The organism is Gilliamella apicola (assembly GCF_000599985.1).
Taxonomy (GTDB): domain Bacteria; phylum Pseudomonadota; class Gammaproteobacteria; order Enterobacterales; family Orbaceae; genus Gilliamella; species Gilliamella apicola.
This window is the reverse complement of sequence record NZ_CP007445.1, coordinates 2,997,677-3,055,347: the sequence shown is the minus strand read 5'-3', so window position 1 is coordinate 3,055,347 and position 57,671 is coordinate 2,997,677. Positions and strand designations below refer to the sequence as shown.

58 protein-coding genes, 1 tRNA gene and 4 pseudogenes (2 of these 63 running past the window's edge) are annotated in these 57,671 nt (G+C 31.4%); 53 read left to right on the top strand and 10 right to left on the bottom strand.

The window, feature by feature from the left end; all coding sequences use genetic code 11:
* Both GAPWK_RS13660 and GAPWK_RS13655 read left to right on the top strand, forming a co-directional pair.
* Positions 1 to 654, top strand: partial view of a response regulator transcription factor gene (locus GAPWK_RS13660; protein WP_025316776.1) — the 3' portion only. The gene continues 27 nt to the left of window position 1, outside the view; only the last 654 of its 681 coding nucleotides appear in the window; its start codon lies beyond the left edge, outside the window; its stop codon occupies positions 652 to 654.
* 16 nt (positions 655 to 670) lie between these two features.
* Positions 671 to 1,999: an ATP-binding protein gene (locus tag GAPWK_RS13655; protein WP_025316775.1), complete on the top strand. Its 1,329-nt coding sequence runs from the start codon at positions 671 to 673 to the stop codon at positions 1,997 to 1,999.
* Here GAPWK_RS13655 and GAPWK_RS13650 read toward each other — a convergent pair.
* Positions 1,980 to 2,651: a M15 family metallopeptidase gene (locus GAPWK_RS13650; protein WP_158413613.1), complete on the bottom strand. Its 672-nt coding sequence runs from the start codon at positions 2,649 to 2,651 to the stop codon at positions 1,980 to 1,982. The two genes, GAPWK_RS13655 and GAPWK_RS13650, sit on opposite strands and share 20 nt — an antisense overlap.
* 181 nt (positions 2,652 to 2,832) lie before the next feature.
* Between GAPWK_RS13650 and GAPWK_RS13645 the strand changes: the two genes are divergently transcribed.
* From GAPWK_RS13645 to GAPWK_RS13635, 3 genes are read left to right on the top strand one after another with little or no spacing between them, the layout of a single operon-like run.
* Complete coding sequence (locus GAPWK_RS13645; RefSeq protein WP_025316773.1) at positions 2,833 to 4,014, top strand: bifunctional tRNA (adenosine(37)-C2)-methyltransferase TrmG/ribosomal RNA large subunit methyltransferase RlmN; 1,182 nt, start codon at positions 2,833 to 2,835, stop codon at positions 4,012 to 4,014.
* 26 nt (positions 4,015 to 4,040) lie between these two features.
* Complete coding sequence (locus GAPWK_RS13640; RefSeq protein ID WP_025316772.1) at positions 4,041 to 4,661, top strand: tetratricopeptide repeat protein; 621 nt, start codon at positions 4,041 to 4,043, stop codon at positions 4,659 to 4,661.
* Positions 4,662 to 4,699: 38 nt separating this feature from the next.
* A complete protein-coding gene (locus tag GAPWK_RS13635; RefSeq protein ID WP_025316771.1) occupies positions 4,700 to 5,278 on the top strand; it encodes a manganese efflux pump MntP in 579 nt (192 codons plus the stop codon).
* Positions 5,279 to 5,370: 92 nt separating this feature from the next.
* On the opposite strand, the gene groL is transcribed toward GAPWK_RS13635, so the two are convergent.
* The 3 genes from groL to GAPWK_RS13620 all read right to left on the bottom strand — a co-directional run bounded on the left by groL (position 5,371) and on the right by GAPWK_RS13620 (position 7,941).
* Positions 5,371 to 7,017: a chaperonin GroEL gene (groL, locus tag GAPWK_RS13630; RefSeq protein ID WP_025316770.1), complete on the bottom strand. Its 1,647-nt coding sequence runs from the start codon at positions 7,015 to 7,017 to the stop codon at positions 5,371 to 5,373.
* A gap of 47 nt (positions 7,018 to 7,064) precedes the next feature.
* Positions 7,065 to 7,358 carry a co-chaperone GroES gene (locus tag GAPWK_RS13625; protein ID WP_025316769.1) on the bottom strand — a complete coding sequence of 98 codons (294 nt, stop codon included), beginning with the start codon at positions 7,356 to 7,358 and terminating at the stop codon, positions 7,065 to 7,067.
* Positions 7,359 to 7,503: 145 nt separating this feature from the next.
* A complete protein-coding gene (locus GAPWK_RS13620) occupies positions 7,504 to 7,941 on the bottom strand; it encodes an FxsA family protein (protein ID WP_025316768.1) in 438 nt (145 codons plus the stop codon).
* Positions 7,942 to 8,099: 158 nt separating this feature from the next.
* Between GAPWK_RS13620 and GAPWK_RS13615 the strand changes: the two genes are divergently transcribed.
* Positions 8,100 to 8,175 (top strand) — tRNA-Phe (locus GAPWK_RS13615).
* Between the two features lie 259 nt (positions 8,176 to 8,434).
* Here GAPWK_RS13615 and GAPWK_RS13610 read toward each other — a convergent pair.
* The gene (locus GAPWK_RS13610; RefSeq protein WP_025316767.1) at positions 8,435 to 8,617 is read right to left on the bottom strand and encodes a hypothetical protein; all 183 of its coding nucleotides are present in this window, start codon (positions 8,615 to 8,617) and stop codon (positions 8,435 to 8,437) included.
* A 56-nt stretch (positions 8,618 to 8,673) separates the two neighbouring features.
* Positions 8,674 to 10,602 (bottom strand): BglG family transcription antiterminator, encoded by a 1,929-nt coding sequence (locus tag GAPWK_RS13605; protein WP_025316766.1) that lies wholly within the window; start codon positions 10,600 to 10,602, stop codon positions 8,674 to 8,676.
* Positions 10,603 to 10,772: 170 nt separating this feature from the next.
* On the opposite strand from GAPWK_RS13605, the gene GAPWK_RS13600 reads away from it, so the two are divergent.
* The 5 genes from GAPWK_RS13600 (at position 10,773) to scrK (ending at position 16,371) form a co-directional block, all read left to right on the top strand.
* Entirely contained in the window at positions 10,773 to 11,234 is a 462-nt protein-coding gene (locus tag GAPWK_RS13600) for a PTS sugar transporter subunit IIA (protein ID WP_025316765.1), read from the top strand.
* Positions 11,231 to 11,548: a PTS fructose transporter subunit IIB gene (locus GAPWK_RS13595; RefSeq protein ID WP_025316764.1), complete on the top strand. Its 318-nt coding sequence runs from the start codon at positions 11,231 to 11,233 to the stop codon at positions 11,546 to 11,548. Before GAPWK_RS13600 ends, GAPWK_RS13595 begins: the two co-directional genes overlap by 4 nt.
* Before the next feature lie 19 nt (positions 11,549 to 11,567).
* On the top strand, positions 11,568 to 12,665 hold the full coding sequence (locus tag GAPWK_RS13590) for a PTS fructose transporter subunit IIC (RefSeq protein WP_025316763.1): 1,098 nt from the start codon (positions 11,568 to 11,570) through the stop codon (positions 12,663 to 12,665).
* 21 nt (positions 12,666 to 12,686) lie between these two features.
* Positions 12,687 to 15,383: a mannosylglycerate hydrolase gene (mngB, locus tag GAPWK_RS13585; protein ID WP_025316762.1), complete on the top strand. Its 2,697-nt coding sequence runs from the start codon at positions 12,687 to 12,689 to the stop codon at positions 15,381 to 15,383.
* Positions 15,384 to 15,510: 127 nt separating this feature from the next.
* Positions 15,511 to 16,371 (top strand): fructokinase ScrK, encoded by an 861-nt coding sequence (gene scrK, locus GAPWK_RS13580; RefSeq protein ID WP_025316761.1) that lies wholly within the window; start codon positions 15,511 to 15,513, stop codon positions 16,369 to 16,371.
* Positions 16,372 to 16,571: 200 nt separating this feature from the next.
* Here the strand turns inward: scrK and GAPWK_RS15375 are convergent, their stop codons facing one another.
* The gene (locus GAPWK_RS15375; RefSeq protein WP_269147118.1) at positions 16,572 to 16,700 is read right to left on the bottom strand and encodes a hypothetical protein; all 129 of its coding nucleotides are present in this window, start codon (positions 16,698 to 16,700) and stop codon (positions 16,572 to 16,574) included.
* 24 nt (positions 16,701 to 16,724) lie between these two features.
* On the opposite strand from GAPWK_RS15375, the pseudogene GAPWK_RS15165 reads away from it, so the two are divergent.
* The 38 genes and pseudogenes from GAPWK_RS15165 to GAPWK_RS13420 form a co-directional block, all read left to right on the top strand.
* Positions 16,725 to 17,117: pseudogene (locus tag GAPWK_RS15165) on the top strand (carbohydrate porin); the annotation flags it as partial.
* A 606-nt stretch (positions 17,118 to 17,723) separates the two neighbouring features.
* Positions 17,724 to 18,079: pseudogene (locus GAPWK_RS13570) on the top strand (antirestriction protein ArdA).
* A gap of 1,446 nt (positions 18,080 to 19,525) precedes the next feature.
* On the top strand, positions 19,526 to 21,322 hold the full coding sequence (mobH, locus tag GAPWK_RS13565; RefSeq protein ID WP_025316759.1) for a MobH family relaxase: 1,797 nt from the start codon (positions 19,526 to 19,528) through the stop codon (positions 21,320 to 21,322).
* A 110-nt stretch (positions 21,323 to 21,432) separates the two neighbouring features.
* A complete protein-coding gene (locus GAPWK_RS13560) occupies positions 21,433 to 22,383 on the top strand; it encodes a ParA family protein (RefSeq protein WP_025316758.1) in 951 nt (316 codons plus the stop codon).
* Positions 22,384 to 22,444: 61 nt separating this feature from the next.
* Positions 22,445 to 23,749 carry a ParB family protein gene (locus GAPWK_RS13555; RefSeq protein WP_025316757.1) on the top strand — a complete coding sequence of 435 codons (1,305 nt, stop codon included), beginning with the start codon at positions 22,445 to 22,447 and terminating at the stop codon, positions 23,747 to 23,749.
* A 44-nt stretch (positions 23,750 to 23,793) separates the two neighbouring features.
* Positions 23,794 to 24,414, top strand: coding sequence for an STY4526/YPO1902 family pathogenicity island replication protein (locus GAPWK_RS13550; protein ID WP_025316756.1), 621 nt, complete (start codon positions 23,794 to 23,796; stop codon positions 24,412 to 24,414).
* Positions 24,415 to 24,465: 51 nt separating this feature from the next.
* Positions 24,466 to 25,131, top strand: a complete 666-nt coding sequence (locus GAPWK_RS13545; protein WP_025316755.1) for a PFL_4669 family integrating conjugative element protein — start codon at positions 24,466 to 24,468, stop codon at positions 25,129 to 25,131.
* A complete protein-coding gene (locus GAPWK_RS14365) occupies positions 25,121 to 25,630 on the top strand; it encodes a DUF3158 family protein (RefSeq protein WP_025316754.1) in 510 nt (169 codons plus the stop codon). The genes GAPWK_RS13545 and GAPWK_RS14365 overlap by 11 nt, the downstream gene beginning before the upstream one ends.
* A gap of 58 nt (positions 25,631 to 25,688) precedes the next feature.
* Entirely contained in the window at positions 25,689 to 25,853 is a 165-nt protein-coding gene (locus GAPWK_RS14940; RefSeq protein ID WP_158413612.1) for a hypothetical protein, read from the top strand.
* A 29-nt stretch (positions 25,854 to 25,882) separates the two neighbouring features.
* Positions 25,883 to 26,365: pseudogene (gene ssb, locus GAPWK_RS15370) on the top strand (single-stranded DNA-binding protein).
* A gap of 36 nt (positions 26,366 to 26,401) precedes the next feature.
* Positions 26,402 to 26,887 (top strand): hypothetical protein, encoded by a 486-nt coding sequence (locus GAPWK_RS13530; protein ID WP_025316753.1) that lies wholly within the window; start codon positions 26,402 to 26,404, stop codon positions 26,885 to 26,887.
* A 151-nt stretch (positions 26,888 to 27,038) separates the two neighbouring features.
* Positions 27,039 to 27,524, top strand: a complete 486-nt coding sequence (locus tag GAPWK_RS13525) for a hypothetical protein (RefSeq protein WP_025316752.1) — start codon at positions 27,039 to 27,041, stop codon at positions 27,522 to 27,524.
* A gap of 74 nt (positions 27,525 to 27,598) precedes the next feature.
* Positions 27,599 to 27,724, top strand: coding sequence for a hypothetical protein (locus GAPWK_RS15365; RefSeq protein ID WP_269147117.1), 126 nt, complete (start codon positions 27,599 to 27,601; stop codon positions 27,722 to 27,724).
* A gap of 3 nt (positions 27,725 to 27,727) precedes the next feature.
* Positions 27,728 to 28,024 (top strand): toprim domain-containing protein, encoded by a 297-nt coding sequence (locus GAPWK_RS14680; protein WP_025316751.1) that lies wholly within the window; start codon positions 27,728 to 27,730, stop codon positions 28,022 to 28,024.
* Between the two features lie 15 nt (positions 28,025 to 28,039).
* A pseudogene (locus tag GAPWK_RS15290) lies at positions 28,040 to 29,209 on the top strand (DNA topoisomerase); the annotation flags it as partial.
* Between the two features lie 35 nt (positions 29,210 to 29,244).
* On the top strand, positions 29,245 to 29,484 hold the full coding sequence (locus tag GAPWK_RS14665; RefSeq protein WP_025316748.1) for a topoisomerase DNA-binding C4 zinc finger domain-containing protein: 240 nt from the start codon (positions 29,245 to 29,247) through the stop codon (positions 29,482 to 29,484).
* An 806-nt stretch (positions 29,485 to 30,290) separates the two neighbouring features.
* Entirely contained in the window at positions 30,291 to 30,461 is a 171-nt protein-coding gene (locus GAPWK_RS14935; RefSeq protein ID WP_158413610.1) for a hypothetical protein, read from the top strand.
* Positions 30,462 to 30,533: 72 nt separating this feature from the next.
* Positions 30,534 to 30,665, top strand: coding sequence for a DUF3577 domain-containing protein (locus GAPWK_RS15640; protein ID WP_110287282.1), 132 nt, complete (start codon positions 30,534 to 30,536; stop codon positions 30,663 to 30,665).
* 259 nt (positions 30,666 to 30,924) lie between these two features.
* The gene (pilL2, locus tag GAPWK_RS13515) at positions 30,925 to 31,416 is read left to right on the top strand and encodes a PFGI-1 class ICE element type IV pilus protein PilL2 (RefSeq protein WP_025316747.1); all 492 of its coding nucleotides are present in this window, start codon (positions 30,925 to 30,927) and stop codon (positions 31,414 to 31,416) included.
* On the top strand, positions 31,409 to 32,149 hold the full coding sequence (locus tag GAPWK_RS13510) for a hypothetical protein (protein WP_025316746.1): 741 nt from the start codon (positions 31,409 to 31,411) through the stop codon (positions 32,147 to 32,149). Before pilL2 ends, GAPWK_RS13510 begins: the two co-directional genes overlap by 8 nt.
* Entirely contained in the window at positions 32,139 to 32,885 is a 747-nt protein-coding gene (locus GAPWK_RS13505; protein WP_025316745.1) for a TIGR03759 family integrating conjugative element protein, read from the top strand. The genes GAPWK_RS13510 and GAPWK_RS13505 overlap by 11 nt, the downstream gene beginning before the upstream one ends.
* Position 32,886: 1 nt before the next feature.
* Positions 32,887 to 33,381, top strand: coding sequence for a PFL_4695 family integrating conjugative element protein (locus GAPWK_RS13500; protein ID WP_038518610.1), 495 nt, complete (start codon positions 32,887 to 32,889; stop codon positions 33,379 to 33,381).
* Positions 33,382 to 33,403: 22 nt separating this feature from the next.
* Positions 33,404 to 35,533 (top strand): type IV conjugative transfer system coupling protein TraD, encoded by a 2,130-nt coding sequence (gene traD, locus GAPWK_RS13495; protein ID WP_025316743.1) that lies wholly within the window; start codon positions 33,404 to 33,406, stop codon positions 35,531 to 35,533.
* Between the two features lie 16 nt (positions 35,534 to 35,549).
* Entirely contained in the window at positions 35,550 to 36,242 is a 693-nt protein-coding gene (locus GAPWK_RS13490) for a TIGR03747 family integrating conjugative element membrane protein (protein WP_025316742.1), read from the top strand.
* A gap of 126 nt (positions 36,243 to 36,368) precedes the next feature.
* Positions 36,369 to 36,683: an integrative conjugative element protein, RAQPRD family gene (locus tag GAPWK_RS13485; RefSeq protein WP_025316741.1), complete on the top strand. Its 315-nt coding sequence runs from the start codon at positions 36,369 to 36,371 to the stop codon at positions 36,681 to 36,683.
* A 2-nt stretch (positions 36,684 to 36,685) separates the two neighbouring features.
* Positions 36,686 to 36,925: a DUF3262 family protein gene (locus GAPWK_RS13480; protein WP_025316740.1), complete on the top strand. Its 240-nt coding sequence runs from the start codon at positions 36,686 to 36,688 to the stop codon at positions 36,923 to 36,925.
* Positions 36,926 to 36,950: 25 nt separating this feature from the next.
* Positions 36,951 to 37,301 (top strand): TIGR03745 family integrating conjugative element membrane protein, encoded by a 351-nt coding sequence (locus GAPWK_RS13475; RefSeq protein WP_025316739.1) that lies wholly within the window; start codon positions 36,951 to 36,953, stop codon positions 37,299 to 37,301.
* A 31-nt stretch (positions 37,302 to 37,332) separates the two neighbouring features.
* Positions 37,333 to 37,761 carry a TIGR03750 family conjugal transfer protein gene (locus GAPWK_RS13470; RefSeq protein WP_025316738.1) on the top strand — a complete coding sequence of 143 codons (429 nt, stop codon included), beginning with the start codon at positions 37,333 to 37,335 and terminating at the stop codon, positions 37,759 to 37,761.
* Positions 37,754 to 38,422: a PFL_4703 family integrating conjugative element protein gene (locus GAPWK_RS13465; protein WP_025316737.1), complete on the top strand. Its 669-nt coding sequence runs from the start codon at positions 37,754 to 37,756 to the stop codon at positions 38,420 to 38,422. The genes GAPWK_RS13470 and GAPWK_RS13465 overlap by 8 nt, the downstream gene beginning before the upstream one ends.
* Entirely contained in the window at positions 38,412 to 39,242 is an 831-nt protein-coding gene (locus GAPWK_RS13460) for a TIGR03749 family integrating conjugative element protein (RefSeq protein WP_051516293.1), read from the top strand. The genes GAPWK_RS13465 and GAPWK_RS13460 overlap by 11 nt, the downstream gene beginning before the upstream one ends.
* A gap of 8 nt (positions 39,243 to 39,250) precedes the next feature.
* On the top strand, positions 39,251 to 40,687 hold the full coding sequence (locus GAPWK_RS13455) for a TIGR03752 family integrating conjugative element protein (RefSeq protein ID WP_025316735.1): 1,437 nt from the start codon (positions 39,251 to 39,253) through the stop codon (positions 40,685 to 40,687).
* Positions 40,687 to 41,079, top strand: coding sequence for a TIGR03751 family conjugal transfer lipoprotein (locus tag GAPWK_RS13450; protein WP_025316734.1), 393 nt, complete (start codon positions 40,687 to 40,689; stop codon positions 41,077 to 41,079). Before GAPWK_RS13455 ends, GAPWK_RS13450 begins: the two co-directional genes overlap by 1 nt.
* A gap of 1 nt (position 41,080) precedes the next feature.
* A complete protein-coding gene (locus tag GAPWK_RS13445) occupies positions 41,081 to 43,822 on the top strand; it encodes a conjugative transfer ATPase (protein WP_202961662.1) in 2,742 nt (913 codons plus the stop codon).
* 17 nt (positions 43,823 to 43,839) lie between these two features.
* On the top strand, positions 43,840 to 44,205 hold the full coding sequence (locus tag GAPWK_RS13440; protein WP_025316732.1) for a hypothetical protein: 366 nt from the start codon (positions 43,840 to 43,842) through the stop codon (positions 44,203 to 44,205).
* 20 nt (positions 44,206 to 44,225) lie between these two features.
* Positions 44,226 to 44,663, top strand: a complete 438-nt coding sequence (locus GAPWK_RS14360) for a TIGR03757 family integrating conjugative element protein (protein ID WP_025316731.1) — start codon at positions 44,226 to 44,228, stop codon at positions 44,661 to 44,663.
* Positions 44,656 to 45,606, top strand: a complete 951-nt coding sequence (locus GAPWK_RS13430) for a TIGR03756 family integrating conjugative element protein (protein WP_080692515.1) — start codon at positions 44,656 to 44,658, stop codon at positions 45,604 to 45,606. Before GAPWK_RS14360 ends, GAPWK_RS13430 begins: the two co-directional genes overlap by 8 nt.
* A 40-nt stretch (positions 45,607 to 45,646) precedes the next feature.
* On the top strand, positions 45,647 to 46,930 hold the full coding sequence (locus tag GAPWK_RS13425) for an integrating conjugative element protein (protein ID WP_238551126.1): 1,284 nt from the start codon (positions 45,647 to 45,649) through the stop codon (positions 46,928 to 46,930).
* A 295-nt stretch (positions 46,931 to 47,225) separates the two neighbouring features.
* Positions 47,226 to 48,761 carry a conjugal transfer protein TraG N-terminal domain-containing protein gene (locus GAPWK_RS13420; RefSeq protein ID WP_025316728.1) on the top strand — a complete coding sequence of 512 codons (1,536 nt, stop codon included), beginning with the start codon at positions 47,226 to 47,228 and terminating at the stop codon, positions 48,759 to 48,761.
* A 48-nt stretch (positions 48,762 to 48,809) separates the two neighbouring features.
* On the opposite strand, the gene GAPWK_RS13415 is transcribed toward GAPWK_RS13420, so the two are convergent.
* On the bottom strand, positions 48,810 to 49,034 hold the full coding sequence (locus tag GAPWK_RS13415) for a hypothetical protein (protein WP_025316727.1): 225 nt from the start codon (positions 49,032 to 49,034) through the stop codon (positions 48,810 to 48,812).
* A 175-nt stretch (positions 49,035 to 49,209) separates the two neighbouring features.
* Positions 49,210 to 49,626, bottom strand: coding sequence for a site-specific integrase (locus GAPWK_RS13410; protein WP_025316726.1), 417 nt, complete (start codon positions 49,624 to 49,626; stop codon positions 49,210 to 49,212).
* Between the two features lie 1,406 nt (positions 49,627 to 51,032).
* On the opposite strand from GAPWK_RS13410, the gene GAPWK_RS13400 reads away from it, so the two are divergent.
* Positions 51,033 to 51,329 carry a hypothetical protein gene (locus GAPWK_RS13400; protein ID WP_025316724.1) on the top strand — a complete coding sequence of 99 codons (297 nt, stop codon included), beginning with the start codon at positions 51,033 to 51,035 and terminating at the stop codon, positions 51,327 to 51,329.
* A gap of 1,445 nt (positions 51,330 to 52,774) precedes the next feature.
* Here GAPWK_RS13400 and GAPWK_RS13395 read toward each other — a convergent pair.
* Positions 52,775 to 53,575, bottom strand: coding sequence for a ubiquinol-cytochrome C chaperone family protein (locus GAPWK_RS13395; RefSeq protein ID WP_025316723.1), 801 nt, complete (start codon positions 53,573 to 53,575; stop codon positions 52,775 to 52,777).
* A 155-nt stretch (positions 53,576 to 53,730) separates the two neighbouring features.
* Between GAPWK_RS13395 and GAPWK_RS15360 the strand changes: the two genes are divergently transcribed.
* The 3 genes from GAPWK_RS15360 to GAPWK_RS13385 form a co-directional block, all read left to right on the top strand.
* The gene (locus GAPWK_RS15360) at positions 53,731 to 53,865 is read left to right on the top strand and encodes a hypothetical protein (protein WP_269147116.1); all 135 of its coding nucleotides are present in this window, start codon (positions 53,731 to 53,733) and stop codon (positions 53,863 to 53,865) included.
* Between the two features lie 231 nt (positions 53,866 to 54,096).
* Positions 54,097 to 56,031, top strand: a complete 1,935-nt coding sequence (locus GAPWK_RS13390) for a site-specific DNA-methyltransferase (RefSeq protein WP_025316722.1) — start codon at positions 54,097 to 54,099, stop codon at positions 56,029 to 56,031.
* Between the two features lie 10 nt (positions 56,032 to 56,041).
* Positions 56,042 to 57,671 carry the 5' portion of a type III restriction-modification system endonuclease gene (locus GAPWK_RS13385; RefSeq protein ID WP_025316721.1) on the top strand. Its footprint extends 1,439 nt past the window's final position, so 1,630 of the gene's 3,069 nt are visible here — the first part of the coding sequence; the start codon lies at positions 56,042 to 56,044; its stop codon lies beyond the right edge, outside the window.

Here is a 57,671-nt window from a genome sequence, read left to right as displayed (position 1 = left end):
GTTGAATTATCACAGATGCTTAGTGAATATCTAACCAATGAAGGTTTTAATATTAAAAGTGTTTATTTGGGTAAAGATGCTATTGATGAAGCATTATCGGGAAAATATCGTGTGGCAATTCTAGATGTAATGTTGCCTGATATTAATGGTATTGACGTTCTTAAAAGTATACGTCAACACAGTAATATGCCCGTTATTATGTTAACAGCTAAAGGTGACAATATCGATCGTGTGTTAGGTTTAGAATTGGGCGCCGATGATTACATTCCTAAACCTTGTTATCCTCGAGAACTATTAGCCCGATTACGCGCAGTGTTACGACGTTTTGATGAACAAACGGTTGAATTAGGTGATGATAAAAAATACCATTTTAATGGTTTAACATTAGATATACCGCAACGGTTATGTACTTGGAATGGACAGGTTATTGACTTAACTTCGACTGAATTCAATTTATTAGTTTTATTGGTAAAAAATAGTGAACGTGTTGTGACTAAAGAAGAATTATCTGAAGTTGGACTTGGTCGCGCTCGAGAACTTTATGATCGTAGTGTTGATGTACATATTAGTAATATTCGTCAAAAATTATATCAAGTTGCCCAAAATGACGTGACGATTGAAACCATCAGAGCTGTAGGGTACCGCATTCGTTAATAACAGTAGGTTTGCTATGAATCGTCGATTATTTTGGAAAATACTTGTTGTATTTTGTGTAATGTTTTTTCTTACTTTCCAACTGACATGGATTGCTTTTTCGCTTTATGTAGAAGACAAAAGTAAACAAATTCTCAATCATATGCCGACAAAAGTCGATATGATTGCGCAATTATTGCATGTGGCTGGTGAAGAAGATACACTTAATTTTATTGCACATTTACCCGAACGTGAGCGAGTGTTATTGTCAATAAGATTGGTCTCTCCACAAAATGATCAAGTTAATATTTTAAATGATGAATTAGAATCTCCGAATTATATGTACAAACGTTCGGCCGTTGCTCCAGATGGAACACTGTATTCTGTTGCGTTTAAAAAAGAAGAAATAAATACTCAGTTCCAAAAAATACTGTTTAATATGCCAATGCCTATTACACTAACGGGAGTTTTAGTTGGGCTTACGTTAAGTCTTACTCTAGCTTGGAATTTAACCAAACCAATGCGATTATTACGGCAGGGCTTTTTTCGCGTATCACAAGGCGATCTTTCGGTTCGATTATTTGATAAATTAGAATATCGGCATGATGAAATAAGTGAAGTGGGTAAAGATTTTGATATGATGGTTGAACAACTTAATATCTTAATTTCTGATCGACAAGCATTGTTGCATGATGTATCGCACGAACTTAGAACGCCACTGGCACGTTTGCAGTTAGCTATTGGGCTTGCTCAACAAAATAAACAAAATATTGATACTTGTTTAGCGAGGATTGAACTGGAATCCGAACGATTAGATCAGTTAATTGGCGAAATATTAAAATACTCCCGTTCTGAAATGGACAATCGTAATGATGAATATTTTGACTTGAAAGATTTATTAAGTGTGGTGATTAATGATGCTAACTATGAGGCAAATCACCAACAGATTGATGTACATTTTACCCCTTCAACAATTAATCATTCGATTGTCAAAGGCAATTCAGAACAGATACGTCGTGCGATTGAAAACATTATTCGTAATGCGATTCGTTTTTCTCAATCAGGGCAGGCTATTGAAGTCTCATTAAAAGAAACGAACAAATATTTACAAATAGAAGTTAAAGATCGTGGACCTGGTGTTGAATGGAATAAATTATCCAGTATTTTTGAGCCATTTGTTCGTATTCAGTCACCACAACTTGGCAAAGGTTATGGATTAGGATTAGCGATTGCTCGAAAAACTGTTGTTATGCACCACGGTAATATTAAGGCAGCAAATCGAGAAGGCGGTGGACTTGTTGTTACTATATATTTACCTTATTGGCGTAAATCACAAAAACTTACGCCTAGTAGCACTCGCTATTAACGGATAATACATACTCTTTAACCAACTCTAGTAATTTAATTTTATCATGCCCTGTAAATGTCAGGGTTTGTATAATTTTATTTGGGTCACTGTCTAATATCGCTTTATACTGCGCAATATATTTACCTGCAATAGGTTTGTATGACCAATGCCACTCTTCGGGAAGATATCCTCCTTTACGTCCTTCATTAAACGGTTGGCAAAAACCATACTTAGGCATATTTTCTTGTAGCCATTGATAAAGAATAATACCTTTTTTATCTTGCTTAAAAAAATTGGATGTCACACTAGTAATATCAACGTCTGTTCCCCAATGATGTCTTGAGGTGCCAGGCATTGATGAAAATTTTAAAATCTCTGTGGCAATGTTTTGTGGATTGTTAACTTTTTGCAACAATGCATCCCACTTGCGTTGCCAAATGCCATTTTGATAATTGTAATTACGAGTTGCACTTACTACAATAAAAGGAATATCTGGGTGTATTTTTTTAAAATCATTATAAGCTTTGATTAGTTGATCTGCTGGTTCTTTTTGTAGATACATTCCTTTTTTATTAACAGGTAAAACTGTTAAATCTAATGCTATAAAATCACTGTCTTTTTTTTCGTCAAATTGACCAGTAAGTTTATTTAATGGAGTTGAATGTGCCATAGTGATAGTCGAGTATGAAAATAGAGTTGATATCAATGTAAAATTGAGAATTATTTTTAATTTTAATGTTTTTTTTATCATTTTGAGTTTCTATAATATTCTATTAGCCAGATAATATGAAAACCAGTATAATCCTTTCCCTAAAAATTGAAATAGCCATAATGTGTAAAAACGAGGCCTTATGTTAAAACTAGCTACATCTAGCACGTCTGCAACTAATTCAGATGCTACAAATACAATCAATGTTAATTCAACACAAGAAAAAATAAATCTACTTAATTTTACGCGTCAGCAATTGCGTGATTTTTTTATATCGCTCGGTGAAAAGCCCTTTAGAGCCGATCAAGTCATGAAATGGATCTATCACTTTGGTATTGATGACTTTGATCAAATGACTGATATTAATAAAAAATTACGTGAACAATTAAAAAACTTAGCTGAAATTAAAGCACCTAAAATTGCTATTGAACAGCGATCATCTGATGGTACCATCAAGTGGGCGTTAGATGTGGGAAATAATCAGATGATTGAATCTGTGTATATTCCTGAGCGGGACCGTGCTACATTGTGTGTTTCATCACAAGTCGGGTGTGCACTGGAATGTAAATTCTGTTCAACTGCTCAACAAGGTTTTAATCGCAATTTAACCGTTGCTGAAATTATTGGACAAGTTTGGCGAGCATCAAATGCCATAGGTGTCACAGGTAAATTAGCCGACAGACCTATCACTAATGTTGTTATGATGGGAATGGGGGAACCTTTACTAAATTTATCTAACGTAGCGCCTGCAATGGAAATTATGTTGGATGATTTTGGCTATGGTTTATCAAAAAGACGAGTAACACTTTCAACTTCTGGCGTAGTACCAGCTTTAGATAAATTGGCAGGAATGATCGATGTTGCATTAGCTATTTCACTTCATGCTCCAAATGATGAGATCCGTAGTGAAATTATGCCAATCAACCAAAAATATAATATGGCGATGCTACGTGATTCAATTTTACGTTATCTTTCAACATCAAATGCCAATCACGGTAAAGTAACAATTGAATATGTTTTATTAAATCAAATAAATGATAGTGTTGAGCATGCCCATGAACTGGCGAAGTTCTTAAAAAATGTACCAAGTAAAATCAATTTAATTCCATGGAATCCATTCCCTGGAGCACCTTATTCTCGTTGTTCAAATACAAGAATTGATAGATTTATGAAAACATTAATGGGTTATGGATTCACAGTAATCGTTCGTAAAACGCGTGGTGATGATATTGACGCAGCTTGCGGGCAACTTGCTGGTGAAGTAGTTGATCGCACGAAACGAACCCTTTATAAAAAGCAAAATCTTGTTCAGAAAACAGCATAATCTTCTAATATAAAAAGGAAGTATAAATGAAAAGATCGCTAATAACATTAAGCTGTTTTTCCATGCTAATGCTATCAGGTTGTCAAACTAATAACAGAGAAGAGTTTGACCCAGAGACCGCTGCATTAGCAAGAATGCGATTAGGACTAGGCTATTTAGCTAAAGCGAACGAATCGGAAGAAAATGTTAAAGCCGCACATTATAATCTAAAATTAGCGTCTCAATATTCGCCCAACAATCCACAAGTGATGCTAGCAATGGCAATGTTTGATCAACATGTTGGCGAATATGATGAAGCTGAAATGATTTATAAACGTATCACTTTAATGCAGCCAGGTAACGGTTTATACCATGTTCACTACGGCTCTTTTCTGTGTGGTAGAGACCGTTATCAAGAAGCTCAAAAGCAATTTGAGCAAAGTCTTGAGTTAGACAAACATAGCTGGAAAGCCGATACCTATGAGCAATATGGTTATTGCGCTATCCAAAATGGAGATAAACAAACAGCCGATCGTATGTTCAAACAACTTTTTGAATATGATCCTAGTCGTCGAAGTAATGTGATAAAAACAGCTGAAATTTATAAAAATAAAGGCGATAAAAATATCGCTAACTATCTATTTTTAATCTCAAAAAATAAATCATAAAAGTTAAAATAAATATTTTAGAAGCAAGAGTAAATGTCATGAGTTTATTGGCCATTATGTTATTAGCGTTGGCAATGTCGAGTGATGCCTTTGCGGTCGCTTTATGTCGAGGTATATCACTAAAATCCATCCCATTTTTAGGTGCTTTAAAAATTGGTGTATTATTTGGTATTATTGAGGCAATTACCCCACTTCTTGGTTGGTTAATTGGCTATATCGCTTTGCAATATATCGAAAAATGGGATCATTGGGTAGTGTTTGCTATCATGATGTTTTTAGGTATTAACATGATTTATAACAGCCTAAAAGCATCAAACGAAGACGACCAAGCAGAAGAACAGGTATCATCAAATAAAAAATCTTTTTTTATGCTGATTTTTACTGCTATATCAACTAGCATAGATGCATTTGCTGTTGGGATAGGTTTAGCAATGGCCAATGTTAATATCTATTTTACTGCGTCAATGATTGGCTTAGCAACTTGTGCGATGGTGACAGCAGGATTGTTATTAGGTAAGAAAATAGGGTGTGTTGTAGGCAAAAAAGCCGAACTATTAGGTGGATTAGTACTTATTTTTATTGGCGTAATCACGCTTTACCAGCATTTAACAAGTTAATTACAAAACGTTATAAAAAACAGACAGCTTTAGATATAAAAAAACCACTCACATATTGGAGTGGTTTTTCATTGGATAAATAATAGGGGAAATTACATCATTCCGCCCATTCCTCCCATGCCGCCCATACCACCAGCAGCACCTAAATCAGCTTTATCTTCTTTAGGTAAATCAGTAACCATACATTCAGTTGTGATCATAAGACCAGCTACTGATGCAGCATATTGTAATGCGCTACGAGTTACTTTAGTTGGATCTAAAATACCCATGGCAATCATATCACCATACTCTTCAGTTGAAGCATTGTAACCATAGTTACCTTTACCGCCTTTAACTGCATTAACAACAACAGAAGCTTCTTCACCACAGTTAGTAACGATTTGACGTAATGGTGCTTCCATCGCGCGAAGAGCTACTTTAATACCAACGTTTTGATCTTCGTTTGCACCTTTAAGGTCTAGAATTGCAGAAGCAGCTCTAACTAATGCAACACCACCACCAGCAACAACACCTTCTTCAACCGCTGCGCGAGTCGCATGTAATGCATCTTCTACACGTGCTTTTTTCTCTTTCATTTCAACTTCAGTTGCTGCACCAACTTTAATTACTGCAACACCGCCAGCTAATTTAGCAACACGTTCTTGAAGTTTTTCTTTATCGTAATCAGAGGTTGATTCTTCAATTTGTTTACGAATTTGTTCAACACGTGCATTAATTAACGATTCTTCACCAACACCATCAATGATAGTTGTGTTATCTTTGTTGATTACAACACGTTTTGCTTGACCTAAATCTTCAAGAGTTGCTTTTTCAAGCTCTAAACCGATTTCTTCTGAAATAACTGTACCTGAAGTTAAGATAGCAATATCTTGTAACATTGCTTTACGACGATCACCAAAACCAGGCGCTTTAACCGCTGCAACTTTAACAATACCACGCATTGTATTGACAACTAATGTTGCTAATGCTTCGCCTTCAACATCTTCAGCGATAATTAATAGTGATTTACCCGCTTTAGCAACCGCTTCTAATACTGGTAGTAATTCACGGATATTAGAGATTTTTTTATCAGCTAATAAAATATAAGGGTTATCTAATTCAACAGTAGCTGTTTCTGGTTTATTGATGAAATATGGTGATAAATAACCACGGTCAAACTGCATACCTTCAACAACATCAAGTTCGTCTTGTAAACCAGTACCATCTTCAACAGTGATGACACCTTCTTTACCTACTTTTTCCATTGCTTGAGCAATTAAAGTACCAACAGTTTCATCAGAGTTTGCTGAAATAGTACCAACTTGCGCAATTGCTTTAGAGTCAGCACATGGTGAAGATAATTTTTTAAGCTCTTCAACTGCAGCAACCACCGCTTTATCAATACCACGTTTTAAATCCATAGGATTCATGCCCGCAGCAACAGCTTTTAAACCTTCATTAACGATAGCTTGAGCAAGTACTGTTGCTGTCGTTGTACCGTCACCAGCTGCATCATTTGCTTTTGAAGCGACTTCTTTAACCATTTGTGCACCCATGTTTTCGAATTTATCTTCTAATTCGATTTCACGAGCAACTGACACACCATCTTTAGTAATAGTTGGGGCACCAAATGATTTATCTAATACCACATTACGCCCTTTTGGACCTAAAGTTACTTTAACTGCATCAGCTAATACATTAACACCTTTAAGCATTTTAGTACGAGCGTCATTTCCAAATTTCACATCTTTAGCTGCCATCTTCGTATTTCTCCTAAATTCTGTATATAAATTAAATTATTTGCCAGTTATGCTTCAACAATGGCTAAAATATCGGTTTCTGATAGGATAAGCACTTCTTCGTTATCGATTTTTTCTGTTTTAACGCCATATCCTTCATTGAAAATTACGATATCACCAACTTTAACATCTAATGGCTGAACTTGACCATTTTCTAAAATGCGACCATTACCAATAGCTAAAACTTCACCACGTGTTGATTTACCAGCAGCTGAACCAGTTAAAACAATACCGCCAGCTGATTTTGATTCTACTTCTTTGCGTTTAATGATCACACGATCATGCAATGGACGAATTTTCATTAGTTATCTCCTAGCACTAATTTTTACTTAAACAATTATTAACAATAAATCATAAAATTATGATATGTATTATATAGTGCACAATACATGGGGATTATTTTAAATTCTTCAAGAGAATAAAATAAAAAAAAATCCAATTGATTATTTATTCATCACTCTTTCGTTCGAATTCCCCTTCAATAACATCATTCATTTGTGTGTTGCGGTTAGAGGAAAAAGCATAAAATCTTGAGGGTAGTTTTCCAACAATAAACCGGACAATATATTCTTGAACGCGTGGAATGAACATAATGGCGCCAAGAATATCAGTTAAAAAACCCGGAATAAGTAACAAAAAGCCAGCAAATAATAAGGATACGCTCTTAATAATTTCATCTTTAGGATTTTGCTGATTAACAATTTTTTGTTGCATAATACTTAGGTTTTTTAAACCTTGTTTTTTAATTAATGAAAGACCAATAATTGAAGTAGCAATAATCCCAATCAAAGCAAGAAAAACACCAATTGAATCAGCAACTGTTATAAAGAAACTCAGTTCAAAATAAGCATAAATAAAAAAAATAATGAAACCAAAAACTCGCATATAAAATTCCTCTAAATATAGAGTGATATTATCCTAACTAAATTATTAATATAGTGATAATTAGTTAAATTTCAACCAATCAGTACATATTTTTAAAAATTTCTTACAAGAGGGATTGACGGATGATCGCGAATCGTGTTTAATACACATCCATTGTTGCCCGGATAGCTCAGTCGGTAGAGCAGGGGATTGAAAATCCCCGTGTCCGTGGTTCGATTCCGCGTCCGGGCACCAATTCCAAAAAAAGACACCAGCTTAAAGCTGGTTTTTTAATGTCTAAAGCTTTTTCGAAACTATCTTTCAAGGAATTTCCTTTGTTAACCGATGTCAGCTGAGATTACTCTATATCAAGTGCAAAATCGGATACAAACCCAGATACAAGTATCTTATTGATTCATGATAAATTATTTTATAACAATAGGTTAAAGTTTATTATCTATACCGTATACGGGAATAGATAAAATAAAGTATCTCTTAATATAGAAAACTTCTTTTAAAAATCAGGGATCTTTTCAGCTTGTTTTGCAAGGCCATTAGAAATTGCATCACTGATATGTAAAGGGTGATGGTTTGGTAATTGAGATTTGATCTGTGAAATAACACTAGGCATGAGCGATTTAAACTCAATAAACATTCCTTTGGTCAGATTTTCATCTAGTCCAACGTGTTTACCCATCGTAATAAAATGTTGATGGTTACAATAAATTCCATTTACAATGAATTATAATTAACCTATAAAATACTTAGTAAATTTTTAAATTCATAGAATGTATTAGCTTTTAATAATTGTTTTGTTATGGCTTTATCATCAATTAAATTTAATATTAGATCATATAAATTATCTGTAATTTCATTATCAGTTTTCGATAATGCAAGTAAAAATATAAAATTACATTTTTTATCTTTCTCCCATTGTATCCCATTCGGAAATATAGCAACTGATACTCTTGATCTGTTTGCACTCATTGTCATAGAATGAGGTATAGCAATGACATCATTAATCAATGTTGTCTGTAAGCTCTCTCTTTCTAGCACACTAGACACAAAATCCTCTGAGACAATATTTTGTTTTTCTAGATCAACTGCCATTTTTACTAATAAGTCTTTTTTAGATAATTTATCAGTGTCAAAGTAATAAAAATTTTCAGGATTAAAAAGTTGCATAACATTATTATTAATTTGATCATCGGTTAGATAATATTTTAAATCATCAATTGCTTTATCTATATTTGACATATCAATGTAAGCAGTGGGAGTATTTTCTTGAGTAAATGGAAGTGTGGTAATTGTTAGATCTATGTCACTTATCTTTGATAATTGAAATTCAGCATAGGAGTATGTTTTTTTTATATTAAATTTATTTGGGAATTTTTTATTTATTTTTGATTCTATAATTTTACTCATAGCAAAGCCACCACCACAGACGATAATCACATTAAGCTGTGGAGTTTTTGCTTTATGTCTTTCAATAGCGCCAGCTATGTGTAGTGCTATATATCCGACTTCATCTTCAGAAAAAAAGATATTGTATTTTTTACCAATTACGCCTAGATGGGTTAAACTTAAACTGTAGGCAAATGGGAAAGAATTTATTATTGTACTGAGTATTGGATTTTTTCTTTCTTTATCTATTGAACTAATTTTAATAAAATTCTCAATATGGTTAACTAAATCTTCAAATAAGATCTCATCTTTAGTCCAATTAAGATTAGATGTCTCATATATTGATGTTAATAATTCATCAACGATGATCGACGATTCAGATGGGTGATTTTTAGGGTTTTTGATTAATCTAGGTACATTAATGGATAAAGTTAGAATAAAATAGTTGATTTCATTAATGGGTAATGTGATTGAGAATGAGTTTTCTATTTCCTTAAGAAATAAATATATTGCATCTAATGCATGATCCATTAACTTTGGAACTTCAATGGATATTTCATTAATTGTTAATCCTTCTTTTACTCTAGCTATCGCCAGTGCAATAGTCGATATTATATTTTTATGATAAAAATCAGAGTCCAATAATTGTAGAGAATATAAATGTTTTGATTCTAATGTATTTAATAAATCTAAATCAATATTTGTCAAAAATAACTTTTCTAAATCCGTGAATCCAACCAAATAAGATTGTAAATCGTTAATCAAAAATAAATCTAATATAGCTTTTCGTTTATCGTATTCTGTGCCAATAACTTTAAATCCAGTATTTGTATTATTAATTAGTTTTAAATTATAGTTTGATAATGTTTTACGTATATTTTTCAAGTACATATATAGTGTATTTTTGCTTATACATAAATGTTCCATTAATTCATAAACGGAATAATATTTTAGCTCATTCAATAATAAAGCGAATAAATAATTCTGACGTTCTTCTAAAGAGCCTAATAAACTATAGCCTTCAGTTTTATTAAAATTACCCCACCAGTCGATGATTTTTTTTTCATCTTCACAATCTAAGATATAACCTTTTTGTCTTATTAATTTTATTTTGGCATTTTTATCAATTAAATAATCATTTAGGTTAGAAATGTCCGTGCGAATAGTTCGTTCAGACACATTAATTGTCGACGCAATATCTTTAATTAATATGGGCTCTTTTTTAAGTAAAAAAAAATCAAATAAATCATCTAACCGTTGGTACGAAAATTTACTCATAGTAATAAAAGGCCTCATTTAAAAAATTACTATGAATATGATATTACTTCTAGAAAAAAAGATAGTACATTAATTTTCCAAAATAAAATGAAAATGTATGGATATGCTTTTTTATAACATCTCTTATTATATTAATTAATCCATTTTATTTAATTAAAGGTATTAAAGTAATGAATCTTTCAGAAAATAATATTTTTTTGAATTTAAACGTAGAAAGTAGAGATGAGTTATTTGATTTTTTATCAAGTAATGCTTTTAAGCATAATTACGTCAATGATATTAAAAAAACTATGGAAGCATTTATCGATAGAGAAAAAGAATCATCGACAGGATTGATTGATGGGTTTGCAATTCCTCATGCAAAAGATGACGCTGTTATTACTCCAACTGTTTTTTTTGCAAAATTAGCTAAACCGATAGAATGGGAAACATTTGATGAGAGTAATGTTCAATATGTTTTTGCTTTATTCGTGCCTAAAAATGAGGCTGGCACTACCCATATTATGATGATAAGTAAACTAGCTACTGCTTTAATGGAAGATGATTTTAAAAATGAAATAAAAGCTTCAACAGATATAAATAAAATTATATCACTAATCAGTAAGGAAATGACAAGAGAGGTATTAGTATGAAAATTGTTGGTATTTCAGCCTGCCCAGCAGGACTAGCGCACACACCTATGGCTGCTAAAGCATTAGAGAATGCAGGTAAAAAATTAGGTTATGATGTAAAAATTGAGCAACAAGGATCTTTAGGGCAAGTTAATAAAATTTCACAAGCTGAAGTTGATGAAGCTGATTTTGTTTTATTAGCAACAGATCAAAAAGTAATAGATATGGATAGATTTAAAGATAAGCCTCAATTAAAAGTTAGTATTGCCACTTGTATTAAGGCTCCTGAAGCAGTTTTAAAAAAATGTGTGAATATCATAGAAAGTAGAAAATAACTAAATAAGAGAAATTAATATGAAAAAAATAATGTTTGAGTTGAAAGGGCATTTGATGAGTGGCATTAGTTTTGTTCTACCATTAATTATCGGAGCTTCTTTAGTAATTGCTATTCCCAAAATGATAGCATTATCTATGGGTATTACTAGTCTAGATATTTTTAAAGATAGTTCTGGTTTTGAGCACTCTCTTTATTTGATAGAACAAGTGGGTTGGGTAGGTATAGCATTAATAAATACAGTATTAGCTGGTTTTATTGCATATTCTATTGGTGATAAGGCTGCAATTGGTGCTGGATTTATTGGTGGAGCTGTTGCTAGTTCAACTAATGCTGGATTTTTAGGTGCGGTGATTGCTGGATTTTTAGCTGGCTATTTAGTTAAATGGGCAAAAAATAAAATTCATCTACCAGCATCATTTTCAGGCGTAATGCCACTGGTTATTCTACCTTTAATTGCTACTTTATCTGTAGCTATCATTATGGGAGCTGTTTTATCTGAACCACTAGCTTTGATTAACACAGGATTAGTTAATTGGATCAGAAGTATGATAGCGAATGATGTCAGCCAATTATTATTAGCTATTATTCTTGGGGGAATGATCGCTTCTGATTTAGGTGGCCCAATTAATAAAGCTGCATGGATGGCAGGAAATGTGTTATTAATTGAACAGATTTATATGCCAGCAATCATGGTTAATATTGCTATTTGTGCTGTTCCTATGGGATATGCTTTTGCAACGTTATTCCATAAGAAAAAATTTAATGCTGAATTATTAGATGCAGGCCGGAATAATTTTGTGATGGGATTTATTGGTATTACCGAAGGTGCAATACCATTTACTTTAGTAAACCCATTAAAGTTAGTACCAATTAATATTATTGGTGGAGCTATAGCATCAGGTTTAGGTGTTTTATTAGGGATGTTTGACAAGATGCCACCTGTTGGTGGTGTTTATGGTTTCTTTACTGTCGGAAATGGCTGGGCATATTTAGTCGGTCTATTTGTTGGTGCTGCTTTCATCGGTTTTTTTGCGCCATTGTTTGTTAACTTTAAAAGAGATGATGAGCAAGAATTAATAGATATTGATGATATTGAGATCAGCATTGAAAATTAAATTTAATTTAAATAGGCCAAGATAATGAAAAAAGTACATGTAGTTCCGCATACTCATTGGGATAGAGAGTGGTATTTCACAACTAGTCGCTCTAAAGTATATTTGATGCATGATTTTAAAAGAGTCATTGAATTATTAGAAGATGAAAATGGATATGATTCATTTTTATTAGATGGTCAAGCATCTCTTTTAGATGATTATCTCAAATGGAGACCGCAAGATAAACATAGAATAGAATCACTAGTAAAAAAAGGTAAGTTAATTATAGGTCCTTGGTATACTCAAACAGATCAGTTAGTGATATCTGGTGAAAGTATTATCAGAAATATGCAATATGGTATAAGAATTTGTAGTGAATTTGGTGGATATATGCCAGTTGGTTATGTTCCAGATTCATTTGGTCAATCATCAAGCATGCCTCAAATTTACTTAGAATTCGGCATTAAAGATACAATGTTTTGGCGCGGAGTTAGTGATGATGAAGTCAAAAAAACAGAATATAGATGGAAAGGAGAAGATGGTTCAATTGTAAATGTATTCCAAATTCCTAGTGGTTATTACATTGGCGGAGCTATTCCTGAGGATTCGCAAGAACTAGCAACTTATTTGAAACAAGATCCTTTTAGAAAAACATGGGCAAGAAGTTCAACTAATCATGTTTTTTTCCCTAATGGATTTGATCAAGCTCCACCAAGAGAAAATCTATTAGAATTAATAGCTAGAATGAATGAATTATATAAAGATGAGTTTGAATTAGAAATATCTACTATAGAAAACTATATAAATGCTATAAAAAATGAAAACCCGGACTTAGAAGAAATTAGTGGTGAGTTAATTAATGGAAAATTAATGAGAATTCATAAAACTATTTTTTCTTCAAGATCAGATTTAAAACAGTTAAATACACAAACTCAAAACTATCTTGTTAATATAATGGAACCTATTTTAAGTATTTCTATGTCATTAGGTTTCGAATATCCAGTAGAAACAGTTCGTGAAATATGGAAATTGATGTTTGAAAATGCTGCGCATGATTCGATAGGTTCGTGTGTATCTGATTCTGCTAATGAAGATATCTATATGCGCTACAAACAAATTAGGGATATTTCGGAGAACTTGATAGAGCTTACAATGAGAAATATATCGATGAGAATTGATAATTTTTCTGGTAAAGATATTACTCTAACTGTATTTAATACTTTTAATAAATCTAGAAGTGGAATTATTGAAGCAGATGTTTATTTACCACAAGAAGATTTTAGAATATTAGATCAGCAAGGTATGGAGATTCCCTATACAATTTTAGAATTAGTAGATCAGACACAATATGTTCTTAATCAAGGAAATATTCTTAACCCAAGTAAAAAAATATATATTCCAAAGAAAGTATATAAAGCAAAAATTGCGTTAGAATCATTTAATCTACCTAGCTTAGGTTATAACCAACTAACGCTAGATTTGAATGGCAGTACACATAAAAAAATCAAACAAAAATCTACTAATGTAATTGAAAATACTTATTATACAATTACTGTTAATAAGAATGGTTCTTTAGACATTTTAGATAAAAAATCAAATGTAACCTATAAAAATCAAGCTATTATAGAAGATAATGGTGATGATGGGGATTCTTTTAATTATTCACCTCCGGTTAACGATTTAGTTGTTTATTCTACAGATTTTTCACCTACGATAACGATAAAAGAATCGGATATCGTTAGTATGGTTTGTATAGATTTTGAAATGTTAGTACCTAAAAATCTACAAGAAAGATCACAAAGAAAATGTACAACTTTATTACCAATCACATTAAATTTAACCATTAAAAAAGATTCTCCTGTAATTGATTTTTCATTACAAGTAGATAATACATTAGTTGATAGCCATCGAGTATGTGTATCTTTTGATACAAGTATTGCATCTAAATTTTCAACGGCAGATCATCAATTTGGCGTAATAAAAAGACCGGTTCTATTTGAAAAAGAAATGAGCTTATGGGAGCAAAATAAAAACTCTTGGAGTGAGCAACCTATAGCAATCGAAACTTGCCAAACTTTTGTAACTTTATCTGATGAAAATAAAGGTGTTGCAGTCGTACCCAAAGGGGTTCGAGAATATGAAATCATTGGTGATGATTACAGTATTATACGATTAACTATATTTAGAACATATGGTTTTATGGGAAAAGAGAATTTAATGTACAGACCAGGACGAGCTTCTGGTGAAACAACTATTAAAACTCCTGATGCCCAGTGTCATAAATATATGACATATTCGTTTTCGGTTTTTTATTATTCTGAATCATTTAACTCTTCAAATGTTGCTGAGTTAGCAAAACAAATATTATCACCAGTTCAAGTTTACCAAATAGCAGATTTTCTAAACTCAAGATTAATATTTACATTATCAGATGTAGATAAAACACTTCCTGTCACTTTTAGTATGATGGAAACTAGCGGAGATTTAATTTTAAGTGTTATAAAGAAAGCTGAAGAGAGACCGGGTTATATCTTAAGATTTTATAATGGTAAATATAAACAGATTAGTCATTCAACAATTAAGTTTAAGCATAAAATTAAACTAGCTGAAAAAGTTAATCTTCAAGAACATTGCTTAGATAATATAGATATATTTAATAATAGTATTGATATTAAAGGTATTGAGCACGCTAAGTTTGTTACGATTTATATCGAATTTGAAAATGAATTAACTCATTAATAAAGCGAATAAAATTTAGCCAATATGGATGATGTTGGCTAAATTATTTATAGATATATTATCTAAAATAATATAAATCATAATAAGTTTATTTATGATATTGAATTTATTTTGAAGAGGTTTAAAAATGAATTTATTTGGTAGCATTGAGGCTGGTGGAACGAAATTCCTCTGTGCAGTAGGAAATGAGAAAAATGAGATAATTACGAGTGAAGTTATCCCAACCACAACCTATGAACAAACAATTAAACAAGTTAATCACTTTTTCAGTGTGAATAGAGTTTCATCAATTGCAATCGGCAGTTTCGGTCCTATTGATAATAATAAGAATAGTGATAAATACGGATATATTTTAAACACACCTAAACAAGGATGGTCTAATGTTGATTTAGTTTCTCCTATTCAAAAAGAATTAGATATTCCTGTATTTTTTACAACAGATGTTAATTCAAGTGCTTACGGAGAAATGTATTTAAATTCATGTGATAATTTGATTTATTACACAATAGGGACGGGAGTTGGGGGTAGTGTTATTCAAAATGGCCAATTTATAGGTGGCGTAGGGCACCTAGAAATGGGACATCAAATGGTAAAAAAACATCTGTTAGATCAGGATTTTAATGGAGTTTGCCCATTTCACCATGATTGCTTAGAGGGATTGGCATCAGGGCCAAGTATTGAAGCTAGAATAGGTATTAAGGGTGAAAATATAACGAGTGATTCATATGTATGGGATGTGCAAGCCTTTTATATAGCTCAAGCCATTTTCAATGCAACATTAATAATACGACCTAAAATGATTATTCTTGGTGGCGGTGTAATGTATCAAGATCATATGTTAGGTAGAGTTAAAGCACACTTTAAACTGCTTATGAATAATTATATTACAATTGAAAATTTGGATGAATATATAAAAACACCATCTATAGAAAATAATTGTAGTGCAACAATTGGTAATTTTTTACTGGCCAAAAAATTACTTTTTTAAATCAACATTATTTTTTAAATGTAAACACATTGTATTTAATCGTAATTTAAAAAAATTGTAGTTTATTTATGTAATTACATAATACTTTAATCGGAGATCGAGTAATGGAATATTCTAAACTTTTTGTCGCTTTATGCTGTTTATCCAGTTTTGCAGCGTTTGCACAAATTGAGTAACAAACTAGCCAAGGTGATTTGAAATTATATGGTGATGTCGAGTTCAATATCGATGCAGTAAGTAAAAAAACATAGTTTAACTTCATTAAAAACAACAGCAGATAGTAATGCTAATCGTGATAAACGTTGGGACATTAATGGTCGCGTACTCATCGGTTTAGATGAGGCTATGGAGCAACAATGAGTTTTAATACCGCGGGCAATTGGAATCAATCACCAGATAATCTAGTGGTTAACGTGAGCACAGCTTACCTTGATGCTAATCGAGAAAAAGATTTTTCAGCAGGCGTTAATGCAGTATGGCAACGAATTGATTTAGGTTATATTTTTGCAGCGAATGATATTAAACAATACAAACCAACGACTTTAACCGATAATTTAGATTTAGGTAAATATAAATATAAGATTCATACTGTTAATGCATCATATTTAATTCCCAATGTAATGGATATGGATAACTTTAATATCTATCTAGGTACATACTGGCCACATTTATCTCGTGATGAGAATCAAGGTGGTGGCTCTGATAATCGTTATGGTGCGCGCGTAAGATTTAAATATTTCTTCTAACTATCTAATCTAATTAATTTAATATTTTTATCCTAGCTCGCTAGAGCAGGATAGAAATATTAAATCATTTCAAAATTAGAGTTTTTTACTTATTATATTATTTTAGACATTAATTGATTTAATACTTTTATTTATATAATAACACTTTGAAAAGATGGTGATTCATTTGTATGTTTAGCCGTTAAAAATATTTAAACTCAAGCAAGTTGACTTATGGATATAAAAGTGGATACAAATAGTTTTTATTTGAATTAAAGTTATTTAATATCAATAAATTATAATTTTATTTCGATTTCGGGTACGGGTACCAATTCCGAAAAAGACACCAGCTTAAAGCTGATTTTTTTATATCTAAAGCTTTTTCAAAACTACCTTTCAAGGAATTTTCTTTGTCAACCGACGTCAACTGAGATTATCCCATATCAAGTGCAAAATCGGATACAAACCCGGATACATTTGGTTCGATAATGGCGTGTATCCAAAAATAGCTTTAAAGCCTTTATTTGCAATGGTTATAAGAAATTGCTTAGTTAAATACTAAAAAATAATTAATAAGCATTCTCAGTATTTGTAACCAATTTAGGGAAATATAACGAAGGTGAGTTAGTGGGCGAATGGCTTGCTTTGCCAACAACACCTGAACAAGTAAAACAATGCTTTCAAAGGATGGTATTAATTATGATGAGTATTTCTTAACAGATTATGAATTGACTGTCTATGGTGTATCAAATTATATATCAGAACATAGGAATCTTGATGAATTAAACTATTTAGCCTGTAAACTTTACGAATTAAATCATGATGAAATGGAAATTTATGAAGCAGTTATTGATGTTGGAGACTATGTTAATTCTATTACTGACTTAATTAATTTATCCGATAACTTAGATTGCTTTCAATTCTTATCCAATATTTCTGATGAATATGATTTAGGATTTTTCTGGATTGCAGAAAGTGGCTGATATAGTTTAAAAGAGCTAGGCAATTTAAGTAACTACTTTGATTATGAATACTACGGTCATGATATTATACTGTAACAAAATGGTACATTTTATTCGGGTAATTATATTTATTACACAGGTGAAAGTTTTACTGAAGATTACGATAATGTATCAGCTCCAGAAGAGTACAACGTTTTGAAGTATACAAGATCTTTAGCATGAGCAGTTAGTAACTCTACAAATTTAAATGAAATTTACAAATTTACTTTATATACATTAGTTAATATTATTTATTTTTTTGTAAAAATTAAGAAATATTTAGTATATTTTCTTTAGAGTTAAAGTAATTTGGTAGCTGTGTGTTGAATTTATCATTTAAATAATTGATGCAATATTTTAGTAATTCAAGATATTCCTCAACTTTATCTAAATATGTTAAATCTTTTTTATTAATACGCTTTCGGTGTTTGGAAAGTAATGAATAACTCATTGATATTGCTATAACTTCGAAAACACACAACATTTTATATCGTATATACCATTATTATCTCGATTTTGAGGGTTCATGAACTCAACACAACTATAAGGATTATTATTTCTAAATAAATATAGTATTTGATAATATTCACATAAAATATTATTAAGTAAGCATGATTCTACCTTTAGATATAGATAAGATTGACTTAAAAAATTATCAATTTTGATATAATAGTGTTGTTCGTATTTGGAGGTAACATTAAAAACTTTTGTAGTTTATTTTATTAATATATAATGATCAAAATTGTATTTTTGTATCATATAATTGGTCATATATTTTATAATTACAGGTGGGAATATTTGTATATGTATAAAAAATAAAACCTTTTTAGTGCGTCAACACTAAAAAAGTTGCTTTGTGGTCAGCACGGAAATGTTCTTTGGCTAAGAACTAACTAATTATTGATTATAATTATAATCAATCCACTATCTATTCGTCAAATATTTTTTATAAAATATATCAAATATCCACTTTCTAATTTAGGCTTGCACTTTTAGTTACATTATTTGTAATATTCATTCAGATTGGACTCATGTGATTGTTGCTGAATGGGTGTGCTTGTCGAGTAGAACGGGGAACATTCAAACTACTCAACGTGCGACGCGGTAAATTGCCTTTGTTAGTGTTGCGAACTAACAAACGATTTATAGGAATTGAAAATATTCGAGGGACGGGGAATCAACAACGGCTGCCTCTTTAAAAACAGCGTGGTAATTCGGTAAAACGTAAAATGGTATTTACTGTACACAGAGCGTGAATGGAGGTAATCCTTGAAATTTCGAGGTTATTGCTGATAGTCTGTGTCAAGGCGGACCATCCTACATTATCTAATGTTGCTAGTTAGAGTAGGAGGGCGAGCGTTTGCTAATTTTTCTGCCTCTTTCGCATTTTTCCACGAGATGGACTATTAACTTTAGAGTTTTTTTATTATGTTTTCTAAATTTTTTAAATATTGTCGTTTGTTTACTACACAAGTCAATCAAGCTGAACGTGAACAAACTGAACAGGCTTCGGTTAGTTCAGTCTATGTTCCTCATCAACAATCTAATGATGGATGGATTGATTTTTATAGTGCTGATTCATTACTTAATACGCCATATAGAAAATTATTAATTAAATTAATTTGGGATCGTGTTTCTATGGATCAGGAGCGTTTTAATTTAATTTACCTTACTCCAATTAATAAATTCGCTGAATTAGTTCAATTGCTTCCAGCATCTGAATCTCATCATCATGCCTATTTAGGAGGTTTATTAGATCATACGTTAGAGGTTATAAATTATGCGTTGAAAATTAGATTATCATACTTACTGCCGTTGGGGGGTCAACCGGAGGATATATCGCATCAATCTGAGGCTTGGAGTGCAGGGGTAATGTATGGTGCGTTATTGCATGATATAGGCAAAATTTTAGTTGATATAAAAATTGAGAAACAGACCGGAGAAATTTGGTCTCCAATTAACGGACCTGTATTGGGTAAGTATAGATTTATGTATAATAGGGATAGAAAATATGAATTGCATAATTGTGCGTCATCGTTTTTTCTGAATGTATTAATTCCTCAAGAATCTATTGTTTGGTTTTCCTCATATCCTGAATTGTTTTCCTCATTCATTTATTTTTGCTCTGGACATTATGAAAAATCTGGAGTTATAGGTGAGATAGTTCTAAAAGCCGATACGGCATCTGTTTCCAAAAACTTAGGTGGAGATCCTACAAAAGTTGCATATAAAACAGTTATTAGTTTAACAGATAAAATATTAGGTGCTATACGTTATCTTATAGATAACGAACTGAAATTAAATGGAACTGGCGCATGTGATGGTTGGTATGATGGTAATGTTTGGGTTATTAGTAAAGTTCTCACTGATAAAATTAGAGCGTATTTATTGAAAAATGGAATTACTGAAATACCGTCTGATAATTTAAAAATGTTTGATATTTTGAGAGAATCTGGATTAGCAATAGCAACAGATGATAATAAAACTGTTTGGACGTGTAAAATTGAATCTGATAGCGGTTGGGTGGCTGAAAAATTAACATTAATAAAATTGAGTAGTAACGTAGCGTTTAGTTCTGCTGATAAACAACCAGAATTATTTTTAGGAAAAATAACACCTATTACGTTAAACTCAAAAAACGATTCATTACAGGAACAATCATCACAAAGGCAGCTAGAATCAGAATCATCAGAAAAACAATTAGAAATTAATGAAGAATTAACAGTTGGATATGTAACTAATTTGTTATTCAACAATAGTGATAGTAGTGAAATTGATGATAATGATAATTCTGTTACGGGGGGTAACAGAATTGAAATTGATGATACAGCATTTAATGATAATTTTATAAAATGGGTTAGAGAACAAATCTTGAATAGAAAATTAGCCGTTAATACTCAAACAGCTAATATTCACACAGTTAATAATAGGATTTTCATGGTTACTCCAGGAATTTTTCAAAAATATTGTTTATATCATTTTGGTAATAGCGATACTGAAAATTGGAAAAAAATTCAATCTAATTTCCAATCATTAAAAATACATTCCAAATTTGGAAAGGAACGATTTAATATTTGGAAGTGTCTCATTACAAGTAAGAAGAAAAATAAGAAGATAACAGGATATTTAATTGAAAAAAAATATTTATTTGCTATCCCTGATGAGTTCCCAAATAATCCTCATTTAGAACTTATCTTAGATGAAGATGAGTACTCAAAAAAATAATTTAGAAAAAATTTGTTTGACGTAACTACATTTTAGTGTTACATTTTTTTGGGATTAGATGCTCCCTGCTTATTTTAAGTATTATTTATCTAAAAAAGAGGCTTTCAAAAATGACAACACCAACGAAGCACCAATTTTTGGGTCAACCTGCTCAAATCATCAGCATTGTTGACACTAAGGGTGGTTCAACTAAAATAACAATTGTTGCTAATATAGCTGCATATTATGCGTTAGCAGGACTCAAAACATTAATTATAGATCTAGATTTGGGTCAACTTGCCGCCAGTTCGTATTATTCATTATCAAACGAAACTCCTGGTGGCGTTTTTGAGTTTTTAGTGGTAGGTGAGACTGAACCTGAAAAAATAATATCGAAAACATGCATTGAAAATCTAGATTTAATTACATCCAATTGTAGTAGAGAAGAATTAGCATCACATTTAAACAGTACAGCAGATGGTATAATAAGACTATCATCAAGATTAAATTTCATAAAAAATAATTATGACGTGATTATTATTGATACAATAGGCACTGTTGATCAAACTGTAAGCATGGCCATTATGGCTAGTGATATTGTTTTATCACCTATTGAGCCAAGCATGCAAGGTTCAAGGGAATATTTAAGAGGTACATTAAATAATTTAGTCAAAGGGTTACATCCATTCTTATCTTTCGGATTGAAACTACCAACTCAAATTTATACGTTTTTCAATAAAATTGATTTAACTAACGATTGTAAAAGAGTTAAATTAATGTTTACGGAACAAATTGAAACTATAAATAATGAATATCCACAACAATTCCCAATTAAAATTAAAGCCCTAGACCAAGACATAAAATCAATGGCTAACTTTAAGAATGCCTCATCATTGAGTCAACCTGCATTTTTCACATATAAAGAAAAAAATAAAGATACTGAATTTTCTTACAAAATCACAAAAAAGCAAGCTCAAGAAGTTAAGGAATGTATCTTTAAAATTTGTTCAGAAATATCATCTCATTTTTTGCCACAATTAGAGGATTATTTTATTGTGCCAATTACTGATTTTTCTGAATAAAGTAATTTTTCTTTCTTAATAACTGTTTAAAACATTAGATTTTTTAATGTAAGGTTTTTATATGACTAATACTAATTCAAATGATTTATTAAAAAAAAGAATGACATCTCCATTAATTAATAAAGATCCTAATGCATCACTACCTAGTGAAATGCCTATGACTATAACATTAGATCAAGTACATGTTAGTGATGTTTTACCTAGGATGAAAAAAAATGAAAGCTATAATGATTTAAAAGAGTCGATTAGATCCAGTGGATTAGATCAGGCTCCTATTATAACAAAACGACCTGGTGATGATTTTTATATAATAGCTAAAGGTGGTAACACAAGGCTTGAAATATTAAAAGAACTTTATGAAGAAACAGCTGATCCTGCATTTTTTAGATTTAATTGTGTTTATCAAAAATGGCAAAGTGAATCAAAATCAATTGTTGGTCATTTGAAAGAAAATGGATTGAGAAGTGACTATACTTTTATAGAAAAATCTTTAGGTGTATCTAAATTAAAAAGTATTTATGAATCTGACTTAAATAAATCTTTATCTTATAGAGAGCTGAGTAGCAAATTAAAAGAGGATGGATATCCTATATCCCATGTTCTTTTAAGTAAAATGATAAATACTGTTGAACTTTTATACCCATTTATTCCTGAAATTTTTAAAGCCGGACTGAGTCGTAATAATGCAGAGAAAATTTTGCAGTTAAGAACAACGTGTGAAAAAAAATGGAAAGATAGTGATATTGATGAGTTAAAATCTCGTGATTTTAATGATGAATTTGGATTGATATTAACTCAATTTGATTTATCCCCTGAAATATTTAGCTATGAACGATTGCAAGATGAGGTTTTAGGTCATTTTTCAACATTATTCAAAATTAGCTATGATGATTTGAATTTTGATTTATTGAGTAGTAAAAAAATAGATGATAATGATAATAAAGTTGATAAAGAAAAAAATGAAAATGACAAACCAAATATTATTGAAGATGATTTTAAGGATAATAATACTAACACCAACACTAGTTATGAAGAGCTGGAACATGGAGAAAAAAATGAAGATGACTCAGATATTAAGAAAAACATAAATGTCTTTAGTCTAAAAATTTCTTATGAAGATAATATATCACAAGAATCTATTTTTAAAATAATTGATGGAACAATAGATGAAATTAAAAATAACGTTAACTTTGAAGAAAATCAAGATTTAAATAATTTTTTAGATAGTTTAACTAATGAATCTGTTATGGGGGGTAACACTCATCTTAATATTGATATTTTATTTGACTCAAATATTGATGACTTTGTCCTCGTTAGAATATTTAAATTAATTAAATTAATTAAATTATTAAAAGAAAAATATTAAAAGAATGAATTAGTTTTATCATTTGTGTTACAAGAGGCTTTCAAATGATCACACCTGTGAATAATAAACTTAATTTTTCTCTTTTGACAATTGCTCTTGAATTAATGGAGCAAGGAAAAATTAAGTGGTTAATTGATATTGGTTTCAATGAAGAACAATTAATCAAATTAAAAAGTATTCCCTACTTACAACTGTTGGAATTGTCAAATACATCAGTTAATTTTCTAAGTTTTAAACTAAATGTCCCTGTTTTTGATCTATTACTCAAAACATCTAGCGACAATACTCGCAAGACAGAAATGTGTGATAGGGCTATTATGTTGGGTGCTTCAAATGAAATTTTATTTAAGTATTTTGGTTTGAGTACCACTGAAATTAGTACTAAACGATTTTTGCTGAATGTTCATGTTACACGAGGTCGATCTAAAAAACCTAACTTTGAGGAAAGCGAGGCTATTTGGAAAAAGTGGGTTGAGCTAGTGAAAGATAATCCTCTACTCAATGAAGTTGATGATTTTAATAGATTGGATGCTTTCATGATTGTTACTGAATCGATTTCTCTATTTTTCTCACCTAATAATCAAGAGGTAGATTCAGAACAGGAATATTTATCTTTAACATCTATTATCAAAGAAATAGAAAAACATCTATTATTAAAGAAATAGAAAGTAATTTGTAATTAATTGTTATCTCCCATAACAAAAATGGAGCTATTTATGATTGAAAATGAAATTAAAAAAGTTGGCGCATTGCATAGTGATATAGCCATTGAATTACATACTGTTCCTGCAGTTCAAATTTGGCATGGAAGAAAAAAAACAGAAGAAAAGGCTGAAATAATTGGAGTTATTAAGGCTATTTCATATTTAAGGTTAATTAATCTCGCATTTAAAACAGATAATCCGTATGCAGAATTTTGGTTAAACAACATAGAAGAAAAAATACAAAAAATTAATGATTTGATTGATGTTGAAAATCATAATGTTAAAAAACTATTAAAATCTGTGCCAGAAGGTTTTTCTTTTAGTAAAGTTTCATCTGTGAATCCCATATCAGTTAATTTATTTATTAATATACCGATTGGTTATCAACTAGTCTTTTTACTCAATAAATTAGATTTGCTTATTCGTGATATTCAATTAGCTAAACATATATCATTGCTAAGCAATAAAAAAGCGTCTGATATGCAGTTCAATATTATAACAAAACTTAGATCTTTATTAGTGTATATAACTCGGTATAAAAATATTAACGTAACACGAAAAGATTTTGCTGACGATCATAACGAAAAAGTACAAAATGCCATTAAGTTAATGGGAAAGCTTCCTGATAAATATATGAAAGCAACTAAAGAAGGAGAGACTCAAAATAATGATGACTAAATCTTTTATAGAACAGGATGGAATTTTGCTTCACGATAATGATTATTTTGTAGGGCGATGCAACAGTTCCTTAAAAGGCCTTTTAAAGCCTTTTAAGGGTAAGGAAGAGTATGCATTATTTCTTGATGAGATAAACATTACCATTAAACATTTAGAAAAAATTAGTCAAAGGTTAGTTGACTTAACAAAAGAAACTTTACCTCTAAAATATTTACCAGTTTATTTGAGAGTAAAAAAAAGTAGAGGAGGAGCATCATTGCTATATTGGAGAAGCTCTAAGTCACTAGGAGGTGAATTTAAAACTAAAGAACTGGAAGGAAGGTTTGTTGTTTTGAATTGTTTAAACTCAAATAAACTTTCTTTTAGTGAAAAAAAATTTATTAAAGAACTGGAAATAGATCGTATTTCAATTAATAACCAAATTTCAATATATGTTCGAATAAAAAACTCTATAAAAAAAAGTATGTCTCAATTAGATGAACTTATGATTTTTAAGTGACAATTTTAGAGGATAAATAATTATGAAATTTTTCACATAAGATCATCACGGCGAAGGAATGGAGTATCACGATACAGAGCAAGAAACTAAAAAGTATGCTAAAGAACTTCTTGATTCATATATACAAAATGATGATGACGATAATATTGATATATGCTGGATAAAAGTTAAGCAATCAGTACACGCTAATAACGAAAATTATAAATTTAAAACAGTTAAGTGAAAGAGATAATGGAGAGTAGATAAAGTAAAATGGCAAACCGAGGAATAAATAAAGTTATTTTAGTTGGTAATTTAGGACAAGATCCTGAAGGCCGTTACATGACAAATGGAAATGCTGTAGCTAATTTTAGTGTAGAAACCTCAGAATTATGGAAAGATAAACAAACTGGTTAAGCCAGTGATCGCACTGAATAGCATTTGTCGTTTTTGGTAAGTTAGCTGAAATTGTCGGCGGGTATACCAAAAAAGGTACTAAAGTTTATCTTGAAGGGTCACTACAAACTCGAAAATGGCAAGACCAATCAGGACAAGATCGTTAAATGTCAGAAGTAGTTATTAATCCTAACGGTGGGACTTTACAAATGCTAGGCGCACGAGAAAACAGTAATGATAGTTATAATGAAGGTTCTCAGAACTGGGGGGCAAAGTGCTAATAATGTTGTGACAAATAAAAGTGCACCTGCACAGCAACCTGAACCACCAATGGATTTTGATGACGACATTCCATTTTGATCCAAAGTCTTAAAAACTTATTAAGGAATATATATTATGTTAAGAAAAATTATGTTTAGTATCTTTATAGCATCTTATCTGTCAGGATGTGCTAGTCTTGATATTCAAAATCCATTTTATGATTTATTAAATACCAATACGGAAAGTATATCTCAGTCAAATAAAACAAATGAAAAAGGCAATTTTACAATAAACACAAAGACAGATGTAGATTCTGCATTTGCTGCAATTAAAAATGAATTTGGTTTTAGATCTCCTGATGAGGTGGCAAAAGAAGGAGGAGAATTATTACGGGATCTGAAAAAAATGGACTCAGCATATAGTTATGAAATAACTCCAGGTTCTTATTATCATATTGCTGATGATGAATTGTTTTACAATAAACAGCGGGATTTAAGCTTAAGAGTCAAAATCAGCAAAGTTGGTTCAGGTGCTAGAATTATAGTTAACTATAATTTAGATACTACTAATAAAAATATTAAAGCTGAATTAATTAATCGTTTTAATAAAGTATTAAAATAAGAACGGCAGTACTTTAGTAACGGAGCAAAGTGCTAATAATGTTGCGATAAATAAAAGTGCACCTGCATAGCAACCTGAACCACCAATGGATTTTGATGACGACATTCCATTCTCATCCAAAGTCTTAAAAACTTATTAAGGAATATATATTATGTTAAGAAAAATTATGTTTAGTATTTTTATAGCATCTTATCTGTCAGGATGTGCTAGTCTTGATATTCAAAATCCATTTGATAATTTATTAAATACCAATACGGAAAGTATATCTCAGCCAAATAAAACAAATGAAAAAGGCAATTTTACAATAAACACAAAGACAGATGTAGATTCTGCATTTGCTGCAATTAAAAATGAATTTGGTTTTAGATCTCCTGATGAGGTGGCAAAAGAAGGAGGAGAATTATTACGGGATTTGAAAAAAATGGACTCAGCATATAGTTATGAAATAACTCCAGGTTCTTATTATCATATTGCTGATGATGAATTGTTTTACAATAAACAGCGGGATTTAAGCTTAAGAGTCAAAATCAGCAAAGTTGGTTCAGGTGCTAGAATTATAGTTAACTATAATTTAGATACTACTAATAAAAATATTAAATCTGAATTAATTAATCGTTTTAATAAAGTATTAAAATAATATTATAAGTAATTATTATATGCGTTTATTTATCTGTGAAAAACCTAGTCAAGCAGCAAATTTGGCTCCAATTATTGGAGCTATATAAAAAAGATGGCTTTAGTCAAAATAAGGACGGCAGTACTTTAGTAACATGGTGTGTCGGACATTTATTAGAATTAGCAAATCCAGAAGCGTATGACGAAAATTATAAAAAATAGGACTTGAATCATTTACCTATAATTCCAACTAAATGGATTTTAAATGTAAAAAGCACAACTAAGAAACAATTTAAAGTCATTGGAGGTTTAATTAAAAAAACTTCTGAGGTGGTGATTGCAACAGATATTGATAGGGAGGGTGATACTATAGCATGGGAGCTATTAGAATTATTCAAATGGAATGGCAAAACATCCAGATTATGGTCATCCTCCAACAATAAAGATGGATTAATTAAAGCATTAAACAATATTAAAGATTCTAAACAAAGCTATCGCATGTATCAGGCAGGCAAAGGTTGAGCTCAGGCGGATTGGTTAATAGGTATGAATTTTACTAGGCGTTATACGGCATTAGCTAAACAATCGGGTTTTGCTGGTAAAGTTTTATCTATTGGGCGAGTTCAAACACCATTACTAAATTTAATTATTATGAGGGATCGTAGTATCAAAAACTTCATACCTCAAAAACATTTTGGAATAACTGTTCAACTGAATAAAAGTAACTCTAGATTTAAGGCAACCTGGATACCTAAACCTGATGATTGTGACGATAATAATCGTTGTGTGAATTTGCAATTAGCTAAAACTGTAATGAGTAAAATTAAAAATTGCAATTTTATTGTTGATAGTATTGAGGCAAAGCGACATAAAATAGTTAATCCATTATGTTTTTCATTAAGTGAATTACAACAACAGTGCAATAATTTATATGGTATGGATATGGAAGAAGTTTTGCAAATCGCTCAGTCATTATATGAAACGCATAAAGCAACTACATACCCAAGAACTGACTGTGGTTATCTTCAAAATAAGATGTTTGACGAGGTTGGGCCAACTATTAAAAGTTTGTTACAATCAGATCTGGCAATTAAAGATATTGTATCAAAACTCGATTTTAGTATTAAATTTAGAGTTTGGGATAATAGTAAAATTACTGCTCATCATGGAATTATACCAACGACTGAATAAATAGATCTTTCTGAATTCTCCACAAACGAAATAAAAGTTTATAAATTGATACGATTATATTATTTGGCCCAATTTTTACCTGTCTGTGAGATAGATAAAACAGTTATTAAGTTTAATGCTGACAATGCTAAAAGCGAAATATTTGTCAGTAGAGGCAGTAAAGTGGTAAACATAGGTTGGAAACAATTATTTATTAATACTAATCAACTTGATGATGATTTAGATAGACAAACGTTACCTCTAATTACAGAGCAAGATATCTGTAAAGTGATTGATGTTGAATTAAATGAAAAGGTAACAACTCCACCAAAACCTTTTAATGATGCAACATTGTTAGATGCAATGATAAATGTAGCTAGATATGTAACAGACCCTAATTTAAAAAAACTGCTGAGAGAAAACTCAGGGTTAGGTACTGAGGCAACGAGACCAAGTATATTAAAAACTTTATATGATCGTGGTTATATAGAAAAAAGAAGAAGAATATTATATCAACGACAGTTGGACAAAGTTTAATAGATAGTCTACCTGAAATAATAACAGATCCTGGCATGACGGCATTGTGGGAACAAGAGCTAAAAGATATTGAGTTGGGCAAGAAAGATTTAAGCGAATTTATTGATAAACAGAAAACGTTTATAAAATTGATTATTGATAATGCTATAAAAAATAATAGTGTAACTATAAAGCAAATAACTAAGAATTGTCCTGAATGTGGTTCTCCTATGATAAAAAGGAAAGGTAAAAGTGGAGAGTTTTTTGGTTGTAGCAAATATCCAGATTGTAAATAAATTGTTAATATAAAAAGAAAAGCAATTAAAAAAGTGGAAAATTGGCGTAATTAATTTGTATAACTATTTTATTAATGTAGAATGCATATTCTACTCCTGTGTTTGTTGATTTTGAGGTCATAAAATCAAAGCCCATATCAGTGGGTGTGTAACCTGAAAGCCTCGCATACCATTGAAAAAAAGTCCATAGTTATTATGGCTGCCTACAATAGCTTCTTGTAAATTGTAGCCATGTGCGGTCTCATGTTGAAGCTGATTTATATAAACAAATAGTTTTACTATATCTTCACTACAGAGGTAAGGTGGTTCTTACCTCACTCAAAAACTATTCATAACCAATGACCAAATGGTTAAAAATCGGGAGCCGTTAGTGCGTTAATGCGTACCTTCTGTTTTCAGTTCAACTCTGCTAACCACTAGCGAACTGAGGTGTTATTAGAAACGTGATATCTTTGAGGAGGGATTTTAGCTGTTTCTAGAAGCTAATGAGTTTAATTGACTTTCTAAAATATTTTTTATTAAAAAATATTGTTTTTTATATATAAGTTAGATAAACTAAAACTGTTTCCGCTACTATGTAGCAAAACAGCCCAGGGAGTGATTTTTAAAGCCCTAACGTTCGCTGAACGTCCTTGATTAAGGTAAGATCACAAATTGCATGGTTATCCATGAGCCCAATGCCAATAAACTCAAGACATTCGTCTGTTGGCCATCAAGTTTGATGTGAGTTCTTTTTTACAACCCATAAGGGAATTTTATTCCCTAGGGACATAAAATTCCCTTTTACTTAATTCTAGGAGAATTTTATGGCATTTCAAAAAAAACCAATAATTGATGTTGAGCTATTAACTAAAACAACTAAAAAATTAGACCCAAGTAGACGATTACAGATAACTATAAATGTTTCTGTACCAAAACCATGGCAGGTTATAATCGTTATTACTCTAATGCTATTCGAGTTCATTCTCAAAATTTAGGAAGAGTAAAAGGTGAATCTCACAAAATTGAAGATATTCATGTCATTTTGTGTCACCCAAGAAACTTGTTAACTGAAAACGGGTATTGTTATTTATATTGTTCCTGAGACATTTGTTTATACAAAAGGCGAAAAATCAGGTCAGATAGGTGTTCAACTAAGAGGAAGATTATTATTGATTAAATCAATAACTATAAATGGCTAGGCTGTTTATAAGACCTTCTTTAAATAATAACGATATTAATGATAATCGTAGCGATGATAACCATAGTAATGATAATCATGATATTGATGATATATTATTGAACTAAATATTTTTATAAAAAAAACCACTAATTTAGTTAGTGGTTTTTTTTTATTTTGGATATTGATTTTATTATTTACTATTAGTTTAGAAATTGGCATTTTATATACCGATTTTGGTTAGTTAGTCTATTTAGTGATAAATAAAATAGGGTGAAAAAATGCGAATTTTATTCGTTATAGTATGTTCTATACTTGTTTTGTCAGGTTGTGCAAAACATAAAGTTTATAATAATGAAAATAATGCTAGTGTTTATTTTAGTGAAGATGAAGATAAAACAGCAGTGAAATTAGATCGTTACACAATTATCGAGTTAGATAAATATTCTAATGATTATATTTTAGATCAAATTATAAGTATTTCATTACCTAAAAATATGGTTCTCACTGTTCAGGATGGTTTTGGATATGCGTTAAATCAAACTGGTTATAATTTATGTGATACTTTTGATGTTGATAATTTATATAACAAACAGTTACCTATTGCCCATTATAAAATGGGACCGATTAGAATTGGTGTTGCACTGAAAAAAATTGCAGGTCCCGCTTGGGATGTTCTTGTTGATGACGTTGAAAGAACAGTTTGTTTTTCGTTAAAAACTGGATATAAAATTAAACGTAAAGACGAAAAAATAGGTAACAATAATGAGTAATTTAAAAAAAATATTCCAAATTTCTAAGGCTAATCGGAATGTACTATTTCTAGTTTGTGGGTTGGTTTTTTCATTGATATTTGCCATTTTAGCCATTGTCATTGTATTAAATATAGCTGCTAGAATAGATTCTAGAATAGATTCTAGAATAGATTCATTATTAGTGAAGGTCAATGAGATCGATTCTAATGTTACTACAAAGTTGAATGATTTTAATAATATCAACGACAAAATAGAAAATCTTTCAAAAAAAATAGATATGCAAGAGCAAGATATTTTTTATATACAAGATTCGATTACTGATAATAAATTTAATGATTTATCAATATCAATAAATAATCTAATGACAATGGTAGAGAATCAGGAAATTGAAATGAGTTCATTAAAAGAAACTCAAAGAGCACAACAGAATAAGTTGAACTCTTTGGATGAATTCAAAAAATCTCTAATAGATAAAGTTACCTCAATGCTGTTTAATTATAATAATTCTGATAAAAAAAAAGAGAATAGATCAAAGGTCATATTCAATAAATATATCTTAAATAGCATAGAATATCGTTCAAACGAGTTATGGGCAGTTTTTTTACCTAAAAATGCGAAATCACTTTCTGAATTAAAATTCGTTACAGTAGGCGATTTGATAGATGAATGGTTGGTTGTATCAATAAATGATAAATCAGTGGTATTGCAGAAAAACAATGATAAATATAAGGTTGAATTAAATGAAAAATAAATTACTTTTTATTTTTTTGTTATTTTCTTTTCATGCCTACTCGGAAAATAAAGTAGAACAATTGAAAAATGAAACAATTTCAATTGAAAGTACTAATGAGCAAAAGAATAATGAAATTGAAGAAAAAACTAATAAAGTCAAGGCTGATTATTGGGGGTTAACACTCGAAGAGTGGACAAAATATGAAAAAATAAAAGAGGTTGGTGGACGTGGATTTTGGACTCCTAATTTAGATCCACTGACCACCCTTGGTGTAGAGGCTGTAACTGATCAAGAACGGACTAAATATGCACGACTTTTAGCTATCAAAGAAAGTGAACGTGTTGAAAAAGAGTTGGCTTTCCAACGGGCTTATGACAAGGCATGGAAAGAATTGTATCCTGATTTATTACCTATCGAATTAGATGGAAATCAGAATTTTATTGCTAAAGTTAATTTTAGTGGAGAACGTCTAGTTTTATTTCTTTCTGTTAATGATAACGTGAGGGGTATTAATTTATTGAATTCTGTTTTAAAAACAGGTAAAGATTTAGATATTTATTTGTTGGATTCTAATGGAGATGATGTTATAGCCCGAAATTGGGCGATAAACCACAAAATACCCGTTAATAAGGTCAATGGTGGAAACGTAACTATTAATCATGATTCAGGACAATGGTTAGAAATTGGTAATGGTAATTTACCTGTTTTAATGCAACGACAAAATAAAAAATGGAGGCAAGTTGAGATTAATTAATATGAGAAAGGAAATAATCGCAAGTTGCTTTATTTTATTTCAATCTTTTTTTGCTGATGCAGAACTAATCATTATAAAGGATTATGGGGGGGATTCTATGACTCAGTATTATGACGCCATAAACCCTCAAGATGTTGATAGCCAAATACAGCAAGATTTTGTCACTTCTGAAAATTTATATTTACCGATTGAAACAACAAAAATGCAACCAGGGTATTTTGATAAAATTGACATTAATATACCTAATTTACAACCGTTCGTTGTCGTTGGTTATGATGATATATCTATTAAATGGTTAATTGAAAATAAAATAAAATTAGAAAATATATCTAATATCGTAGGAATTGTTGTTAATGTTGAGTCATTAGCAGATTTGAATTATTTACGCAGTTTAGTTGATTTTCAGTTATATCCTATGTCAGGGGACGATATTGCTGATCGTTTATATCTAAATCATTATCCTGCATTGTTTACAAGCCAAAGTATTGAGCAATAATATTAGAGTGTAATGTATGGGCATGAGTAACGAACACGGAATTGAGACAATATTTAGACCAGCATCAGAAATGTATAGTTGCATTACCGCTATTTCTTGTGGCGCTGTTTGCCTAATATCTCCTTGGGCTATTGCGTTAGCTCCATCAGTAAATGTTGGTGTTTCGTTAGCATTTTTTGCATTTGGTATAAAGAGGGGAGCTGAAGGGTATAAAATAATTCGTTATAAAAGAAATGTTAAAAGATTACCTTTCTACTCATTATCTAGTTCTCAAATTCCTGTGAGTTCTAAATTTTTATTTATTGGTCGAGGATTTAAATGGGAACAAAGACACTTACAAAGATTAATTTTATGTAGAAGAGAGGAATATAAACGTTTTGTTGAACCAAGTTGGCTTTATCAATTTGCAAGAGAATTTGAAAAAAAATATGAAAAAAGCAAAATTGCAAAATTCACCAGTTCCCAATCGTTATTAAATCCTGTCAAACCGTTGCCTCCTGTTGGAGGTAATCCGTTTTTGCATGGTGTTGAGCTAAAAGAGACTAATGTCATGATGCCACTTGGTGAGAGAGTTGGGCATACACTTGTTTTAGGAACAACAAGGGTTGGTAAAACACGACTTTTAGAAATTTTAGTTACTCAAGACATTGCTAGAGGTTGTCCTGTGGTGGTGTTTGATCCGAAGGGCGATGCGGATTTATTGAAACGGATGTGGTGTGAAGCAAAACGAACTGGGAGAGATGATGAGTTTTATGTTTTTCATTTAGGATGGCCAGAAATTTCTGCTCGTTATAATGCAATTGGTCGATTTAGTCGTATTACAGAAGTCGCTCAACGTGTATCAGGTCCATTGTCAGGGGAGGGTAATAGCGCAGCGTTTAAAGAGTTTGCATGGAGATTTGTTAATATTATAACTAAAGCATTGATTGAATTAGGTCGACGCCCTGATTATATTCAAATAAATCGCTACACAAATAATATGGATTCGTTATTTAAAGAGTACGCACAGTATTATTTTTCTAAATCAAACAATCCTAATGCGTGGGAAGAAATAGCGATTATGGCTAATAATGTGAACGAAAAAAATTTATCTTTTGCAATGAAAGGGCGAGATAAAATTGTTGTGGCCTTGATTGATTATATTGTGTCAAAGGGGATCTATGATGATGTTTTAGATGGACTACGTAGTGCTGTTCAATATGATAAAACGTATTTTGATAAAATTGTTGCATCTTTAATGCCATTTCTTGAAAAATTAACTACAGGTAAAGTAGCCAAATTATTAGCTCCAGACTATTTTGATATTAATGATCCTCGTCCAATTTTCGATTGGAGTCAAATTATACGAAAACGTGGTATTGTTTATATAGGTTTAGATGCTTTATCTGATCCTGTTGTTAGTGCTGCGGTTGGCAACACAATGTTTTCTGATTTAACATCTATAGCCGGATATATTTATAAACATGGTGTTGACGATGGTTTACCCGGTCAGAATAGAGAAAAAATTGATGTGTGTGTTCATGCAGATGAATTTAATGAGTTAATGGGTGATGAGTTTATTCCTATGGTTAATAAGGGCGGTGGTGCTGGTCTACAAGTAACTGCCTACACTCAAACTATATCTGATATAGAGGCAAAAATAGGAAGTGTAGCAAAATCTGGCCAAGTTCAAGGAAATTTCAATAATATTATTATGATGAGGGTTAGAGAGAGTAAAACTGCGGAAATATTGACAACACAGTTACCAAAAGTAGATATTTATAAAAACACAATTGTATCAGGTGCGACTGATACTCCAAATCCTGAAACTAAAACTGATTTCACATCGAGCACTCAAGATCGTATTAGTACTGAATCAATGCCATTGTTAGAAACGTCAGAAATAATACAATTACCGAAAGGACAAGCATTCGTTTTAATGCAAGGAGGTGAGTTATGGAAAGTACGAATTCCACTTCCATCATCTGTTGATGATAAGTTTATGCCTGAATCAATTAAAGAATTGGCAAAAAATATGGAAAAAAATTATGGTACAGGGGAAAGTTGGTGGTTGTCTATACCTACTCCTATTGCCGAGGATAATCAAAATGTTTTAAGTCAACAGAATTTAACTGACTCACAGCAATCTTTAATAAATGAGCTAAGTGAGTAATTGATATGAGTATGCTATGAGCGAAATAAAAAACCAAACGACACCAAGAAAAGAAAAACCTCAAGGAATAAAGGCATTGTTAGTAACATTAGTTGTGTCTTTATTTTTTAGTATTCTTATTGAGTGTGTAGGAATGGCATTTATTTGGCCTGAACAGGGCGCTCAACATAGCAAGAATATGTTGAATACTGAATTTAATTATTTGTCTAGTGATTTTCAAGATACATTAATTATGTCAGATCCAGTTAGATTTACTGAAAATGTTGTTACATCTGTACATGAATTATTAATGGTTAAAACTGGATTAAGTAAAACATTAAATGAGCCAGTAACCGATAATACATCCTTTTCTGTTATTATTGTTCACGTTATTTCTGAATATTTGATAGCAACTATAAATATAATTTTAGTTTTCATCATTAGGTTAGTTATATTGGTGTTATCAATTCCTATTTTTTTATTAGCAGCAGTTCTGGGGTCTGTTGATGGATTAGTTAGGAGAGATATTAGACGATTTGGAGCAGGGAGAGAATCTAGTTTCATTTATTATCATTCAAAAAGGTGGTCTGGTAAATCATTGTTATTATCGTGGTTAATCTATTTATCTATTCCAATTTCAATTCACCCTAATTTTATTTTGATACCAATGGCATTTTTGTTTGGATTAATTTTAAGTATAACAATTGGATCATTTAAAAAATATCTTTAAATAATAGAAACCAGTGTTTTAGATATTATCATTTTTTTTTCAATTTGGATTTTGAATTTATTACTGACATTTATTTTTTGATGATTATATTATTTCTTCGATTCTATCGAACGAGGAAATCAATAAATGACAAGAAAACTGACTATCCCTTTAATGATTATATTATTTTTATCTTTTAGTAATCATTCCTTTGCCACTGAATCTGATGAGTTAAGTTTAGTTGTTAAACAGCTTAAACAGATAAAAGAATCGCTGATCAAAAGTGAAATAGTTTCATCCGCAGAGCAAAATGTTAGATACCATTTTAATTATAGTTCAGCTCAAGAAGATATTAATCAAATAATTTCAGGTATTGAGAGATATCTCTCTCCAGAGAGAGAACAGCCTCGGACTGTTTTACCAGAAATAAATGGCGATTATAGCTCAGAAATAGGAAATTGATAATGAAAGAAATAACGGAAAAAGCTTATGAGGCCGGAGCAGGAACATCTATGGCTGATACTTATAATGTTTTCACTGTTATATTAGTCGGCCTTATTTTATTGGTCGGAGCATACATTATATATTGTATGGCGAAGGGAATGGGAACAAGTGTGAGAATTTCAGATATTTTTCAAACCCTTATTAGGATTATTTGTTTTACTCTGATCACGATTGCGTTTTTTATATACGAAAGACTTTAACAAACAAAAAAGGAGATTTATTTAAATGAAGTTAATTAATAAACTCAAATCAAAGATTATGTTCTTTGTTTTGACTTGTTATGGAACAGCCTATGCTGCAATGCCAACACCGCAACCTCCGTCTCAGGGTACTGGCGGAGGATATTTTAATACTATTAGAGGTTACATTTATGACGGTGCTGTTGTCATTGGTCTATTAATTGCAGCGGCAGCCTTGTTAGCCGTTGCTAAAAACGTCATCGTGGAATTTAACAATATTAGTGAAGGGAAGGGTACATGGACTAAGTTCGGTACATTCATTGTAATTGGTGTTGTTTTAGTGGTTGCGTGTATTTGGCTGGCAACAGAAGCCGTTGAAACTCTTTCATCAATTTAATTTTAAATAATATTTAAAATAGGACTCAAGTATGAGTAATGAAGAATCATCTAATCAAAATGCAAATGGTGAAATTGATTTCTTACCAGAACGATTAAATCGTATTCCGACTGTTTTTAGAGGAATGACCATAATTGAGCTAGGCAAGTTTAGTCTTATTGGCGTTGTTATAGGTTTTGTTTTGGGATTATTGGGTTTTATTGTTTTGGGTTCTTGGGTCCTTATTTTTATTGGTATGCTCGTTACTCCTTTGCCTGTTGTATTGTATACCAGTAATAAATTTAGCAAATTGAAAAGAGGTAAACCGGATACTTGGTTAGAACGTCACCTTGAATTTGAGTTTGCTAAAAGGGGATTTGGTGATTCTAAAAGATTATTGTTCAAAGATGAAGTGTTTATGACTGTTCGAACGAAACATAAAAAAATGAATAAAATGAATAGGGTAATAAGTAATGAGTAAATATTTGTATGCATTGGCTGGTAGAGATAAGCACATTCTCTCTTTGAGAATTGTAATTGTTGCATTAGTTGTATTACTGATTTTTATTGTTTGGGGTTGGAAATCAGCGCCAGATAAATTGACCATTCATATCCCTCCTGATTTAAGATCCGGCAGTACAAGGGTTTGGTGGGATATTGATCCCAGTTCTATTTATGCGTTTTCATTTTATGTATTTCAACAATTAAATAGTTGGCCCAAAGACGGGGAAATTGATTACAAAAGAAATATTGAGGCTTATAGCCCATATTTAACACCACAATGTGAACAAGTTTTACTGGCTGAATATAGTCAACGTAAAAATTTAGGAGAACTTAAGGGGAGGGTGAGAACTATGGGTGAAATTTTAGGCAGGGGAATTAACTCTACGTATCAAGATTATATAACAAAGAGGACTGAACCTAGAGTGATTGTTTTATCAAAAGACGCTTGGATAGTTACATTCGATCTTTATGTTGATGAGTATTTTAGTGGTGAATCTATAAAACGGGCTTTGGTGAGATATCCTCTCAGTGTTGTAAGAAGTGACACCAATCCTGAATTAAATCCGTGGGGACTGAAATTGAATTGTTATGCCAGTAAACCATTAAAATTAGTGATGGGAGAAGGGAATGATAAATAAATTTTTACAATTATTAACATTATTGATTATATCGATTTTTCAGGTTCACGCAATTGAGTTAATTAAATGGGATCGTACTCCTATTAAGTTAACTGTCAATCAAGACGATGAAAGAATGATTTTTATTGATAAAAATATTAGTGTTGGAATACCTACCTATTTGGATCGAAAAGTTAGAATACAGAGTTTAGGTGGTGTTCTTTATGTAAAAAGTTTTGAACCATTCAATGAATCAAGATTAATGTTAAGAGATTTGGAAACAAATGAGATTATTTTAATTGATTTAACTGGTGCTGGTAAATCTAAAAATAAACTGGAATCAGTAAAAATAGTGTTTGAAAATGAGTTGAATACATCTAATGTGAAACAGGATTATAGGGATGATGTTCGGGATGATGTTCCTACACCAATAAAACTAACCAGGTATGCAGCTCAAAATTTTTATGCTCCGTTACGAGCAATTGAAAATGTACCAGGCATTAAACAAATTTCATTGCCATCAATAAGTTTAAAACGACTAATTCCTTCATTACCAGTTCAAGTTACATCTATGGCTGCATGGAGATTAAATGGTTATGAGGTTGTTGGCATTAAATTGACAAACTTATCGCAAAATAGATTGAAATTAGATCCTAGATTATTAAATGGCGATTTTTATGCAGCTACATTTCAACATAATACATTAGGTGAACATGGTACTCCTAGTGATACAACAATGGTTTATATTGTTACCAAAGGTTCTGCCTCAAGGGCTTTTTATCCAGATTATCCAGAACTTGATTTACCAGATAACAATAATGACGTAAAGAAAAGTAAGTGAGGTATAGCGTGGCAAAAATCAAAGGCAATAAATTATTATTTATCATCGTTATGATATTTGTCGTTATTGTTTTTTTTGTAATATTTATAGGAATTAATAAAAAAAAGAATCTCGGTGGATATGTAGATACATCTAATTCAGAAGAAATTCACGAGGTTTCAGATTTAAGCAAAGAAGATTTGGTGGCACTCGGTATAACTGGTGATACTGAAAAAGATACTGTCCAGACATTAATTTCATTGGTAAAAACAATTCGTAATGAGCAAATGCAATTTAATTCAAAAATGAAAGAAATTGAGGAGGACAATCGAAAACTCAAAGAAAGAAATAATCAACTTGAAAATGGTTATAACAGTGATTATAAAATTCAGCCTCCTAAAAAAGATAATTTAGAACAATCATCATCAGATCAAGCACTTCAAACATTAATGAATAAAGTTGATCAATTCGGTGATAAATTAAATTCGTTTTCTAATCGAGAAACACGAGAAACAGTTGGACAATCAATTTCCATTGGGGGAAAGGAAACTGTTAACCCGTCATTGAAGAATAATGAAATTATTTGGATATCACCAGATGATCAAACTATTGTATCAAAAAACAATAATCAAACATTTTCTTTTCCTACTAGTTTTAATGGTAGGGAGCCAACAAAAACTCAAACCGTTGATGGTGAGAAAATAAAAACAAGTACAAATAAAGAACAGCGCATTGATAGTTATCCATTTTATACATTACCAGTTAACTCTACATTATTAGGTTCTGTTTCTATGACAGCATTGTTAGGTAGGATTCCTATTGAGGGAAAAGTGACCGATCCTTATCCATTTAAAATTGTTATTGGTAGAGATAATTTAATGGCAAATGGTATTGAACTACCTAACGTTGAAGGAGCAATTGTTTCAGGTACTGCAACCGGAGATTATGTTCTGTCGTGTGTTAGAGGGAATATTAAAAATATCACGTTCGTTTTTGACGATGGGAGAATAACAACAATACCAAAAGATAATGAAAATTCAAAATCTACATCTACAGAGGGTATTGGTTGGTTATCTGATGAATTCGGTATTCCATGTATTTCCGGTGATATTAAATCTAACGCACAGGAATATTTGGCAACAGTAGGAATTTTAGGTGTTGGTGCAGCAGCAGCGGATGCGTTTTCCGAACAAAATTCAACAATAGTAACAGACGGTTCTAGTGTTACTAAAGCAATAACAGGGAGCAATAGTCAATATATATTAGGTAAAGGGATTAGTGGAGGAATAAAGGAAACTATTGATTGGTTCAATAAACGATATGGTCAGGCATTTGATGCTGTTTATGTTCCACCAGGGAAAACTGTTGCAATACATATCACTAAAGAGATCCCTATTGATTATATTAATAATGGTAGATTAGTTGACTACAACAAATCAAACCTACAAACAGGAGTTTTAGATTAATGTTAAAATTAATTGTTCCAATAATTTCAATTTCATTTTTAGTTGGGTGTAGCACGTCAAAAGATCAGATGTTTCCTCATACTGGAGAGACTATTGCTAGTGTGTGGGCGAAAAAGTTGCCTAATGCAAATATTAATGATGCTCGATTACAGTTGAGACGTAATGTAGATGATCTTGAACGCATTGATGAGTATAGTTCTTATACTAGGAATGCGAAAAATGAAATTGATAGTCAATTTCAACGGTTACCTAATCCTGATTTAATTATGTTTATTTATCCTCATTTCTCATCAAATAATGGGGGTAGTCCTGTTCCTGGTTATTCAACAATTTTTTCATTTTTCGACAAAACTCATTATGCCATGCCAGGTGAAAGGGTGAAGGAGTATTGATTTGAATTTGAATATATTACGTACTGGACTTCTGACTAAAAAAAATAAAGAGAAAGAACTCTATAAAAGAAATTCTCAAAAATCAATCGTTGATTATCTGCCTTGGGTTGAGTATTTAGACGATTCTAACTCCATTTTGTTAGAGGATGGTCGATCAGTTGGTGCTATATTTGAAATTATTCCATATGGTACAGAGGCTAAAACGTTTGAAAAATTAAAGGATATTAGAGAGGTTGTCAACAATGCAATACAGGATTCTTTTAGTGAACGGGACAGTAATCCGTGGGTAGTTCAATTTTATTGTAATGATGATAACAGTTTAAATGATTACATTGAGCGATTAAGGGAATATCCAAATAGTAATGCTAAAGGCACGGAATATACCCAAAATTGGTTAGATATTATGGAGGTTCATTTAAAAGGGATAACTAAAAATAATGGTTTATTTTTTGATAATGAGGTGACTAAAACAGTTTGGAGAGGTCAATTACGGCGAACACGGATGGTTATTTATAGGTATGTGGGAGATAAAGAAACCATCTCTACATCTACAGCATTGGAAGAATTAAACCTTGCTTGCCATAGCGTAATTGACTCCTTAAAAGGGGCAGGTATATCGTGTATTAAATTAGATAAAAGAGCCGTTCATGACTGGTTATGTCGTTGGTTTAATCCTAATTTTGCAGGAATGACTAAAGATGAGTTTTTAAAAACAAGTAAACTTATTATTGAGGATGAAGATATTGAAGGTGAAGAGAGTGTTCCTATTCTAAATGATTTTACAGAAAGTCTATTTTTTAGTGAACCGAAAAGTCAAAATGGTTTTTGGTATTTTGACGGGTTACCTCATTCAGTATTGGTTGTTGACCGATTAAAAAAGAAACCTAATATTGGGCATATAACTGGTGAAACGCCCAAGGCGGACGGGATAAATGCGTTATTTGATCTTCTACCAGAGGGGACTGTAATGGTTCAAACCATTGTTATTTTTCCTCAAGATAAGCTGGAAAACCACATATTAAATATATCTAGAAAAGCATTGGGGGAAAACTCGGAATCGATATCTGTTAAGGAGGATTGTCGTGATGTTATGGGATTTCTTAAATCTAGGCACAAAATGTTTAAATGTGCGTTTGCGTTTTATTCGGTAGGAAGTGATGAAAGGGATTTGAAAAGAAAACTATTAAATTTGAATAATATATTAAATAACAATGGAATTGTTGCTGTAAAAGATGGTTGTGAAGTTGAACCTTTAAAATCATATCTTCGTTGGCTACCTATGAATTTTAATCCAGAATACGATAAAAAATCACTCTATACAAAATTTCAATGGTGTCAGCACATATCAAATTTAGCTCCTCTTTTTGGAAGAAGTTGTGGTACTGGTAATTCAGGAGTTACATTTTTTAATCGAGGAGGTGGTATTCTTACGTACGATCCATTAAGGGATCGAGCGCAGAATGGACATAAATTGATTTTAGGGCCGACGGGTGCAGGAAAATCAGCCACACTTGTTGGAGAAATTAGTCAACTAATAGCAATGGAACGTCCCAGAACGATTATAGTGGAAACAGGTAACTCATTTGGCTTGATGGTAGACTATATGGAGAAATTTGGAGTTAGTGTTCATAGAGTTAGTTTAAAGCCTGGTTCTGGTGTTGTGTTAAATCCTTTGGCTGATTCTCATTTGATATTTGGAAACAACAATAATTTATTTAATGATGAGGAGAATCTAAATGATGATATTTTAGCTGAAGCATTATATAGCTCCGATTCCGATGAAGATGAGGGTGATGCACAGCGAGATGTTTTAGGTGAGATAGAAATAGCTATTCGACTCATGATTACAGGTGGTGAGTTGGAAGAAGATAAATTACTTAGACGAGCTGACAGGGCTATGATTAGACATGCGATAATCATGGCTGCTAAAAAAGCATTGGATGAAAAAAGACAAGCAATCCCCAGTGATGTTCAACAGGCATTATTTCAGATTGGAGAAAACGTTGAAATTCCTCAAATAAGGCGTAATAAGGCATATGAAATGGGTGAAGCTATGGGGATGTTTACTCAGGGGTTTGAGGGAGATATTTTTAATAAACAGGGTCAGCATTGGCCAGATGTGGATCTAATTCATGTTGATTTAGCTACATTTGCGCGAGAAGGCTACGAAGCTCAACTGTCAATAGCCTACATTTCTTTAATTAATCATATCAATAATATGGGTGAGCTATATCAACATCAATCTAGAGCTATAGTAAATATTACTGATGAAGCTCACATTATTACTGTCAATCCATTACTTGCTGCCTATCTGACCAAGGCGTCCAAAATGTGGCGAAAACTGGGCGTTTGGCTTTGGCTGGCAACTCAAAATATGGAAGACTTTCCGGATGCTGCTGCAAAATTATTATCCATGATTGAGTGGTGGGAAATGCTAGTAACTGAATCATCTGAAGCTGAAAAAATCAAAAGGTTTAAAGCTTTAACGGCCGAACAGGTTGCAATGATAACGTCTGCTAGAAAGGCTAAAAATAAATACACTGAAGGTGTTGTTCTTTCTAAGAAAATGGAGGCGTTATTTAGAATTGTACCTCCTAGCTTGTTTCTTGCTTTAGCTATGACAGAGAAGGATGAAAAGGCAGAAAGGATGGAAATTATGAAAACTAATAATGTTTCCGAATTAGACGCAGCTATTGAGGTGGCTAGACGATTGGATGTTAAGCGTGGACTTGTAAATAACTAATTAGTTGGAGGTATAAATTGGTTTTATTCAAAGTTGATTCGATACATGGTCCTATTACAGATACCAGTGAAGAAAATGATTTTAATAAATTTATAAATAATATTAGAAATAAAATTGGAGTTTATAAAGAAAAAAGAGTTAGAGCATATCGAATACCAAATTCTCATAGTATTTTAAAAAATCCATTTAATTGTTATGTTTCTTTTATTTTAAGGGGGGATATTTCAGATTGTCACCTAGAAATTAGTTGTAATTCAAAAATACAAAATATCAATTGGCCAAGCACTAATGACTTTAGTTCTGGTAAACGGGTTGTCATTGAGTTATTTGACTGGGTTGATGTGTATTGGTTAGTTTATAAAATTAATAATGCATTCAAATAAATATAAATTAAGAGGACACAGTGAGTTTTTTAAAAAAAATATTCAGTCTAATTATAACTATTTCAATTTATTCATTTCCATTCTGTTATGCAAGCGAAAATGATATAGAGAAAATAGAGGTTTTTATTCAACAAGAATCTTTAGCTGATTGCATTCAAGATAATAATTGTTTTGTTTATAACATCGATGCCGCAGAGGATTATTTAAACAGAGTTTTTTCTAATTTATCTTCTAACCAAGATGAAGCTTATATGCAATCGATGAGAATTTTTGAATCACCGGAATGGGCAGAACACGAACTGAAAATAAAGGAACTCCAACATAATGTATTACGAGCATGGATATTGGGAGTAAAAAAACATCCTGCTATCGTTATTAACGATACTTTTGTTGTGTATGGAACTACAGATATTGAAAAGGCAAAGCGGGATTTTGAGTTGAGGGTTAACAATGAGTAGATTAAAAATAAATATATTTATAACCGGAATTTTGCTTTTTTATAATATTAGTGCCGTTAATGCTACTACATCAATAACCACTGAAAGAATAATTCCATCAGCATTATCGTTATCATGTGCCGATTATAAAATTGTTGGAATATGCTATTGGTTATCTTGTTCGTTTGGCTGTAGAGTTAGAACGTCTATAAAAGTGAAGCACTTCATTCCAGATATGGTTGTTTCCAGTTATTCAAATACTGGGGAAAATCCGTGGATTGAGGCAAAGATGATATTAAAACCGTTAACAATATCAACATCTTCAATGGCTCAGTCGGGAGGGGATACAAATACGAGACAGGCTCATAACCATACTAAGGTTCGATTTAAAGATGTCGATGCACTAGGGCATCCAGGTGGAGCTGTTTTCTCAAGTATGTTATCAGGAATGGGATATTATTGTTCTAACGGCGTAACTCCATTATATCCGTATTATACAAGTTCCCTAGATTTCTTAGCTTGGAGGCAAGTTCCGCTTGAGCAGTTTTATCCGGAAGCCTTGGTTCCTGGAGTAAGAGAGATAGGAAGTATTTTTTCAGCTAATATGTGGGGAAACATTTATCCTCGGTCGGGGGCGGTGGTACAGGCTGATGACTTCAAAGCAGCAGCAGTAACAGCACAAAGAGCTGCTGATATTTTCACGAATTCAGGTCAGGCACATGTCTATAGACAATATACAAGGAAACATAAAGACGGATTTTGGCCTCCGTCACCTGTCAAAGAAAACACGAACAACCATAAGTGGCAAATCCTTGCTCCTGAAATGTCTAACACATGCGATACGTTTCCGAATTTAAATAAATCATCATCACTAGATGGGGCGTATGTGTTTTCCCTTTGGAGGCCTTATAAGTGCTGTAAACCTAGGGGTCATTTTTTATATAGTATTGATTGGGATAATTAAAATGAAAACAAAAGCAATAACAGTTATAGTTTTAAGTTGTTTGTTGGCATCATCAATTTCTTATGGAGCCACTTCAAAATATATTTCAGGTTCGATTACTGATGATATTTATTATCGGATAGGTGGTGGTTCTGTGTCAACTATGAACTTTCTGTATCAGAAACCAAATTCTATTGGTGTGGGTGTTAAATGGCAATCTAATTTAATCTGTGGAAATTTTGATTTTAGATCGACGATCTCAAATCAGTTAAATGGTGTTACAGAGGGTTTTAATGATGTCATGGGCAGTATTATTAAAAATGCAACTGCTGCTGTGGCGAGTTTACCTGCATTAATTATTCAACGAGCTAATCCGCAGTTATATGACCTGTTGACAAATGGTGTTCTTCAAGCCAAGTTGGACTATTCAGATATGAAAATGAGTTGTAGGCAGATGGCAAATAAAATGGCCGATTATGCCGAGGATGCAGGATTAGTACAGGCAGCTAAAATCGAAAATTTAGCGTCATTATTAGGTGGTAGTGTTGATGCGGTTCGAGCTGACAAAATAGTAGAAAAAGAAGGTGGAGATAATGGTCTTTCTTGGATTGGTGGAGTTAAAAAAGGTGGAAAGGGGCAGAATCCGATTAATTTAACGAAAGATGTAACGATGGCTGGTTATAATCTGTTAATAAATCGGAATGTAACAGATACATCACCAGTTAGCGATGCTGATACAAAGGGTAATATATATAAAACATGGAACAAACCGTCTGATGCACAGGATTGGATTACTGATGTTTTAGGTGATCTTACATACACATCAACCCAATCAAATAGTAAAAAATCTAAACCAGGTAGAGGTTTAAATCCAGTTATTCAGGAATATTATGAGGAGTATTATTCAGAACTAGTTGATTTAGTTAATGGTAAGAAGGCCATTAACGATGAGAATTTGAAAAAAGTTAACGGGGGAGGGATACAGATTACTAGAGGGTTAATTGAATCATTACAAAATGATTCAGAGCGGGCGGTTTTAACTAATAGGTTATCTAGTGAAATGGCGTTATCACGGGCAATCGGAGAAACTCTAATGGCTAGACGAATTCTATTAACAGGACTGAAAGAACCGAATATTTCATATAACACCACGTTGAAAGATATAATGCATACTCAAATTGCAGAGTTAGATATTGAATTGAATCAGGTTCGATTAGAATTTGACATGAAGAGAGCGATAAGTGGCAATACAGCATTAGTTATAGCAGAGAGAAATAAAAATAGGCAGAAGGGAATTACAATACCTCTTGGTCAAGACGAAGATGCTATATTTAATAATAATTAAGTGAAAATTAAATGAAAATAATAATTTATCTTTTTTTAGCTGTTATCTTTTCGATTGTAATGTTTATTTTTACAGGGGTAATAACAATCAAACAGGTCAATAATTTTCTAAATAATAATTATGTACTGTTTTTAATGTTCCGGTTGGTTTTGTATTCTAGCGTTACTTTTGGTGGGTATAAGTTATATCAGCGATTGGAGGGGCTTTTAAATAAAAGGTCATTTTTTTCTTTTTCAGTAATATTTTTTTGTGTCATTTTTTTAAATGAATGCATAGTTTTTAGGCTGGGATAATAATGAATGCAACTAGTTATTTCGATTATATAATGTTGTTACTTGGATGGTTAAGTAATAATGTGATTTGGTATTCAATAGCAACATCAGGAATAGTTATAATTCCATTTATTCTTAAATTGCTTGATACTTTTAGAAAAACAAAAGAGGAAGGGAGCGATGAAGAAAATACATTTTTGATCCTAAATAGGCTTGAGGTTTATTTTTATACTTCTATTCTTATTATTTTTGCTACTTGCGCTCCTGTTTTAGAACCTGATTTTAAAGTTTATAAATATGAACAAACAAAAACAGATTGTTCTTTCAATGAAGTATCTATTAGTGGATCAAGCTTCCAGAGTTTAGCTTCAGATATTGATGGTCAATCTATTAAAATACCAGTGTGGTGGTATGGTGTACATGCTCTATCGCAAGGTTTAACAAGAGCATCGATAACAGCAATCCCCTGTAAAGTTGATATACGGCGAGTTGCAGTGGAAGTGCAAAAACTACAAATTAACGATCCTATTTTGCTTGAAGAGGTGAAGCAATTTTACGCAAATTGTTTTAATCCATCTTTTTATAAATTACGGGATAATTCTCGTTCATTATCTAACTCAATGATAAATGATGTTTATTGGCCAGGATCAACATTTTACTTAACGGAACCTGGTTATTATGATTCTTTTAGAGCTTTAACACCACAAAAAGACTGGCCTTATGATCCGAATAGAGATGTAGGTCTTACACCTGGTGATAATTATACTGGTTATCCAGGTTGTAAATCTTGGTGGCAAGATTCCAATGTAGGTTTAAGAACTAAACTATTAAATGAAGCTGACAACATGGGAGATACGTTAAAATACACTGAATCAATAGGTTTTTTCACTAGTAAAGCTGATAAAGAGGAGGTCTATTTAAAATCGTTGACGACTCCATCAAAATTTGTTGCTACTAAGAGCACTATGTTTTCCGATTATAGTGGTAATAATGATAAAACGTTGATGCAACATGTTAGCGGGTTTTTTTCTACAATTGGATTGGCATGGAATTCTATGTCTAGTCAACTTGATGCGGATGGATATAGAAAAATGGCTCCGTTTATTCAATCGTGTTTATTGTTTGTTGTTATAATTCTTCTGCCAATTGTAATTACAGCTAGTGGATTTAGTCCTAAAGCTGTAATAACTACAACATTTATTATTTTTGGTATTATATTTTTGTCATTTTTTTGGGAAATTGGTAGATTTTTAGATACAAAATTAATTGATATTATTTATGATGGAAGCCAAGTTGGGCGTAATCCTAAGGATTTTCTTTCAATAGAAAATAGTAAAGATATAAAAGATCTTTCTATTATTAGAATTATAACATCTGTTATTTTCATTGGTTTTCCTATTATATTATTAGCTTCATTCTCGTGGGCAGGGCATTCAATAGGTAATGCTGTTAATTCAGCTTTGGGATCTATGGGCGAACCTGCTGAAAATGCAGGAAGTCAAGGGGCTGATAAGGTGGCATCAGCTGCTAAGACAGTAATGACAAGGAAAGGAAAGTAAAGTAAAGTAATAACAAAGAAAAGTTCCTAAATTTGGTTATTTAGGAACTTAATCAATCTCATAACATTTCTTATCTTTTATGTTGTTAATATTATTTCCACGATAATTTAATTTTTGTCCACAATCATTTGTTGTAAAAAATCTTGTTCTAGTTTTTTTAGGTTTATTATCTCTTGATTCAGGAATAATAGATATTAATGATGCTAAAACGACGAATAGCGCTCCAATAGCCTCAAATAGTCCTAGAAATATCATTGTTATATATTTAGACATAGATCATTCTCATTTTGGGAGTTCTCGAGTCCATATTACACTTATAACTTTTTTCTTGCAATTGAAAGTGTAAAAAAAACACATATGGCTAAAAATGGCTAAAAAAGGGAAAATAATGGTAATTGAGCATAATGAGAATAATGAGAATGGTCCTATCCTGAAAAGGCTACGGGATTTAAAGGCTAAAAATTGATGCGTCAACAATAGTTCGTGATGTTGAAGGTAAACAATCACTAATCGACAACGGCAATGAAATAACATTCTTTAGACCGTTTTTTGCATACGGCAAAATTTTCTTTAAACACGAATCAATACTGAATATAAAATTTGCTGGTGTTAGTAGTAATGCTTCGCTAATCCTAGCGCCTGTTATCCATAATAATTTAAATAGCATTAACTTGTTATAATTATCAACGAAATCAAAAAATTTTTTAATTTCAGGCTCCAGTAGATATTTGGGCGCATTGATATCAAATTGAATTAAATGATTAAGTCGTTTAATCATTTCTGATTGTTTCTGTTGTATCAGTTCTAAATGAACTAATTTTTTGTAATACTCTAAATCAGCATTAATAATATTATTTTTAGTCATTTTTTTGTTTATCTAACCTCTCAATTTTGCGATGCCAAATTATTATATAAATTTCGTCTAGGATTCTAAAAAAAACACCTAAACTATTAATTATCATAATAAAACGTTACATTATTATCACACAACCATTATTTTTTATTTTTAGTCACAGTTAAATCATAAATTTTTATATAACAATGATTTTTATTTTTTAAATTTTCCCAATGCTGGTTATCCAATTTATCATTGATAACTGTTTTAAAGGTTGAATCGATGTGACATACATACTGATAATTGTCATTATCTAATACGCAGATAACTCACAGTTATTTTTTAATTTATTCCATTCCATTTTAGCAATATAATATCTTCTTATTTTCATGCCGCCAATAAAGACAACAATTACAATAGTAGCAAAAAATAAATTTAATTAAACCCATAAAATTAACAATATCATTATCATTAAGAATATCTTCACGAACTTCCTTCATTGATTCTAACCTCCTTATTTAATTTAAATTTATAGAACTAATGTATTTAATAATTGATTGAAAATATCATCTTTCATTCCCTATCCTTTCTAGGATAGTTCCTTATCTTATCAATCACATCTTCAGCAGAAATTAACACCTTATTTCCGTATTTGAATTGCTCTCTAATTAGGTTCGATGTAACTATTCCTGATTCCCGCTATTCGTTGGTTTTTATAATTTTTCCCTGGTATATTGCATTACGATATTTATATCTCACTGTATCGCCAACTCTAAAATTTGGAACATTTCTGGTTGCAGTAAAAAAATATTTTTTCAATTATTTAATTCCCATTACTCTACTTATTTAGAGCTTTTCTGATCACATTTTCCTTAATAATAGACAGTTCAGAATTAGTTGTCATGATTGTATAAGCCACTATGTTCTCGTTTTTGTTACGAATACATTCAAGGATTCTACCACTACATGGCAGTGAAAAATCATTTCTGAAAATCACGTCGTCACCAATATTAAAATTACTCATACTTTTTTATCCTCCTGAAAAATAGTTATAGCAGTACTGGTTACTTTTTTTATACCATTACAGTCAATGCGATCAAAGCCCCTGCCATAGATAAATTGTGAATCCTCATTCATAAAAAAAATATCTTCACCGATATCATATTTCCTAAACATTTCTCTCTCTTCTTGTTTGTTTGATTTTTAATCGCACCAGTTCGATGCCGCCAAATTTGTTGTTTGCTCAAAAATTAAGCAATTATTTAAATTTATTTCGCACCAACTTACAAATATTCTTGAACTGTGCGGTATATGTGGTGTCATACACCTATCAATTGAGAAGTCAAGTGACTAATTAAAAATAATTAAACGCCAAAATTGAGCCAATAACAAAATAGCTGTTCTGTGCGATTTTGAATAAATGAAAGGATAAGACAATGAATACCGTTACTCAACAAAACGAAAAAACAATAGAAGACCGTAAACAAGAACTGAAACTCACAGATGAAAATCAAACTAAAATTCTTACATCGTTATACCATGAACTGGGTGAACAAGGTTTTACGCTCTCAGTTTATGATGGTGAGCTATTTAATTCTGTGAGTTCCTTAGACGATATATTAGGTTTATATCATGACCTCGAAGAAATGCACATTCATGTTACACGAGGCGACTATAGAGCCTATGCATCATTTATGTTTTGGAATGGTGAAGACGGTTTGTTGTATGTATAATTATTCGTGTTCATTAGAAAATTTGATAAGCAAAACATTAGAAAAAAATCACTCCCTAGGCTGTTTTGCTACATAGTAGCGGAAACAGTTTTAGTTTATCTAACTTATATATAAAAACAACATACAAGCACATCATTTTTTAGACGCTTATGTTGTATGGATCTTTCGAGATCAAAAATTAAATCTTGATATTAATAATATTCTTTTTAGATTTAATAATAGTTCGGTATTCGGATATTTAATTTTTCTTTTGCTTGAAAAAAGGTTAATTTCCGCAAAGAAATTATTCAGGGTTTCTCTAGTTATTTTTTCCGTATACCAAAAACTTAGTTGCCAACAATTATAATTACAGAATGCTTTATTCCGTTCATTTACTATTGTTTTATCACAAATTTTACACTACTTTCTAATAGAATTTTTGAGTTTTTGTTTTTTTGTTGAATTTTTCATTAAAATGTATTTTGCATAGACGATATTGTCTTGCAATTGGTGTCTTTGCAATGAATTCATCACATCTTAGTTTTTTACATTTAGATTTTAGTGTTTTGTTCATGATGATTTTCCGTTTCTATTCGCTTACCTGCTGAAAAAATCGATTATAAAACAGACAAGGCTCATCGCAATATATTGCGCCCTACACGTTAGATAAGCAATTTAACCCTGATAAGCCGAATACGATATGGGTAGTCGGTATCACTTATATTAAAAACGGGTAAAGGTTGGTTATATTTGTCGGTGATTATTGATTTATATGGACAAAAAGTGATTGCTAGGTAATCCCCTAGTGGCATAGGCCGTCATTTTAGTGTGTAATACATTAAAGCAAACTTTGTTTCGACGGCACTTTCCTAAAGATGTGATCATTTATAGTGACCAAGATAGCCAATATTGCTGCGCTGATTTCAAGCAGTTATTGTTAAAATATGGACTAGGGCAAAGCATGAGACGAAGAGAAAACTGCTTTGATAATGCGGTCGTTGAAAGTTTTTTTCGCATACCTAAAGCCCATATTATTTATAGTTGTTACTATAAAAGAGGGAATACGCTAATAAAGCACTATTTGAATATATTGGAATTTATTACAATCGTATTTGTCATCATTCAGCCAATAGTTGGATATCGCCAGAACAATATGAACAACAATTTTACCAAAACAATAAAATAATAGATGTGGACACTGTCTAATATTTTGGCGAGAATTACGCCAATGCAATAGAATCCCTAGACAGCGTCATTCGCCATGCTATCAAGAAACGCAAGTTTTCCGATGGATGATTCAGCAGAAAGTGGTCCTATTTAGAGATAAAACAAGTATCAGAAAAATAGATTATGCCATCAAAGCAGGAAAAGTGTAATGAATTGGTTTATTATAGAATTTGATGACAGAATTAACCGTCATCTTTAACCGGCAAATACACAAAATATAGGATAGCGTCATGCCTGACTTAATCATTATGGATTGAGTTAATCCAATCATTTTGATCTTTGCCATCAGCCTTTATCGTGGCTAAATGTTTATTTCTTAATAAAATTATTTCAAATACAGCAGGTATAGTTATTCTATATGCAGGTCCAGCAATATCAACAGCAGTCCAAATTCCTGTTACTATCCAACCAATAGGTCCTGTTATTATACTCATAAATTTTGTCAACATAGCATTTCCAGCAAGAGATAGACCTGCGCCAGTTATAGCTTTAACTATAATATTAGCTATTATCACTGTAAGTTGATAAGATTTAAACCCTCCCAACTTAAATGCAACCATAAATGCTGCATATAGAGCTTCTGCAGTGCATGTATTTATATTTATGTTTATATTTAGATTTAAACTTTTTGCCATTTCAAATCTTTCACTTTCACTCATTTTATCTATTGTTTTTTTTACTGTTTCTAGTATTAACGCATTTTCTAATTCCTCTGTAGTTAAATTATCTTGGTCTTTAACCCCAAATTTAGAGCTTACATCACTTAACACTTCTCTATATGGTACACCTCTTCCCCTAAACCAGTTACAAATTGAATTACCGCCAAATTCACATAATTCTGAAGCCATTAAATCGTAATATTTTTTATGATCTGGATAATATAATTTTACTTTTGTATTGTCCGATAATCCTTCCATTAAATTTTTATTATTATTATATCTGTCATCTTTATTACCATATACTAAGATAGTATATAAGTTATCTAAATCTTCTGATTCTAATTCTTTTAAAAAAAGTAAATTAGTATCTATAATTGCCATCTTTTTTCTCCCAAATTAAATTTATTGTTAATTCTATTATAAATAACTCCATTGTAAATACCCCCATTTTTAGCATATAACACACGTAGAAAATCATACCATGCAGTACATTATTAAAATCGAACTATTGGTCACGAAATGTAGTGGAATGGCTGATGAGTAATCAAGAGCGTAATAATGTTAGAGCCACTTATATTCATCAAGTTCAGCACATTTTGGTGTATATATCAATCAATGGTAAAATCAATAAGAATAAGTCGAAAAAAAGAGTATTAAATTTGCGTTACTAAGACTAATTAGAAATGTTAGGTAATAAGTAATGTTTATGTGATAAAGGTGGTAATGGTAGGATTTGAATCCTATATGATAATAAACAGAATAGAGATTAAAAAGCTAATCAGGTAAAGAGTGTTTCAACTCGATCAATTTTCAATCTTTATACATTAAGTATGCTTAATACTTGAATCAAATTTTAGTATTCATTTTTATAGAATATAAAAAGCAGTTAAAAAGGTAACTATATGAATAAACTTAAAATGCACAGCTTTGATATAATACAGAAAAATATAGAAAAAATGAAGGTATTGTTTCCTAGCTGTGTGACTGAAGCAAAAGGAAAGGATGGTGAAATAAAGTTATCAGTAGATTTTGATCGGCTTAAGCAAGAGTTATCTCACTTTATTGTGGAAGGACCTCAAGAACGTTATCAATTGGATTGGCCAGGAAAACGTGAAGCGCTATTAACTGCAAATATGCCAATAACTAAAACACTACGCCCATGTAGCAAAGAAAGTGTCAACTTCGATGATACAAAAAATTTATTTATTGAAGGCGATAATCTTGATGTTTTAAAGTTACTTCAAGAAACATATTTAGCTAAAGTGAAAATGATTTATATAGATCCGCCATATAATACAGGGACAGCGATGATATATAAAAATGATTTTTCAGAAAAAATTGATAAATATCTTGAACGTACTAATCAAATAGATGAAAACGGTAATTCTTTAGTTGTTAATCGTAATAGTAATGGACGATTTCATTCTGATTGGTTGAGTATGATGTATAGTCGCCTAAAACTAGCTCGTAATTTACTTACAGATGATGGATTTGCCATTTTAGCCATGGATGACAGTGAAATTGAAAATTTAATTAAAATTTGTGATGAAATCTTTGGTAGCGAAAATAGAATAAGTATTATTAGCGTCGTGCATAAACCAGAAGGACGAAATCAAGAAAAATTTATTGGTACTAGTAATGAATTTGCTTTAATTTATGCCAAAAATAAATCATTGGCAAATTTTAATAACGTAGTCTTAAACGAGGAAGTAGCTAAAACCTTCAAATTTTCAGATAGTAACAGTAATTATAAATTGCAATCATTTATATCAAAAAATCATGGAAGAGCCGGAAAAGATACTAGTTTAAGGATTAATAAACCTCAGTTTTGGTATCCTATTTTTGTTAGTCCTGATTTACAAGAAATAACAGTTCAAGAAAAAGTTGGGTATAAGGCTATTTATCCTGTAACGTCAACTGGGCAGGAAAGAACTTGGAATACTTCTAAAGACACTTGTATAAATCTAATTAAGAAAGGTGAATTAGTTGCAATAAATAAGGACGATAAGATTTCTATATTTCAAAAGTATAGAGAAAAGCAGGTAATTAAATCTCATTGGATAGATAAAAAATATAATGCTATTAATTATGGAACTAAAATTTTAGATAATTTGATGCAGACAAAAACTTTTGACTTCCCCAAATCCTTATATTTATTAATTGATTTATTAAAATTAACAACAAAAAATGATGATCTAATTATGGATTTTTTTGCAGGTTCATCAACAACTGCTCATGCTGTTATGCAACTTAACGCAGAAGATGGTGGTAACCGGAGATTTATAATGGTTCAGTTTCCTGAAAAATGTGACCAGAAAAGTGAGGCTTTTAAGGCTGGTTATCAAAATATCGCTGAAATATCCAAAGAACGTATACGACGAGCTGGAACAAAAGTATTAAAAGATAATTTTAATGAACAATGGCATAAAGATATCGGTTTTCGTGTTTTAAAGTTAGACTCTTCCAATATGGCGGATGTATATTATTCTCCTGAACAATTGAAACAAGATGATTTGTTTAAACAAATTGAAAATATTAAAGCTGATCGTACTGACGAGGATTTACTTTTCCAGATATTGTTGGATTGGGGCATCGATCTTTCTTTACCAGTAAAAAAAGAGATAATTCAAAATAAATTAGTTTTCTTTGTTGATGATAATGCTCTAGCAGCATGTTTTAATTTGGGTGTTGACGAAAATTTAATAAAAGAATTGGCGAATAAAAAACCATTGCGGGTGGTTTTCCGTAATGATGGTTTTGATTCTGATGTGGTAAAAATTAATGCCGAACAAATTTTTAAACAAATATCACCAAATACTGAAGTTAAAGTAATATAAGAGGAAACTTATGAAGTTGAATTTTAAAGTTCAACCTTATCAAACGGTTGCCGTCAAATCTGTTGTTGACTGTTTCATCGGTCAACCAAATTTATCACACGAAATTTACCAAATTGATCCTGGAATTGAAAAAGCTGACCATATAGGATACCGTCAAACAAGTAAAATAGCTGATGATGGTTTTAGAAATTCAAGTATCATTTTGAATGATGCGCAACTGTTACAAAATATCTGTAATGTTCAATGTAGACAAAATTTACCAATTTCAAAATCACTGATTAGTGATTCAAACAGCAAAGTCAATCTTGATGTTGAGATGGAAACAGGTACAGGTAAAACATATTGTTATATCAAAACGATATTTGAGCTGAATAAATGTTATGGATGGAGTAAGTTTATTATTGTTGTACCGAGCATTGCTATTCGTGAAGGTGTATATAAATCCCTACAAATTACCAATGAGCATTTTGCTCAGCACTATGATGGGAAAAAAGTTCGTTTTTTTATTTACAACTCAAAGCAATTGCACCAGTTAGAGAGCTTTTCTTCTGACAGTGGTATTAATGTTATGATCATAAACATCCAAGCCTTTAATGCATCAGGTAAAGATAATCGTCGAATCTATGAAGAGTTGGATGATTTTCAATCAAGAAGACCAATTGATGTTATTAGTGCCAATCGTCCAATTTTAATATTGGATGAGCCTCAAAAGATGGAAGGTAAGAAGACGATAGATGCGCTAGCAAAGTTTAATCCATTGATGACACTTAGGTACTCCGCTACTCATAAAACAACTTATAATAAAGTACACCGTTTAGATGCACTTGATGCATACAATCATAAATTAGTTAAAAAGATAGATGTTCGAGGACTTTCAGTAAAAGGCTTGGCTGGAACAAACGCTTATTTGTACTTAGAACGAATTGAAATATCTAAAAAAATGCCATTGGCCCGAATTGAGATTGAAGTAAAGCAGAAGAACCGTATTAAACGTCTGACCAAAAAGGTTACGAAGGGAGACAACCTTTTTGATTTAAGTAATGGTTTAGATCAATATCGTGATTACATGGTGACAGATGTCAATGCAATAGATGATACTGTTGAATTCAAAAATGGGAATATTCTTTTTGCTGGAGACGCAACTGGCGATATTACAGAAGATACTATACGTCGACTTCAAATCAAAGAAACAATTCGAGTACATCTTGAAAAAGAAAAACAGTTATTTAGCCAAGGAATTAAAGTTCTCTCTCTTTTCTTTATTGATGAAGTAGCTAAGTACAGAGATTATTCGCAAGACGATGAAAAAGGTATTTATGCTCGAGTATTTGAGGAAGAGTATTCTTTGCTCGTTAATGAGTTTATTAATGAATTATCACCGGATAATGATGATTACAAAGCTTATCTTTCATCCATAGAGAGCTCAAGAACTCATAACGGTTATTTTTCAATTGATAAAAAATCCAATCGGTTACAGAATCCAGGTTTTAAGGTTAGAGGGGAAAATGCAGGAATTTCTGATGATGTTGATGCCTACGATTTAATCTTGAAAGACAAAGAGAAACTACTTTCTTTTGAAGAACCAACAAGGTTTATTTTTTCCCACTCAGCATTGCGTGAAGGATGGGATAATCCTAATG

Excerpts from the sequence above, each read along its gene's own strand:
- GAPWK_RS13655 (WP_025316775.1), top strand. The coding sequence starts at position 671 with ATGAATCGTCGATTATTTTGGAAAATACTTGTTGTATTTTGTGTAATG.
- GAPWK_RS13650 (WP_158413613.1), bottom strand. The coding sequence starts at position 2,651 with ATGGCACATTCAACTCCATTAAATAAACTTACTGGTCAATTTGACGAA.
- GAPWK_RS13645 (WP_025316773.1), top strand. The coding sequence starts at position 2,833 with ATGTTAAAACTAGCTACATCTAGCACGTCTGCAACTAATTCAGATGCT.
- GAPWK_RS13640 (WP_025316772.1), top strand. The coding sequence starts at position 4,041 with ATGAAAAGATCGCTAATAACATTAAGCTGTTTTTCCATGCTAATGCTA.
- GAPWK_RS13635 (WP_025316771.1), top strand. The coding sequence starts at position 4,700 with ATGAGTTTATTGGCCATTATGTTATTAGCGTTGGCAATGTCGAGTGAT.
- groL (WP_025316770.1), bottom strand. The coding sequence starts at position 7,017 with ATGGCAGCTAAAGATGTGAAATTTGGAAATGACGCTCGTACTAAAATG.
- GAPWK_RS13625 (WP_025316769.1), bottom strand. The coding sequence starts at position 7,358 with ATGAAAATTCGTCCATTGCATGATCGTGTGATCATTAAACGCAAAGAA.
- GAPWK_RS13620 (WP_025316768.1), bottom strand. The coding sequence starts at position 7,941 with ATGCGAGTTTTTGGTTTCATTATTTTTTTTATTTATGCTTATTTTGAA.
- GAPWK_RS13610 (WP_025316767.1), bottom strand. The coding sequence starts at position 8,617 with ATGGGTAAACACGTTGGACTAGATGAAAATCTGACCAAAGGAATGTTT.
- GAPWK_RS13605 (WP_025316766.1), bottom strand. The coding sequence starts at position 10,602 with ATGAGTAAATTTTCGTACCAACGGTTAGATGATTTATTTGATTTTTTT.
- GAPWK_RS13600 (WP_025316765.1), top strand. The coding sequence starts at position 10,773 with ATGAATCTTTCAGAAAATAATATTTTTTTGAATTTAAACGTAGAAAGT.
- GAPWK_RS13595 (WP_025316764.1), top strand. The coding sequence starts at position 11,231 with ATGAAAATTGTTGGTATTTCAGCCTGCCCAGCAGGACTAGCGCACACA.
- GAPWK_RS13590 (WP_025316763.1), top strand. The coding sequence starts at position 11,568 with ATGAAAAAAATAATGTTTGAGTTGAAAGGGCATTTGATGAGTGGCATT.
- scrK (WP_025316761.1), top strand. The coding sequence starts at position 15,511 with ATGAATTTATTTGGTAGCATTGAGGCTGGTGGAACGAAATTCCTCTGT.
- GAPWK_RS15375 (WP_269147118.1), bottom strand. The coding sequence starts at position 16,700 with ATGAGTACGCGACCATTAATGTCCCAACGTTTATCACGATTAGCATTA.
- mobH (WP_025316759.1), top strand. The coding sequence starts at position 19,526 with ATGTTTTCTAAATTTTTTAAATATTGTCGTTTGTTTACTACACAAGTC.
- GAPWK_RS13560 (WP_025316758.1), top strand. The coding sequence starts at position 21,433 with ATGACAACACCAACGAAGCACCAATTTTTGGGTCAACCTGCTCAAATC.
- GAPWK_RS13555 (WP_025316757.1), top strand. The coding sequence starts at position 22,445 with ATGACTAATACTAATTCAAATGATTTATTAAAAAAAAGAATGACATCT.
- GAPWK_RS13550 (WP_025316756.1), top strand. The coding sequence starts at position 23,794 with ATGATCACACCTGTGAATAATAAACTTAATTTTTCTCTTTTGACAATT.
- GAPWK_RS13545 (WP_025316755.1), top strand. The coding sequence starts at position 24,466 with ATGATTGAAAATGAAATTAAAAAAGTTGGCGCATTGCATAGTGATATA.
- GAPWK_RS14365 (WP_025316754.1), top strand. The coding sequence starts at position 25,121 with ATGATGACTAAATCTTTTATAGAACAGGATGGAATTTTGCTTCACGAT.
- GAPWK_RS14940 (WP_158413612.1), top strand. The coding sequence starts at position 25,689 with ATGGAGTATCACGATACAGAGCAAGAAACTAAAAAGTATGCTAAAGAA.
- GAPWK_RS13530 (WP_025316753.1), top strand. The coding sequence starts at position 26,402 with ATGTTAAGAAAAATTATGTTTAGTATCTTTATAGCATCTTATCTGTCA.
- GAPWK_RS13525 (WP_025316752.1), top strand. The coding sequence starts at position 27,039 with ATGTTAAGAAAAATTATGTTTAGTATTTTTATAGCATCTTATCTGTCA.
- GAPWK_RS14665 (WP_025316748.1), top strand. The coding sequence starts at position 29,245 with ATGACGGCATTGTGGGAACAAGAGCTAAAAGATATTGAGTTGGGCAAG.
- GAPWK_RS14935 (WP_158413610.1), top strand. The coding sequence starts at position 30,291 with ATGGCATTTCAAAAAAAACCAATAATTGATGTTGAGCTATTAACTAAA.
- pilL2 (WP_025316747.1), top strand. The coding sequence starts at position 30,925 with ATGCGAATTTTATTCGTTATAGTATGTTCTATACTTGTTTTGTCAGGT.
- GAPWK_RS13510 (WP_025316746.1), top strand. The coding sequence starts at position 31,409 with ATGAGTAATTTAAAAAAAATATTCCAAATTTCTAAGGCTAATCGGAAT.
- GAPWK_RS13505 (WP_025316745.1), top strand. The coding sequence starts at position 32,139 with ATGAAAAATAAATTACTTTTTATTTTTTTGTTATTTTCTTTTCATGCC.
- GAPWK_RS13500 (WP_038518610.1), top strand. The coding sequence starts at position 32,887 with ATGAGAAAGGAAATAATCGCAAGTTGCTTTATTTTATTTCAATCTTTT.
- traD (WP_025316743.1), top strand. The coding sequence starts at position 33,404 with ATGAGTAACGAACACGGAATTGAGACAATATTTAGACCAGCATCAGAA.
- GAPWK_RS13490 (WP_025316742.1), top strand. The coding sequence starts at position 35,550 with ATGAGCGAAATAAAAAACCAAACGACACCAAGAAAAGAAAAACCTCAA.
- GAPWK_RS13485 (WP_025316741.1), top strand. The coding sequence starts at position 36,369 with ATGACAAGAAAACTGACTATCCCTTTAATGATTATATTATTTTTATCT.
- GAPWK_RS13480 (WP_025316740.1), top strand. The coding sequence starts at position 36,686 with ATGAAAGAAATAACGGAAAAAGCTTATGAGGCCGGAGCAGGAACATCT.
- GAPWK_RS13475 (WP_025316739.1), top strand. The coding sequence starts at position 36,951 with ATGAAGTTAATTAATAAACTCAAATCAAAGATTATGTTCTTTGTTTTG.
- GAPWK_RS13470 (WP_025316738.1), top strand. The coding sequence starts at position 37,333 with ATGAGTAATGAAGAATCATCTAATCAAAATGCAAATGGTGAAATTGAT.
- GAPWK_RS13465 (WP_025316737.1), top strand. The coding sequence starts at position 37,754 with ATGAGTAAATATTTGTATGCATTGGCTGGTAGAGATAAGCACATTCTC.
- GAPWK_RS13460 (WP_051516293.1), top strand. The coding sequence starts at position 38,412 with ATGATAAATAAATTTTTACAATTATTAACATTATTGATTATATCGATT.
- GAPWK_RS13450 (WP_025316734.1), top strand. The coding sequence starts at position 40,687 with ATGTTAAAATTAATTGTTCCAATAATTTCAATTTCATTTTTAGTTGGG.
- GAPWK_RS13430 (WP_080692515.1), top strand. The coding sequence starts at position 44,656 with ATGAGTAGATTAAAAATAAATATATTTATAACCGGAATTTTGCTTTTT.
- GAPWK_RS13420 (WP_025316728.1), top strand. The coding sequence starts at position 47,226 with ATGAATGCAACTAGTTATTTCGATTATATAATGTTGTTACTTGGATGG.
- GAPWK_RS13415 (WP_025316727.1), bottom strand. The coding sequence starts at position 49,034 with ATGTCTAAATATATAACAATGATATTTCTAGGACTATTTGAGGCTATT.
- GAPWK_RS13410 (WP_025316726.1), bottom strand. The coding sequence starts at position 49,626 with ATGACTAAAAATAATATTATTAATGCTGATTTAGAGTATTACAAAAAA.
- GAPWK_RS13400 (WP_025316724.1), top strand. The coding sequence starts at position 51,033 with ATGAATACCGTTACTCAACAAAACGAAAAAACAATAGAAGACCGTAAA.
- GAPWK_RS13395 (WP_025316723.1), bottom strand. The coding sequence starts at position 53,575 with ATGGCAATTATAGATACTAATTTACTTTTTTTAAAAGAATTAGAATCA.
- GAPWK_RS15360 (WP_269147116.1), top strand. The coding sequence starts at position 53,731 with ATGAGTAATCAAGAGCGTAATAATGTTAGAGCCACTTATATTCATCAA.
- GAPWK_RS13390 (WP_025316722.1), top strand. The coding sequence starts at position 54,097 with ATGAATAAACTTAAAATGCACAGCTTTGATATAATACAGAAAAATATA.